This window comes from Actinacidiphila glaucinigra, from assembly GCF_900188405.1.
GTDB classification, from domain to species: Bacteria; Actinomycetota; Actinomycetes; order Streptomycetales; family Streptomycetaceae; genus Actinacidiphila; species Actinacidiphila glaucinigra.
The window spans coordinates 57,672-113,641 of record NZ_FZOF01000011.1; the positions used below are offsets into that span (position 1 = coordinate 57,672).

Annotated in this window: 52 protein-coding genes, 3 pseudogenes and 1 riboswitch (2 of these 56 cut by a window edge); of the genes and pseudogenes, 21 read left to right on the forward strand and 34 right to left on the reverse strand. The window is 69.9% G+C overall.

Translation table 11 applies throughout. From position 1 onward, the window contains the following. The 3 genes from CHF15_RS22575 to CHF15_RS22580 form a co-directional block, all read right to left on the reverse strand. Positions 1-583 carry the 5' end (the start) of a diaminopimelate decarboxylase family protein gene (locus CHF15_RS22575; protein ID WP_089225676.1) on the reverse strand. The gene continues 614 nt to the left of window position 1, outside the view, so 583 of the gene's 1,197 nt are visible here — the first part of the coding sequence; its start codon is at positions 581-583; its stop codon lies beyond the left edge, outside the window. A gap of 103 nt (positions 584-686) precedes the next feature. Continuing rightward, positions 687-857, reverse strand: coding sequence for a hypothetical protein (locus CHF15_RS45005; RefSeq protein ID WP_158689739.1), 171 nt, complete (start codon positions 855-857; stop codon positions 687-689). A gap of 87 nt (positions 858-944) precedes the next feature. Then, a complete protein-coding gene (locus CHF15_RS22580; protein ID WP_089225677.1) occupies positions 945-1,925 on the reverse strand; it encodes a phosphotransferase enzyme family protein in 981 nt (326 codons plus the stop codon). A gap of 107 nt (positions 1,926-2,032) precedes the next feature. Between CHF15_RS22580 and CHF15_RS22585 the strand changes: the two genes are divergently transcribed. Together CHF15_RS22585 and CHF15_RS22590 are read left to right on the forward strand one after the other, a co-directional pair. Continuing rightward, positions 2,033-2,335, forward strand: coding sequence for a hypothetical protein (locus tag CHF15_RS22585; protein ID WP_143681615.1), 303 nt, complete (start codon positions 2,033-2,035; stop codon positions 2,333-2,335). A 20-nt stretch (positions 2,336-2,355) separates the two neighbouring features. Further along, positions 2,356-3,390: an aKG-HExxH-type peptide beta-hydroxylase gene (locus CHF15_RS22590; protein WP_089225679.1), complete on the forward strand. Its 1,035-nt coding sequence runs from the start codon at positions 2,356-2,358 to the stop codon at positions 3,388-3,390. A 134-nt stretch (positions 3,391-3,524) separates the two neighbouring features. Here CHF15_RS22590 and CHF15_RS22595 read toward each other — a convergent pair whose 3' ends face one another. Together CHF15_RS22595 and CHF15_RS22600 are read right to left on the reverse strand one after the other, a co-directional pair. Beyond that, positions 3,525-4,169 carry a dihydrofolate reductase family protein gene (locus tag CHF15_RS22595; protein ID WP_089225680.1) on the reverse strand — a complete coding sequence of 215 codons (645 nt, stop codon included), beginning with the start codon at positions 4,167-4,169 and terminating at the stop codon, positions 3,525-3,527. A 207-nt stretch (positions 4,170-4,376) separates the two neighbouring features. Next, complete coding sequence (locus tag CHF15_RS22600; protein ID WP_089225681.1) at positions 4,377-5,423, reverse strand: aldo/keto reductase; 1,047 nt, start codon at positions 5,421-5,423, stop codon at positions 4,377-4,379. Positions 5,424-5,542: 119 nt separating this feature from the next. Here CHF15_RS22600 and CHF15_RS22605 point away from each other — a divergent pair, with 119 nt between their 5' ends. Beyond that, positions 5,543-6,094, forward strand: coding sequence for a TetR/AcrR family transcriptional regulator (locus tag CHF15_RS22605; protein ID WP_089225682.1), 552 nt, complete (start codon positions 5,543-5,545; stop codon positions 6,092-6,094). 495 nt (positions 6,095-6,589) lie between these two features. Continuing rightward, positions 6,590-7,879: a tachylectin-related carbohydrate-binding protein gene (locus CHF15_RS22610; protein ID WP_089225683.1), complete on the forward strand. Its 1,290-nt coding sequence runs from the start codon at positions 6,590-6,592 to the stop codon at positions 7,877-7,879. A gap of 234 nt (positions 7,880-8,113) precedes the next feature. On the opposite strand, the gene CHF15_RS45010 is transcribed toward CHF15_RS22610, so the two are convergent. Both CHF15_RS45010 and CHF15_RS22615 read right to left on the reverse strand, forming a co-directional pair. Beyond that, positions 8,114-8,287, reverse strand: a complete 174-nt coding sequence (locus CHF15_RS45010) for a hypothetical protein (RefSeq protein ID WP_179279915.1) — start codon at positions 8,285-8,287, stop codon at positions 8,114-8,116. Between the two features lie 171 nt (positions 8,288-8,458). Next, positions 8,459-8,767 (reverse strand): hypothetical protein, encoded by a 309-nt coding sequence (locus CHF15_RS22615; protein WP_089225684.1) that lies wholly within the window; start codon positions 8,765-8,767, stop codon positions 8,459-8,461. Positions 8,768-8,929: 162 nt separating this feature from the next. On the opposite strand from CHF15_RS22615, the gene CHF15_RS22620 reads away from it, so the two are divergent. Further along, entirely contained in the window at positions 8,930-9,925 is a 996-nt protein-coding gene (locus CHF15_RS22620) for a helix-turn-helix domain-containing protein (protein ID WP_089225685.1), read from the forward strand. Between the two features lie 92 nt (positions 9,926-10,017). On the opposite strand, the gene CHF15_RS22625 is transcribed toward CHF15_RS22620, so the two are convergent. After that, entirely contained in the window at positions 10,018-10,917 is a 900-nt protein-coding gene (locus CHF15_RS22625) for an SDR family oxidoreductase (RefSeq protein WP_089225777.1), read from the reverse strand. 515 nt (positions 10,918-11,432) lie between these two features. On the opposite strand from CHF15_RS22625, the gene CHF15_RS22630 reads away from it, so the two are divergent. Both CHF15_RS22630 and CHF15_RS46705 read left to right on the forward strand, forming a co-directional pair. Continuing rightward, the gene (locus CHF15_RS22630; RefSeq protein ID WP_143681616.1) at positions 11,433-11,654 is read left to right on the forward strand and encodes a hypothetical protein; all 222 of its coding nucleotides are present in this window, start codon (positions 11,433-11,435) and stop codon (positions 11,652-11,654) included. A gap of 320 nt (positions 11,655-11,974) precedes the next feature. Next, positions 11,975-12,259, forward strand: a pseudogene (locus CHF15_RS46705) (Ku protein); the annotation flags it as partial. Between the two features lie 120 nt (positions 12,260-12,379). Here CHF15_RS46705 and thiE read toward each other — a convergent pair. The 3 genes from thiE to CHF15_RS22645 form a co-directional block, all read right to left on the reverse strand. Continuing rightward, positions 12,380-13,069, reverse strand: a complete 690-nt coding sequence (gene thiE, locus CHF15_RS22635) for a thiamine phosphate synthase (RefSeq protein ID WP_089225687.1) — start codon at positions 13,067-13,069, stop codon at positions 12,380-12,382. Continuing rightward, on the reverse strand, positions 13,066-13,875 hold the full coding sequence (thiM, locus tag CHF15_RS22640; protein ID WP_089225688.1) for a hydroxyethylthiazole kinase: 810 nt from the start codon (positions 13,873-13,875) through the stop codon (positions 13,066-13,068). The genes thiE and thiM overlap by 4 nt, the downstream gene beginning before the upstream one ends. A 72-nt stretch (positions 13,876-13,947) precedes the next feature. Beyond that, positions 13,948-15,354, reverse strand: coding sequence for a purine-cytosine permease family protein (locus CHF15_RS22645; RefSeq protein WP_089225689.1), 1,407 nt, complete (start codon positions 15,352-15,354; stop codon positions 13,948-13,950). Beyond that, positions 15,346-15,439, reverse strand: a riboswitch (TPP riboswitch). Its footprint overlaps the gene before it by 9 nt. Positions 15,440-15,592: 153 nt before the next feature. Between CHF15_RS22645 and CHF15_RS45015 the strand changes: the two genes are divergently transcribed. Next, positions 15,593-16,195: a hypothetical protein gene (locus tag CHF15_RS45015; protein WP_179279916.1), complete on the forward strand. Its 603-nt coding sequence runs from the start codon at positions 15,593-15,595 to the stop codon at positions 16,193-16,195. 326 nt (positions 16,196-16,521) lie between these two features. On the opposite strand, the gene CHF15_RS22655 is transcribed toward CHF15_RS45015, so the two are convergent. Both CHF15_RS22655 and CHF15_RS22660 read right to left on the reverse strand, forming a co-directional pair. Further along, the gene (locus CHF15_RS22655) at positions 16,522-17,052 is read right to left on the reverse strand and encodes a hypothetical protein (protein WP_245938974.1); all 531 of its coding nucleotides are present in this window, start codon (positions 17,050-17,052) and stop codon (positions 16,522-16,524) included. A 380-nt stretch (positions 17,053-17,432) separates the two neighbouring features. Next, a complete protein-coding gene (locus tag CHF15_RS22660) occupies positions 17,433-18,161 on the reverse strand; it encodes a hypothetical protein (RefSeq protein WP_089225691.1) in 729 nt (242 codons plus the stop codon). A 182-nt stretch (positions 18,162-18,343) separates the two neighbouring features. Between CHF15_RS22660 and CHF15_RS22665 the strand changes: the two genes are divergently transcribed. Continuing rightward, complete coding sequence (locus tag CHF15_RS22665) at positions 18,344-19,096, forward strand: phosphotransferase family protein (protein ID WP_089225692.1); 753 nt, start codon at positions 18,344-18,346, stop codon at positions 19,094-19,096. 41 nt (positions 19,097-19,137) lie between these two features. Here CHF15_RS22665 and CHF15_RS22670 read toward each other — a convergent pair whose 3' ends face one another. From CHF15_RS22670 to CHF15_RS22680, 3 genes are all read right to left on the reverse strand, one after another. Continuing rightward, complete coding sequence (locus tag CHF15_RS22670) at positions 19,138-19,404, reverse strand: hypothetical protein (protein ID WP_089225693.1); 267 nt, start codon at positions 19,402-19,404, stop codon at positions 19,138-19,140. A 365-nt stretch (positions 19,405-19,769) separates the two neighbouring features. Continuing rightward, positions 19,770-20,099 (reverse strand): CPCC family cysteine-rich protein, encoded by a 330-nt coding sequence (locus tag CHF15_RS22675; protein WP_089225694.1) that lies wholly within the window; start codon positions 20,097-20,099, stop codon positions 19,770-19,772. A gap of 360 nt (positions 20,100-20,459) precedes the next feature. Continuing rightward, positions 20,460-20,849, reverse strand: a complete 390-nt coding sequence (locus CHF15_RS22680) for a hypothetical protein (RefSeq protein ID WP_089225695.1) — start codon at positions 20,847-20,849, stop codon at positions 20,460-20,462. Positions 20,850-20,919: 70 nt separating this feature from the next. Here CHF15_RS22680 and CHF15_RS46710 point away from each other — a divergent pair. Both CHF15_RS46710 and CHF15_RS46900 read left to right on the forward strand, forming a co-directional pair. Next, positions 20,920-21,126: pseudogene (locus CHF15_RS46710) on the forward strand (IS982 family transposase); the annotation flags it as partial. Next, a pseudogene (locus tag CHF15_RS46900) lies at positions 21,125-21,226 on the forward strand (IS982 family transposase); the annotation flags it as partial. The pseudogenes CHF15_RS46710 and CHF15_RS46900, both read left to right, overlap by 2 nt. 18 nt (positions 21,227-21,244) lie before the next feature. Here the strand turns inward: CHF15_RS46900 and CHF15_RS45020 are convergent. Next, a complete protein-coding gene (locus CHF15_RS45020) occupies positions 21,245-21,406 on the reverse strand; it encodes a hypothetical protein (protein ID WP_179279917.1) in 162 nt (53 codons plus the stop codon). 293 nt (positions 21,407-21,699) lie between these two features. Here CHF15_RS45020 and CHF15_RS46425 point away from each other — a divergent pair, with 293 nt between their 5' ends. Continuing rightward, on the forward strand, positions 21,700-21,873 hold the full coding sequence (locus tag CHF15_RS46425) for a KOW motif-containing protein (protein ID WP_265737402.1): 174 nt from the start codon (positions 21,700-21,702) through the stop codon (positions 21,871-21,873). Positions 21,874-22,066: 193 nt separating this feature from the next. Here the strand turns inward: CHF15_RS46425 and CHF15_RS22695 are convergent, their stop codons facing one another. The 3 genes from CHF15_RS22695 to CHF15_RS22705 form a co-directional block, all read right to left on the reverse strand. Further along, on the reverse strand, positions 22,067-22,600 hold the full coding sequence (locus tag CHF15_RS22695; RefSeq protein ID WP_089225697.1) for a GNAT family N-acetyltransferase: 534 nt from the start codon (positions 22,598-22,600) through the stop codon (positions 22,067-22,069). A 126-nt stretch (positions 22,601-22,726) separates the two neighbouring features. After that, positions 22,727-23,335, reverse strand: coding sequence for a glycine-rich domain-containing protein (locus CHF15_RS45490; RefSeq protein WP_245938976.1), 609 nt, complete (start codon positions 23,333-23,335; stop codon positions 22,727-22,729). A gap of 730 nt (positions 23,336-24,065) precedes the next feature. Then, positions 24,066-25,055 carry an alpha/beta fold hydrolase gene (locus CHF15_RS22705; protein WP_089225699.1) on the reverse strand — a complete coding sequence of 330 codons (990 nt, stop codon included), beginning with the start codon at positions 25,053-25,055 and terminating at the stop codon, positions 24,066-24,068. Positions 25,056-25,163: 108 nt separating this feature from the next. Between CHF15_RS22705 and CHF15_RS22710 the strand changes: the two genes are divergently transcribed. After that, on the forward strand, positions 25,164-25,820 hold the full coding sequence (locus CHF15_RS22710) for a helix-turn-helix domain-containing protein (protein ID WP_089225700.1): 657 nt from the start codon (positions 25,164-25,166) through the stop codon (positions 25,818-25,820). 66 nt (positions 25,821-25,886) lie between these two features. Here CHF15_RS22710 and CHF15_RS22715 read toward each other — a convergent pair whose 3' ends face one another. From CHF15_RS22715 to CHF15_RS22730, 4 genes are all read right to left on the reverse strand, one after another. Further along, entirely contained in the window at positions 25,887-26,114 is a 228-nt protein-coding gene (locus CHF15_RS22715) for a hypothetical protein (RefSeq protein WP_089225701.1), read from the reverse strand. A gap of 230 nt (positions 26,115-26,344) precedes the next feature. Beyond that, on the reverse strand, positions 26,345-27,802 hold the full coding sequence (locus tag CHF15_RS22720) for a glycoside hydrolase family 47 protein (protein WP_245938977.1): 1,458 nt from the start codon (positions 27,800-27,802) through the stop codon (positions 26,345-26,347). Positions 27,803-27,969: 167 nt separating this feature from the next. Then, positions 27,970-28,371: a PPOX class F420-dependent oxidoreductase gene (locus tag CHF15_RS22725; protein ID WP_089225702.1), complete on the reverse strand. Its 402-nt coding sequence runs from the start codon at positions 28,369-28,371 to the stop codon at positions 27,970-27,972. Beyond that, the gene (locus tag CHF15_RS22730; RefSeq protein WP_089225703.1) at positions 28,352-28,993 is read right to left on the reverse strand and encodes a TetR/AcrR family transcriptional regulator; all 642 of its coding nucleotides are present in this window, start codon (positions 28,991-28,993) and stop codon (positions 28,352-28,354) included. Before CHF15_RS22730 ends, CHF15_RS22725 begins: the two co-directional genes overlap by 20 nt. A gap of 110 nt (positions 28,994-29,103) precedes the next feature. On the opposite strand from CHF15_RS22730, the gene CHF15_RS22735 reads away from it, so the two are divergent. From CHF15_RS22735 to CHF15_RS22750, 4 genes are all read left to right on the forward strand, one after another. Next, complete coding sequence (locus CHF15_RS22735) at positions 29,104-30,045, forward strand: oxidoreductase (protein ID WP_089225704.1); 942 nt, start codon at positions 29,104-29,106, stop codon at positions 30,043-30,045. 177 nt (positions 30,046-30,222) lie between these two features. Next, a complete protein-coding gene (locus CHF15_RS22740) occupies positions 30,223-30,453 on the forward strand; it encodes a hypothetical protein (RefSeq protein ID WP_089225705.1) in 231 nt (76 codons plus the stop codon). Between the two features lie 261 nt (positions 30,454-30,714). Further along, a complete protein-coding gene (locus tag CHF15_RS22745) occupies positions 30,715-31,359 on the forward strand; it encodes an RraA family protein (RefSeq protein WP_089225706.1) in 645 nt (214 codons plus the stop codon). A 166-nt stretch (positions 31,360-31,525) separates the two neighbouring features. Next, on the forward strand, positions 31,526-32,203 hold the full coding sequence (locus CHF15_RS22750; protein ID WP_089225780.1) for a flavodoxin family protein: 678 nt from the start codon (positions 31,526-31,528) through the stop codon (positions 32,201-32,203). A gap of 46 nt (positions 32,204-32,249) precedes the next feature. Here the strand turns inward: CHF15_RS22750 and CHF15_RS22755 are convergent, their stop codons facing one another. Next, on the reverse strand, positions 32,250-33,137 hold the full coding sequence (locus CHF15_RS22755) for an NmrA family NAD(P)-binding protein (RefSeq protein WP_089225707.1): 888 nt from the start codon (positions 33,135-33,137) through the stop codon (positions 32,250-32,252). A gap of 627 nt (positions 33,138-33,764) precedes the next feature. Beyond that, positions 33,765-34,361: a TetR/AcrR family transcriptional regulator gene (locus CHF15_RS22760; protein WP_089225708.1), complete on the reverse strand. Its 597-nt coding sequence runs from the start codon at positions 34,359-34,361 to the stop codon at positions 33,765-33,767. A gap of 339 nt (positions 34,362-34,700) precedes the next feature. On the opposite strand from CHF15_RS22760, the gene CHF15_RS22765 reads away from it, so the two are divergent. Then, positions 34,701-35,450 carry a glucose 1-dehydrogenase gene (locus CHF15_RS22765; RefSeq protein ID WP_089225709.1) on the forward strand — a complete coding sequence of 250 codons (750 nt, stop codon included), beginning with the start codon at positions 34,701-34,703 and terminating at the stop codon, positions 35,448-35,450. A gap of 65 nt (positions 35,451-35,515) precedes the next feature. On the opposite strand, the gene CHF15_RS22770 is transcribed toward CHF15_RS22765, so the two are convergent. The 3 genes from CHF15_RS22770 to CHF15_RS22780 form a co-directional block, all read right to left on the reverse strand. Further along, positions 35,516-36,985: an FAD-dependent monooxygenase gene (locus tag CHF15_RS22770; RefSeq protein ID WP_089225710.1), complete on the reverse strand. Its 1,470-nt coding sequence runs from the start codon at positions 36,983-36,985 to the stop codon at positions 35,516-35,518. Between the two features lie 680 nt (positions 36,986-37,665). Further along, positions 37,666-38,418 (reverse strand): ZIP family metal transporter, encoded by a 753-nt coding sequence (locus tag CHF15_RS22775; RefSeq protein WP_089225711.1) that lies wholly within the window; start codon positions 38,416-38,418, stop codon positions 37,666-37,668. 479 nt (positions 38,419-38,897) lie between these two features. Further along, the gene (locus CHF15_RS22780) at positions 38,898-39,503 is read right to left on the reverse strand and encodes a PadR family transcriptional regulator (protein WP_089225712.1); all 606 of its coding nucleotides are present in this window, start codon (positions 39,501-39,503) and stop codon (positions 38,898-38,900) included. Between the two features lie 64 nt (positions 39,504-39,567). Here CHF15_RS22780 and CHF15_RS22785 point away from each other — a divergent pair, with 64 nt between their 5' ends. Continuing rightward, entirely contained in the window at positions 39,568-40,782 is a 1,215-nt protein-coding gene (locus tag CHF15_RS22785; protein WP_089225713.1) for an FAD-dependent oxidoreductase, read from the forward strand. A 59-nt stretch (positions 40,783-40,841) separates the two neighbouring features. Here CHF15_RS22785 and CHF15_RS22790 read toward each other — a convergent pair whose 3' ends face one another. The 4 genes from CHF15_RS22790 to CHF15_RS22800 form a co-directional block, all read right to left on the reverse strand. After that, on the reverse strand, positions 40,842-44,468 hold the full coding sequence (locus CHF15_RS22790) for a carboxypeptidase regulatory-like domain-containing protein (protein ID WP_322975695.1): 3,627 nt from the start codon (positions 44,466-44,468) through the stop codon (positions 40,842-40,844). Next, positions 44,453-44,971, reverse strand: coding sequence for a hypothetical protein (locus CHF15_RS46590; RefSeq protein ID WP_322975696.1), 519 nt, complete (start codon positions 44,969-44,971; stop codon positions 44,453-44,455). Before CHF15_RS46590 ends, CHF15_RS22790 begins: the two co-directional genes overlap by 16 nt. Before the next feature lie 407 nt (positions 44,972-45,378). Then, the gene (locus CHF15_RS22795; protein ID WP_089225714.1) at positions 45,379-45,672 is read right to left on the reverse strand and encodes a hypothetical protein; all 294 of its coding nucleotides are present in this window, start codon (positions 45,670-45,672) and stop codon (positions 45,379-45,381) included. A 179-nt stretch (positions 45,673-45,851) separates the two neighbouring features. Further along, positions 45,852-47,375, reverse strand: a complete 1,524-nt coding sequence (locus CHF15_RS22800) for a serine/threonine-protein kinase (RefSeq protein WP_089225715.1) — start codon at positions 47,373-47,375, stop codon at positions 45,852-45,854. Positions 47,376-47,809: 434 nt separating this feature from the next. On the opposite strand from CHF15_RS22800, the gene CHF15_RS22805 reads away from it, so the two are divergent. After that, positions 47,810-50,833 (forward strand): family 16 glycoside hydrolase, encoded by a 3,024-nt coding sequence (locus CHF15_RS22805; protein WP_089225716.1) that lies wholly within the window; start codon positions 47,810-47,812, stop codon positions 50,831-50,833. A gap of 232 nt (positions 50,834-51,065) precedes the next feature. Next, positions 51,066-55,271 (forward strand): carboxypeptidase regulatory-like domain-containing protein, encoded by a 4,206-nt coding sequence (locus tag CHF15_RS22815; RefSeq protein WP_322975697.1) that lies wholly within the window; start codon positions 51,066-51,068, stop codon positions 55,269-55,271. A 322-nt stretch (positions 55,272-55,593) separates the two neighbouring features. Here the strand turns inward: CHF15_RS22815 and CHF15_RS22820 are convergent, their stop codons facing one another. Continuing rightward, positions 55,594-55,970: the 3' portion of a RipA family octameric membrane protein gene (locus tag CHF15_RS22820; protein WP_089225719.1), read on the reverse strand. The gene runs 37 nt beyond the window's last position; only the last 377 of its 414 coding nucleotides appear in the window; its start codon lies beyond the right edge, outside the window — the gene reads right to left on this strand; its stop codon occupies positions 55,594-55,596.

Genomic DNA, 55,970 nt, shown 5'->3' on the forward strand with positions numbered 1-55,970 from the left:
GCGCGGTCATCTGTCCCGTGTGCATGTGCAGTCGTGTCAGTCGCAGCCGATGGCGAGCAAGGGCCGCGTGCACCGCCGGCTCGGTGACCGACACGCCGAAACGGCTGTTCGACCCGAACGTCGAGTCGCTCTCCAGCGCCCCCGGCAGCGGGATCCGTACGCGTAGCCCGACATCGGTGCCCGGATGGTGTGCGCCGTAGAGGTCGATCTGCGCGACGGAGTCCAGGTCGACAGTGACGCCCGAGGCCCGGAACCGTGCGAAGTCGGCTGCGGAGAAGGCCGGTCCGGTTGTGGTGATCTCGTTGAACCCGGCGGCTTCGGCGAGTTCGAGCTCTCCGGGGCTGGCCACATCGGCGCCGACACCCAGTGACGCGAGGTGGGCCAGGACCTCCGGTGTGTGGCATGCCTTCGCCGCGATGTTCAGTGCGGCGCCGGGGACGACCGAGAGATCCTTCCGGATGCGCCGGACCGTTCGCTCGATACCGACGAAGTCGTAGACCAGGGCCGGCGTTCCGATCTCGCGTGCGGCGTCGAACAGCAGGCGTTTGGGCTGCGAGAGCAGCGGTTCGACGGTTGTAGGCATCCCCAAGGCACGGCCCCCGTGAGTGCTGGAACAGGAGAGCCTGGTGGGGCCGGTTGCCCAGCCCTACCAGGCTTGTTGTGCTACGACGGCGCCGAAGGCGTCGTCAGGTGCGCGGGCGGCTTCCGCCCAGCGGGCCCACGTTCATCTCGATCGGCCGGATACCGGCCTCCTCGAGCTGGTGCACTTCGGTCAGGTCCACGGCGTCCAGGTCCCAGTCGGACGCCTCGAACGCTGCGGCGAGCTTGACTTCCAGCTCGTTCAAGGACGTTGCCACTGCAGCCTCCTGTCATACGACACAGATGCGGCCATGCCACACCCCACCCCCGTGTGGGAGGTCCTCCGGACAGTAGACGCGTTCAGATCATCTGTCCATCAATGGAATCCGGACAATTGACAGGGCGTCAGGCTCGATTGTGGCGAGGTCCCGAAGGAACGCCCGCTTGTGCGGATTGGACCAATCATCCCATTCATCCGCATCGACCAAGGTCCAGGTTCCCCACTCGGTGATGAGGTAGCGCAGGGCGGTGGGCCACAGCTCGATCTCCGCCGCGGAGAGGGAAACCCGGGCCAGGTACTCATCGGTGAAGACCTGCCACTCGGCCGGGGTGAACAGGCGCGGAGGCGCGGAGGGAAGCTCATTGTGGAACAGGAGTGCCGCCATCGCGAGGTCGATGATGCGCGGCAGGTAGTCGGCGTTGTCGGGGTCGACCAGTACCGGCCCGTTGTCCGTGTACACCAGGTTGTTGGCCTTGAAATCGGTGGACGCGGCCACATGAGGCAGCTCTCCGTCCCGGATGGCGGGCAGCGTTTCGGCCATGAAGGAACGGTGCCATGGTGCGGATCGAGCCAGGACGGCCTCCGCGATGTCGGGCGCCCGCAGTGTCAGCACCCGGCGCAGATCCTCGATCTCCGCCTCCACGTCCGCGTCGTCGTGCTCGGGCCACTCGAAGCTCGGCAGCTCCGGATCCCGCTCATGCGCGTGCGCGTGCATGCGGCCGAGCAGCGCGCCGGCGGCGGCGATGTCGGCAACCGACCCGTCGTACGGCCGCCCGGGGATCCACGGGTAGGCGACCCAGACGCGTTCGCCCACGAGCGCGGGGTTTCCGGGCAGATCCAGTGGAGTGACGACCCCGATGCCGCTGTCCGCCATCGCCCGTGTCCAGCGCCCGATCGCGGCGGCGGCGGGCAGGTTGCGGGTGCGCTTCACCGCCGACGGAGTTCCGGCGACAGTGGTGCGGAAGACGGGGGCGTAGTCGTAGCACGACTCTTCCGGCCGGTCCTGCTCGGGGATTCCGAAGTGCTCGAAAACCTCGGCGTGCTCCGCGGCCTTCTCCCGGTCCATGGCTCTCCTTTCGTCGGAACGAGTCACTGTGCCCGATGATCGCAGCGCCCTTGACGGGCACTTGGCAAGTTGGTGACACTGAGCGCCTTGCGTCGATCGGGGGATCCATGGCGGAACAGGGCAATGCCGGCGCGTACACCAAAACTCCCGGCTGGACGCTGAGCCCTTACCACGATCTGTCGCACGCCTTCGTGTTCGTGCGCGAGCCGATCGCGGTGCTCGTTCTGGACCGGCTCACCTTGCTCGCGCTCGAACTGTGCACCGGACACTCCTGGGATGCCGCGGTCGAGCGGTTCGCCGAGATCACCACGCGTGATCCCGAATCGTCCCAGGCCAGGTCAAAGTTCCAGCACTTGGCCCGGCAGTTGGAGAGGCAGCGTCTCATCGCGCCCACCGGGGCGGCGGCTTGAACGGGAACACCGTGGCAGCGGTGGAACGCGCCCTGGCCGCCGGACCGTACGGCGACAGCTCTTCGCTGCGTGCCGACTCCGACGCGTTCTACGCCGGTGTCACCGACCTGTTCACCGACGTCTTCGACGAGGTCGAGCTCCAGTGGCCCTGGCCATCGACCGCGCAGGCGCGCATCCTGATCCGCGGTGCCTTCGACCGCGTGATGCCTCGCCTCTCCGCGGATCCGGAACAGGCCCGGGACCATGTCGCGGCAGTGCTCGCGCTGATCGCCGAAGCCGGCGCCGAGCCCCAGGATCCGATCTCGGACGGCCCGACGCCGGTCGCACTCCGGCACCTGCGAGGCACACTGCTCGGTGAGGCGATCCAGTCCGGGTTCCACGCCACCATGAGATCCGACGGCCATGCCTTCAAGATCGAGCCGCTGGTGCCGGACGGCCGGGAGCAGGCGGCGATGGAACTCCTCGCCGAACTGCTGCCGGTCATCGGGCCCTCGACGATGTCTTTCGTCACGGCTCTGGGGGTGTTCACCGGCGAGCAGCTCACCAGCGCCTACGCGGCCGCGACACCAGGGCTCGTCTACGTCAGCGAGTCCCTGCTCGGCGATCGGCTGGAGACGGCCGATGCCATCCTCCACGAGTGCCTGCACCAGAAACTCGCGGAGATCGAGCTCACCAGGCGGGTACTGCGAACCGGCTACCGGGACGAGGACGCCCACCACATCGTGATCCCCTGGGGCGGCCCGGACCGGACCTTCAGTGTGGACCGCTCCCTTGGGGCCTTTCACGTCTATGTGCACGGCGCTCTCCTGCATCTGGCCGCCGTGGAACGGTCGCACCCCGACCTCGATCCGGACGATCTGGCGGCAAGGCTCGGGATCCGCTGGAACCGTGCCGCGTTCTTCGCCTCCGCGCTCGCGACGGCGGAGTCCCAAGCCGAACTCGGGCCGGACGGCCGTCGTCTGGTGAGTTGGCTGACGGAGTTGAACGACCAGCTCGGCCGGTGCGGAGATCTGAGCGGCCGCACCCTTTCCTCCGCCCGGGCCGGCCTGGACTGACGCGCTGCCCGCCGACCCTGGGTACTCCCCGCTCCCCCGCACGCCAGGGCGCCCGCATCCGGAGTGAAGGGGCGCCGCTGGGGAGGGGTGGACGCCCCCTCGCGCTCGTGGCCTGAGCACGGGGGGGCCTCGTGTCACCGTCGCCAGAACAGGTGGTGCGTCACGCCGCTCGCACTGGGCACGACCTCCAGGTGGAACCGGTCGAGCAGCTCGTCGGGGGACTCCCACAGTCGCAGTCCGGTCCCGAGCTTCACCGGCGCGACCGCCACGTGCAGGGAGTCGACCAGGTCGGCGTCGAGGAACTGCCGGATGGTGGTGACCCCGCCGCCGAGCCGGACGTCCTTGCCCTGCGCCGCTTCACGTGCCCGTTCCAGCACCGTGGCCGGGTCCCCGTCGACGAAGTGGAACGTGGTGTCGGAAAGCGCGAACGAAGGGCGCTCGTGGTGGGTCATGACGAACACCGGAGTGCGGAACGGGGGCTCCTCTCCCCACCAGCCGAGCCACTCATGGTCGTGCCAGGGCCCGCGCTGGGGTCCGAATTTGTTGCGGCCCATGATCTCGGCACCGATGTTGCGGGCGAAGTCCCGCGTGAAGTAGTCGTCCAGGCCCCGGCTGCCTCCCGGATCGGTCCGGTTCGGCCAGCTCGCCGTGGCACCGGCCCAGCCGAACAGCCTCTCGGGACGGTCACAGCCGAACGGCCTCTCCAGACTCTGGTGCTCACCGGCACCGATCCCGTCGCTCGAGACATTGAAGTTCATGACTCTCAGCAGTTGATCCACGTCGTTCCTCATCAGGTTCTGTCGCGTCACCGGGTGGCGAGGCGCCCCACACCATGACGTCGAACGGAAGACGACCGGATCGACAGGGGCCCGCAATATTTTTCCGTAGCCGTCAGGACGCGGCCCCACCCGCGGTGCGGCCGAAACGGACATGCCACCAGCGTGAGCGTGACGGCGAGCAGCACCTGCCCCGGTTCGGCCACGCGGTCAGACGTTGGCGTAGCCGGGGATGCGGGCTTTGATGCGCTCGAGTTCGCGGACGTCGGAGATGCCCTGGAAGTCGTGGCGGGGGGTGTACGGGGTTTCCAGGCGGCGGGCCTCCTCGTCGGTGATGTCGAGGTCGAGGGACGCGACGGCGTCGTCGATCTGCCGGATGGTGCGGGCGCCGACGACGGGGGCGGCGACGACGGGGTTGCGGCGCAGCCAGGCCAGGGCGATCTGGGCCCGGGTGCGGCCGCGGGCGTCGGCGATGGCGCCGACCTCGTCGATGATCTGCCGGTCGCTGTCGGCGTTGGTGTAGAGCGTGTCGGCGTAGGCGCCGTCGGTCGCGGCGCGCTCGCCGTCGTTCGCCTGGCCGTAGGGACGGGCGAGCCGGCCGCGGGCGAGAGGGCTCCAGATCATGGTGGCGACGCCCTCGTCAGCGCAGAGCGGAAGCATTTCGCGTTCCTCCTCGCGGGCGAGCAGGTTGTAGTGGTCCTGCAGGGTGGCGAATCGTGCCCAGCCGTGACGTTCTTGCAGGTGGAGGGCCTTGGCGAACTGCCAGGCGTGCATCGAGGACGCGCCGAGGTAGCGGGCCTTGCCGGACTTCACGACGTCGTGCAGCGCTTCCAGCGTCTCCTCCAGCGGCGTGTCGCTGTCGAGGCGGTGGATCATGAAAACGTCCACGTAGTCGGTGCCCAGACGGCGCAGGCTGTGGTCGATCTCGCTCATGATCGCCTTGCGGGACAGGCCGCCGCCGTTGGGGCTGCCCGGGCGCATGGCGTGGCGGACCTTGGTGGTGATGACGATGTCGTCGCGGTTCGCGTAGTCCTTCAGTGCGCGGCCGAGGATCTCCTCGCTCGAGCCGTAGGAGTAGAGGTTGGCGGTGTCGAAGAAGTTGATGCCCGCTTCCAGGGCGTGCTTGATCAGAGGCCGGCTGGCCTCTTCGTCCAGGGACCAGACGGGGTGGCCTCGGTCGGGTTCGCCGTAGGTCATGGCGCCGATGGCGACCGGGGAGACATCCAGGCCGGTGCGGCCGAGTTTGATGTAGCGCACGAAAGGACTCCTACAATGGAGGACGACAGTAAGCGGAGACCTCTCCGCTTGACCTCGATCACGTTAGCGGAGAGCTCTCCGCTTTGCAATGGACGGCCGTCCGAACTCCAGGAGGATCCATGCCCGACGCCGCACGGCAGCGCTCCGATGCGCTGAAGAACCGGGAAGCCATCCTCCAGGTCGCCCACGACGCGCTCGCCGAGTCCCCGGACGCCTCCCTCAACTCCATCGCCAAGCGGGCGGGCGTCGGCGCCGGCACGCTCTACCGGCACTTCCCCACCCGCGAGGCGCTGATCCTGGAAGTCCACCGCCGCGATGTGGAGCGCCTTGTGGACTCAGTGCCGGGCCTGCTCGCCGCCCATGCCCCGCTGGACGCGCTGCGGCACTGGTTCACCACCCTCGCCGCCTACGTACGCATCAAGCACGGGCTCGGAGAGGCACTGCACTCCGCCGCGGCTCAAGAAGTCGTCAGCGCCTCATGGCCGCCGGTCACCGCCGCCGTACGCGGGCTCCTCGACGCCTGCGAACGCGCCGGCGAGGTACGACCCGGTATCGACCCCGTCGACGTGATCATGCTCATGAGCTGCTTGTGGCGTACCCCCGACACCCCCGAAGGCGCCGCCCAGGCCGAGCGCCTCCTGGAACTGGCCATCGACGGCTTCCGGCCGTGAACCCGCCCGCGGTCACCCCTTCGCCGACCTGGGGTGCGGCTACGGATCGGACCCGCTGATCGGGTCCACGAACGTCCAGGAGATCGAGCGCCTCCCCGTCGACGGCCGTTCGTCACGACCACGGGGCCACCAAGCTTAGCGACCCGGTCGGTGGAGCTGCCGCGCACAGGAGCCGCCCGGCCCCGAGCTGACCGGCACCGCCCGGCACCTCCCGGGACCGCACAGGCTCGATCCGACGTGACGACAAGCCGCCGGCAGGCGGCGATCTCCGCGACCGCGCGACCTCATTACCCGGTCGACGTGCCGTCAGGACGCAACAGGCCAAGGACCTTTACGTCCATACGTCTTCTCTTCCAACCCGCCTGGCCTGCGACGAAAGTAGTGCGAGCCACCGGGCGCCACCCCGATCGATCCTTCACAGCTGCACCTGCAGGGCAGCTGTTTGGGCCAGGGATGCGCCCACGTCCGCCCGACTTTCCCACCGCAGGAGAAATCATGAAGCTGGGCCATGCCATCCGCCGTGCCACCGCCGCCGTGGTCGCCGTCAGTGCGATGTCCCTCGGCTTGGTCGCCACCACCGCCGGGAACGCGCACGCCGTCGCGTCGTGCACCGGTGACGTGTCGATGTACGGCACCCTGTCCGACGGCCGACTGACGTACACACAGATCGAGCCGAACACCGGCGACCGCGTCAAGACGCTCATCGGCCCGAACCTCGGCTTCACACCCAAGGCGATGGCGGCCCTCAACTTCAACACGGTCCTGGTCACCTCGACCACCGGCGACCTCTACCGGGTCGACGTGCAGACCAACAACACGTCCCTCACGGTCGCCGGCGTCGTCAAGATCTGGGACGGCGGCTGGACCTTCGACAAGCTGGTCTACGACGGCGCAGGCCACCTCTACGGGACGGTCGACGGCCAGCTCCACCAGTACCTGGTGTCGCAGGCCAAGCCCTCAGGCTCGGCCCACATAGGCCAGCACGTCGTGATCGACACCGGCTTCGTCCTCAAGACACTCGCCGCCGCGGGCGACGACCGCATCGTCGCCTCGACCTCGGACGGCCGGCTGCTCAGCTACAAGATCAACGGAGTCAACGACTGGGACAGCGCCGTCCTGAAGCCGAGCGGCTGGTCGGCGGTCGACTCGCTCTCCTCCCCGGGCGGCGGCCTCTACTACGGCCGCACCAACGGCGGCATGTACTGGTACCACGACTCGGACCCGACCGACGGTGACGGCAGCGACATCGCCTACCACTCCGACGACCCGGTGGACGCGTCCGGCTGGACCCAGAGCCTGCTGTCGGCCTACGCCAACAACTGCGCCTACGTGGCACCGACCCCGCCGAAGTCCGTCCAGGGCGGCACCATCTACCGCAACGAGGTCATCGCCCGGGCCAAGGACTGGTACAACCGCAACATCCCCTACAGCCAGAGCGCCTACGCCACCGACGTCGACGGCGACCACTCCTACCGCACCGACTGCTCCGGCTTCGTCTCCATGACCTGGCACCTCACCAGCTCGCTGACGACCGAGACCCTCCCCAGCGTGAGCACGCAGATCAGCAAGGCCGACCTCAGGCCCGGCGACGCGCTGAACGACTACTCCGACCACGCCGTCCTCTTCGCGGGCTGGAAGGACCAGGACGCGGGCACCTTCTACTACTACGCCGAGGGCAGCACCGCCACGGACATGAACTACTCCACCGCGAACGTCTACAGCGGCAACATCGGCGGCCACCCGGCCTCCTCGTACGTCGCCCTGCGCTACAAGAAGATCGCCTGACGCCCCACACGACGCCGTGAGGGCCCCGCCGTTCACCGGCGGGGCCCTCACGGCGTCCGGTCTCCCGACCTTCGCAGTCGGCCGTCACCCCTCGGAGGCCCGGCGACGCCGAAGGGCGGCGCTCCCTCGGCTCGAGGGGCACCGCCCTTTGCACGCCACCGGCGTCGATACCAGGTGTTCGCCTGCCGGAGGTTCCATGAGCTGCACGGGGAGGCGCAGCGGGTCGTGGGCGGCCTACTGCCAGCCGGCGTCCGCCGGGGTGACCTGCCAGCCGGCGTCCGCGACAAGAACGGAGGAGGACGGAACCGCGTCCGCCATGGACCGGAGCGTGACCACCGGGGCGGCGAAGGCCACGGCGAGGACGAGGGAGGAGACCGCGGCGACCTTGGCGATTCGGGTGCGAAGCATGCCTGTGTCCGTTCATTCCAGAGGAGAGATACGGGGTCCGGTCCGTTCTCGCGTCCCGCGGTGACGCTCGGCCAAGCCGGTGACCAATAGGTTCGTCGCAGCTCAAGCCTGTGAGAAGAGCTCAGGGATGGACGGAAAGGGCCTTGGACTGATGCGTCCACACGGGCCGGTTCAGTCCCCCGTCCGGGGTGCGAAGGCCTGCGGCATCAGCGGTACCCCGACGCCGGTCAGCCGCGCTGCCGCCAGCTCCCTTACGTCACGGAGCAGTCGGCGACACACCCGCAGGGCTCGCTCCTCCGCCTCGTCGAGCCCCTCGGCCAGCAGATAGAAGCCGAGTGTGAGTTCGGAGGGAGAGGCCGTGTGCAGGGCAACGTGCTCGACGCGGTCACGGGGAACAATCGCCGACCGCACCAATGCCCGGACATCCTGCGGCAGTTCCTCGTGCGGGGGCAGTTCCAGATGCGCGTGGACCAGATACATGCGCTCCAGAGTCTCAACCGAAGGCGTAATCAAGTCGCTTTGTGCACTGGACCGTTGAGGCCCTGGCCGGTTCCGTCCTGTTCCTGGGACGTTCCTCCGTCCCTCTGCGAACATCTTCGTCGAGCAGGGGGATGCCGTGCGCAGGAAAACCAGGGGGAACACATGCTGACCGCTCTCGGAATCGACTCCGTCACGGAGACGGTGTATCGCGCCATGCTCATAAACCCGGCAGCCGGTGTCGCGGTCCTCGCCCACGACGTGGGGCTCTCCGTGGAAGAGGTGGGCAACGCCCTCGACACACTGAGCGAGCTGGCGCTGGTGCGCCCCGCCTCCGGGGACGCGGGCCGCCTCCGGGCTGTCTCACCCGACATCGGCATGGAAATCCTGATGGGCCGCCAGCAGGCCCAGCTGGCAGCACAGCAGCAGCGCCTCGAAGCCTCGCGGGCCGCCGCGGCCCAGCTCATCTCCGAGTACGCCGAGCTCCGTCCGGCCGCCAGCCATCCCGGGGTGGAGCAACTGGTCGGCCTGGACCAGATACGCGACCGGCTGACCGTGCTCACCCGCGAGGTGCGCGAGGAGTTCCTCACCTTCGCCCCGGGCGGGCCGCAGACCGCTGAGAACATGGCTGCTTCACGCCCGCTCAACGAGGATCTGCTCGGCCGCGGGGTGCAGATGCGCACGATCTACCTCGACAGCGTCCGCACCCACCGCCCCACCGTCGAACACGCCACCTCGCTGGCCCGACTGGGCGGCCGGATCCGTACCACCCCGTCCCTGCCGACCCGGATGATCATCATGGACCGGCTGACCGCCATGATCCCGGTCAGCAGCGACGACACCGCGGCGGGCGCCGTCCTGCTGACCGGCCAGGGCACGCTCACCGCGCTGTGCGCGCTGTTCGAGACCACCTGGGAGGCCGCGCAGCCGCTCGGCGAGATCGTCCCCACCAACCCGAACGGGCTCACCGGCCAGCAGGCGACCGCCCTGCGGCTCCTGGCCGAGGGCCACACCGACGAGGCGATCGCCAAACGGCTCGGGGTGTCACACCGCACGGCCCGGCGGATCGCCTCCGAACTGATGGAGCGGCTCGACGCACGCAGCCGTTTCGAGGCCGGCGTGCGCGCCGTGCAACGGGGCTGGCTGCCGGACAGCTGCTGAACGCCCCGCGGCGTTCGGAGGTGAGGGCCGGTGGCGCGTCGCCTGCGCCGTGAACCGTGGTCGGCCGGGTGCCGAGGACGTGGCTGCCGGCGTCACGCCTCCGGAAGTGCGGCCATCGACGTCGCGACGACCTCCTCGACCGATGGCGCCGGCGAATCTCGCGGCGCCGGGGCGGGGTTGTGGACGAAGGCGTGCGCAGCCGCGAACTCGTCGCGGGCGGCGGCTTCGACCGCCTCCAGGTAGGCATAAGCGTCCTCCCCGATCGGCACGCGCACCGGCGCCGATCGGGCCGAGACGAGCCGCAGTACATGCGCGGCGAACGTCTCGGGGCGGCCGATCTCCGGATCGTCCAGCATGGCCCGCAAACCCGCTCGCACCTCCCCCGTGCTCACCAGGTACTCGGGGATACGGTCGGCGGTCTCGGTCACCGCTGTGCTGTAGTGGGTGGCGAACTGGCCGGGCTCCACCGCGTGCACCCTGATCCCGAAGGGCGCGACCTCCGCGGCGAGCGCCTGCGTCATACCCTCCAGCGCATGCTTGCCCGTCACGTACGCGGACAGGCCGGGCAGCCCCATCCGGCCGACCAGCGAGGAGACGTTGACGATGTGACCCGCGCCCTGACGGCGCATCAGGGGCAGGACAAGGCGGCTCAGCCGCCACGGGGCGACCGTCAGTACCTCCAGCTGCGCGCGCAGTTCCTCGTCGGACACCTCCTCGACCGCGCCGAACAGTCCCGATCCCGCGTTGTTCACCAGCACGTCCACTCCGCCGAAGTGATCAACCGCGTACGCCACCGCGGCCTCGCACTGCCTGGCGTCACACACGTCGAGCGCCATCGCCGTCACCCGATCCGGATACCGCTCCACCAGATCCCGCAGAGCGGCCGGCTTGCGGGCCGTGGCGATCACGAGGTCCCCGGTCTCCGCCACCGCCCCCGCCAACGCCCGCCCCAGTCCCGACGAACACCCCGTCACCAGCCATCGCCGCGTCATGCGTCCCCCCGTGTCTGCAGCCCGCGACACGTCGTGCCGCTCGAAAGCGATCATGGCAGCCGGAACGGACCACCAGCAGAGGCGTGCGGGGGCAGGACCGGCGCGCACGCGGGCTCACCGGCGCACATTCCGCGACGTGCACGAAGCCTCGGCCGCAATGGCGCGGCGCCCGCCCGCGCAGGCCCCGCGGCACACTCCCGAAGCAGCAGTCGCGAGCGAGTCCGGGTGGGCACTCCCCACAGGCGCGGGAGGAGGAGGCACCACGCTGTTCCCCGCGATCGGCGTACGCGCACGCTCGCCGCACAGCCGGCCGTCAGGCTGAAAGGCGACCTGCCGCCTGCGAGAGCCCCCTGGCCGGCTTGGCGCGGGCGGGCCCGCTCCTCGGATCCCGGAGCAGGTCCCCGGCGCATGACGTTGTCGTACACACGTGCCAATCCGGATCGGCGGAGCCACTCGCCCCGCCATCGGCGACTGATTCGCTCGCTCTCGCGCGGTAGCGCGGCTCGGTGTGGCTCATGGCCGCGCCCGTCCTGGAGACCCTGTCCAGGCTCCCGGCCCTCGAACACTCCGATCGCCGGTTCCCATGGCTGGCGACGGTGGCGTTCCTCGAGGTGAACGGCCACACGCTGGACCACCCGGCGCAGAAGGAAGCCGTCCCGCTGGTGACCGTCGTCGCCCGTGGCGCCACCGGTGTGCAGGCCTGTGCGCGGCAGCTCCGTCGCTGGGCCCACTCCTGACCCGCGGCTGGCCCCGGTCGGCGGGTGAGCCCCGGCAACCTCTCCCCCGAGCTGACGCAGAGGGTGGTCAGGCGGGTGCCCGCACCACAAGGTGCCTGATCACCACCCCGGAGCAGCACCCCTCGCGGGGAACCGCCCCGTCTTGCAGGCTGACGGTACGCGCGGGATCTGGGCCGGTTGCGTTGAGCTTCGGCCCGGTTGTCATCCCGATCGGCCTCTACTCCGCGTTCAAAGGGGCACGGCACCGGATTCCACCAGGTCCGCGCGCGAGCGACGGAGCCCGCCTCAGGCACCGGAGGTAGTTCTATGAACCCGAAGGCGTGGAGATACCCCCATCGGAGATTCCGCGCGGCGTGGAGCGGCCTGACGGCCGCCCCGTCGTGCTCCTCGAAAAGGCTCTGGCCGCCCTCCCCCGGCCGACGAGGCGCGCTGTCGATGTCGTCGGTCTCATCGACGAGCGCGGCATCGGCCCACTGCTCTACGCCAGGCCCCACCAGGGAGGCGCTGCCGGCGAACAGGGTCAGCGCGCACACCCGCTCCTGGTGGAGGCTCTGGCCGGGCACGACACGGTGGCGGTCGCCGAAGTCACCCTGCGCCCCGGGGAGCAGCCGGCAGTACTGACCGAGGCCACGGCGCGGCACGCTCGTATCGCGTATGCCGATGTGTCCATGAAACGGACGACGCTCCTCGACCGCCCTGGTGACCGAGGGGGAGCTCGACGCTCGTCAGGCGAGGTCCTTCTCCCGGCTCCGGGCCGGCACTCGGCTCCAAGCGTCGGCATACGCGCGGGCCGCGGCACTGGGGTCCTGAGCAGCGCAGATGCCGGAGACGACGGCCGCCCCCGCTGCCCCGGCCTCCCTCAGCCGTGGAAGGTCGGCCGGGTTCACACCACCGATCGCCACGGCGGGCAAATCGCTGAGCCGGGCGAGGCGGGCGAAGCCGTCGTGGCCGAGCGAGGGCGGGGCGTCTGCCTTGGTCCGGGTGGCGTGCAGCGCGCCGATGCCTACGTGGTGGACGCCTGCCGGATCCTGGGCGGCGGCGCGCAGTTCATCGGGAGTGGCGGCGCTCAGGCCCAGGACCGCGTGCGGTCCGATCAGATCGCGTACAGCGCTCGGAGGCAGGTCCGACTGCCCGACGTGGACGCCCGACACGCGTATGCCGGCGGCGCGGGCGGCCAGGAACACGTCCACCCGGTCGTTGACGATCAACGCCACGTGCTCCGGGAGGACTGCTGCCACTTCCGTGACCGTGCGCAGGAAATCACCGCCGTCGGTGTGTTTCTCGCGGATCTGCACGGCGGTGACGCCCCCCTTCACGGCCTGGGCGACGGTTTCGGCCACGCTGCGGCCCCGGGCCTCGCATTGGGCCGCGTCCGTGACGAGGTAGACCGACAGATCGACCGGCGTCACCGTCACGACACGGCCGCCCGCTCGGCGATGTCGGACTCCCGCAACGCGGCGAGCGCGTCCAGGAACGCCACGGCGAAACTGCCGGGCCCGGCAGCCTGCTTCGCGGCCAGTTCGGCGGCGACCGTGTAGGCGGTGACGGCCGCGACCGTCGAGGCGAACCGGTCCTCGTCCACGGCCGCGTAGGCGGCCATCACGGCGCCCAGCGCACAGCCCCCGCCCGTCACCCGGGTGAGCAGGGGGTCGCCGTTGGCGATGCGAGCCGTACGCGTCCCGTCGGTGATGAGATCCACGGGCCCGGATACGGCGACCACGCCGCCGGTAGCGTCGGCCACGCGCCGGGCTGCTTCCCCGGCCGCCTCGACGCCGTCGGACGCATCCACTCCGCGGCCGCCTCCGCCCGCTCCCGCGAGCGCGATGATCTCGGAGGCGTTGCCACGTACGACCGTCGGCCGCAGTTCGAGGAGCTCGCGCGCGAGCGCGGTGCGCACGGGCAGCGCGCCGACCGCCACCGGGTCGAGCACCCACGCGGTACCGGCCGAGCCAGCCGCTTGCGCGGCCTCGACCATGGCGGAGCGCTGCTCGGCGTGCGGGGTGCCGAGATTGACCAGGACCCCCGAGGCGACCTCGGCGAACGGTCCGGCCTCCCCCGGGATGTCGACCATGGCGGGTGAAGCGCCCAGCGCCAGAAGGACGTTGGCGGTGAACCCCGTCACCACCGAGTTGGTCAGGCACTGCACGAGCGGGGAGTGGGCCCGTACGCGTGAGAGCGCCTGCGCGGCGAAGGCGGTGTGATCGGCGGCAGTCGGGGGCATGCGGACTCGCTCCTTGGGGGACGGACGGTGTGCGGGCGTCTGCGATGGTCGGCCGTTCGGGGGCGCGACGGTTCAGGGCCGCGAACGGTGGCGCAGGCGCAGTGGGGTGTACACGCCGAGGGCCACGAGGAACGCCACATAGTACGAGAGGTCGGCGCCGTGCAGGGCTTCGGCCACCGGGCCGACGTACAGGCTGGTGTCCATGAACGGCACAGCCGCGGCGAAGGCGGCCACGAACGCGACGACGGCGGACCAGCCGGGCTGCGGCCGGCCGGTCTCGGCGGCGAGGTCGATCGGTGCGCCGGCCCGTGCTCGTGCCCGGGCCAGCCAGTCGACGATGACGATCGCGACGAAGCCGGGAATCCAGTAGCCGACGAAGAGCAGCACGTTCTGGAAGCGGGCGGTGGTGTCGGCGGCGTGCATCCACAGGACCAGGGGGAAGCCGAGGACTGCGGCGAAGGCGGCCGCGGCCGGGCGGGGAACGCGCACACCGACGGTCTGCAGGGCCAGGGATCCGCTGTAGTCGTTCATGGCGTTGCTGCACAGGGCCGCCAGGGCCACGGCGAGCAGTCCGAACGCCCCGAGTGGCCCGCCGCCCAGCAGCTCGGCCACGCCTGCGGCGGTCTGGTCGGTGAGGACGGACGCGCCCCAGAGCCCGAGGGCCTGGACGCCGACGAAGGACACCACCAGGCCTGCCAGCGTGCACCAGAACATGCGCGGGCCGGAGGTGGTCCGCGGCAGGTAGCGGCTGAAGTCACTGGCGTACGGAGCCCAGGACAGGGCCAGGCTCAACGCGATGGTGCTGGTCAGGACGAACGCCCCACCCCGGTCGGCGCCATGGGCGGAGCCGTTGACCGCTGGGTGCACACCGTCGAGCAACTTCCAGGCGATCAGGGCGAAGGCGGCGGCGAGAACGAACGTCATGACGATCTGCAGCCGGTGAATGGCCTCGTAGCCCAGGACGCCGAGAGCGCCCTGGGCGAGCATCATGACCAGGACTCCGAGCCAGAACGGCCAGCCGCACAGCCGCGCCAGCGCATCTCCGCCGAACAGCCCGATCAGGGCGTCCCAGGCGACCGAGGACAGCCACTGCAGGATGCCGGGCACCGCGACGGCCCGGCCGAAGGCGAGCCGGGCCAGCGGCAGCTGCCCCGCGCCGGTCCTGCTGCCCCAGGTTCCCAGGTAGGCGGTGGGTATCGCGCCGACCACGGTTCCGAGCACCACGGCGGTGAGCGCGGTGGCGAAGTCCAGGCCGAGGACGATGCCGATGGTGCCGGTGAACACGCCGGTCATGGTCAGATTGGGGGCGAACCACACGGTGAACAGGCGCCCCGGGCCGCCGTATCGGTTGCCCTCCGGGACCGGCTGAATGCCGTGTGCCTCGATCCGCAGATCGCCGGCGACCGCCGGCATCCGCCCGTCGAAGACGGCCTGTCGGCCGTCGGCGGGCAGACCGCTGGAAACATGCGTCAATGGCATGGAAGACATCCCTCCGCCAGTACGAACTGGTTCAGGTTCGACGGGTGTGATCTCAGCCCCCGGTGGGGCACCCCGTGTCCGGTACGGGGGACAGAGTAACCCGACGCCAAAACCCGGTGCGTCGACGGGGTGGGGCCGCGCGTCGTACTGACGCTGATGCTCAACAAAGGTGTCGCCAAATCGCTGAACGTTGAGCACATCGCGGATCGGCAGTTGATCACCATGACTCGTGGTTCAGGTGAATGAGGCCCTCGACGGTGTTCAGACGGGCATGCAGGGCGGCGTCGGGGACCGGGGTGGTGACCAGGAGGAACACGTTGGTGGTTGGGTGTTCCGGCAGGTAGAGGTCTTCTTCACCGTCCTGCGGCGATCACAGCCAACTGGCCCAGCCGAAGGTCAGGAGGTAGGCGCGCGTGATTGCGGCCCGCCCGCGGCGCCCGCCACCGACAACCGCGATAAGGGCGACGGTGAACCAGAACGCAACCGCTCCTCCGACGATCAGAGCCCACCCGGCGCCGCCATCGGCAGCGAACAACGCCACGATGAAGGTCGTTATGGCGAGCCCGGCATGGGCACCGCCGATACTCACATGGAGCATCTCGCGTACGACACGACGGTCCTCTGCGAGAACCCGCTCATACGCGTTCAGCTCTCGCCCCGGACCGTCCTGTTCCTCCATGCCCCGCTCCACAAGCCCCCTCAACACATCGTCGCCAAGCTGAGTCCGACAATCCTGTGGACGCTCCACCCTGCCACAACGTTGCCGCTCGGCGACTTTCCATACACGGCCCAGGTAGCCTTCTTCGCGCCCGCCAGAAGGTTCTTGGCGCTGCGTTCATGACATTCCTGATCTTTCGGACCCAGCATCTCGGTGCTAGGGCTGCCGGCTAGGTGTTGCGGCTGCGTTCACGCCACCGGCGACTCCTGTCCGCCGGGGCCGAGCCCTCAGCGAGGGCCCTCCGGTACGCGGCCCGCTTCGCCAATTCGCGCCCGCAAAGGATTCCCCACAGGAGGTCACGTACATCACCTGCGGCACGATGAACAACAGACACCAGGCTGGATGGTTCTGCCATTTCGGCTTGTCCGTCACCCCTACCCCCTCGAAAGCCGCGCGTTAAGAGCTGTCCCGTAACTGGTCAGAAGTTCGCCCCCGCGAGGAGTGGCCGGTCAGCCGACCGGACTCGCGTCGACGCCCACCGTCTCCATGCACGCGTCGTCGAAGGCGTTCAGGGTGATCACACCGTCACGGACGTCGTCCCAACTCGCGACCAAGGTCCAGCCGCGCTGCTTGAGGGCCACACGGACTTCGAAGACCTTCCCGGAACTGTCCCCCTTGTGCGTCTCCGGCTCCCCGTCCTGCTGCCAGTCACGCTCGCGCAGCTCGCGAACCACCGCCTCCCAGCGGGCGACGTCGACCCGGGTGGTCTTTGTGGCGAAACCCTTGAAACCGAGGCCACACGATCGCGGCGAGCCCGGCTCAGCGTCCGCGTTCATTCCGCCGTATTCGGGTACGTTCGCCGGAACGCCCGCGCCCACAGCCGAGCTGTCCAGGTCCATCCGCACGACTTCCTTCGTGAGCGGTCCGGTGCCCGCGGGCCGTGGCTGAGGCGACGCCGACACCGGGGACGCGGACGCTTCCGTGCCGGCGTCGCCGGTGCCGCAGCCTGCGGCACCCAGCGCCATGACTGCAACCGCCACGGCGACGCACCTCGCCCTACGCACAGTGTCCCCTCCCAGGTCAGGGACCGTTTGCCCCCGTGATCAAGCGAGGAGTATGCCACGCGGTACTGACAGAGCGACACGGATTATGCGGCAGATCAATTGTGGAACAAGCCTTGGTCTGCCGCCTGATGGCGGCAGCGCTGAAGACTCGCCAACCGGGCTGTGGCGCGCAGGGATCGAGACCCGACCCGGGGCGCTGCCCCGTGCCCGTCTCGGTTCACGCTCTCACTACCGGGGGATCCAGTCCTCGCGGCTGCGGGATTCGGTCGTCGTGACCCAGCACAGCGTCGTTCAGCGGAGCGCGGGCCACGAAAGCCCGACGGCTTCGAGGAGTCCGCCAGGGCGGCGGGTGCTGATCAGCTCTCTGTTCCCGACGCCCCAGCAGGGCCGGCACCCTGGGCGAGGTAGCGCATGGCGCGCATCAGCGAGTCCGCCTCCTCACCGTGCAATTCCCGACTGGGTCCCCCGAGAGCGGCACCCCGGACGGCGATGTCGCGCAGGGCCCGCACCGCGGCGTCCGTCTTCTCGACCTGCGACTGCCGATCGGGCCCCGCCGCCTGGAGGTCGCTTCCCATGGCAACGGAGATCGCTTCCCGGGCCGGGAGGAGCATCATCGGGGCGGAATACGCGGCCAGGTCGTCAACGCAGACCAGGCGCAGTTGGCTGGGCTCGATCTCGGAGCCGGACAGCACCACTTCGGTGTTCTCGACTCGGCCTCGGGCGACCCAGTAGGGGTTGCCGCCGTTCCTCCAGAGTTCGAACGTCACGGGCTTTCCGTCTGCGGTGATGGTGATGGGTTCGGAGACCGGCAGCCCGGCGGGAAGTCCCTCACCGGGGTGGCAGTAGTCCTCCAAAGCGTCCTCCAGCGCCTCGCCGGCCTCAGCGTTGCCGGAGGAGGCGCTGAAAACCCTGACGTGCTCGGCCTGGGAGTCATATGACGCAGAGCCGAACCACAGGAACACGTGGATGTCGTCGGTGACTTGGTTGTGGCCGCTACCCATGAACTGCCGTGATTCCGGCCAGTCGGCATCAACGGCGACGACCCTGAAGCCATTCGCCGGAACAGGAATGCCTTGATCATTCATGCATGCGTTCTCCTTGTGCTCGTCCGTGATCAGGCATCGTGCCATGCACCAGACGACGGCCAACGGGGCGGGTTGGGGGCTGGTCCGTGCGAGGCCGCCGGGTGGCGGGACGCGGTCAGCCGCGTCATCGCACGCGCCAAACCCGGCGACGTCGGCGATTACCCCCGGGATACTGGTCGCCCATGGATGAGGTCAAAGTCGTCGTCGCCCATTCCGAGCGAGCGACCCTGCGCGTCGGCGACGTGTTCCTGAAGGTGGACGCCGATCAGGCGCGCATCGACGTCGAGGTCGAGGCGATGTCCCTCGCGCCGGTCCCGACCCCGCAGGTCCTGTGGCGCAAGCCGCCCGTGCTCGCGATCGCCGCACTCCCGGGGACGACGCTCGGGCGCCTCGGCGGGCCGTCGACCGGGGCACCGGCGGCGTGGGCCGCGGCGGGCGCCGCCATCCGGAAGCTGCACGACGCGCCACTGCCGCCCCGGCCCGGCCAGGCCGGCCGGAGCATCGTCGCGCTGGCGGCGGAACTCGACGACGAGTGCGAGTGGCTCGTGGCGAACGGCCTCCTGCCCGCAGGCCTCGTCAACCGCAACCGCCAGGTCGCCCAGGCCGCACTCCGGTCATGGACTCCCGCGTTCACGCACGGCGACCTGCAGATCGCGCACGTCTTCGTCGACGGCGACGAGGTCACCGGCATCATCGACTGGTCCGAGGCGGGCCAGGGTGATCCCCTGTACGACCTCGCCACCTTCACGCTCGGACACGAGGAGCACCTCGACGACGTCATCGCAGGCTACGGCACCGATATCGACATCGACCTCGACGTGATCCACGCATGGTGGTCGTTGCGAAGCCTGCTGGTGGTTCGTTGGCTGATCGAACACGGCTTCGACCCGTTCGCGCCGGGCTGTGAGGTCGACGTGCTGAGATCCCGAATGTGAGGCTGCGCGGCGCCGACCCTGCGGGCTTGTTCCGGCGCTGCTCAGTCACGCCGGACGGCGACCAGGCGCGCGACCACAGCGAGCACCAGCCCGGCCGCGAGGAGGTACAGGCCGAGACGGTCCTCGGGTACTGCTGGTGACCACACCCGCCAAGCCGACGGGGTGTAAAGGTCGGCTGCCAAGTAGTCCCGGTAGATCCTGGGGGGCGCGCTGGTTTGGCCGCGCACCCACAGCAGGGCTCCTGTCGCGGCGCAGGTCGCGGATATCGCGTACAGGACAGAGGCGCGTCGCGGGGCCAGTCGGTTCACGGGTTCTCCCTCGTTTCATCGTTGTGGCGTGTGGATTCTTGCTGCCCGTGCCGGTTCGCGTTCCCACCGGGGCCGCCAAGTCCCAGCCCGGACCAGCCACCACTCCGGTGAACGACCGAGGGCCTGCCGACCCGCCAGAGCAGCCCGGGCTTCGGCTTGACCAGGCTCGTCAAGATGTGGCAAGCGCTTGGAAGACGTGGGCATGCTCCTGCAACCCAGGTCGGCCGGCTTGCGACACGGTCGCGGTGGACTGCTGGGGAGTGGCCCGTGGCTTGCGTTGCCGCCACTGCCGTTGCTCGGCCAAGTCTGCTGGTGGAGTGCGGTGTGCGGCGGCGTTCACCAGGAGACGCAGCGCCTGAGGATCGCTAGGCGGTGTGCCCCTTGTCGCGCATGAGCTGTTGGGAGGCAGTCCACCACAGCCCTTCGCCGCCGACCGCCGCTGACGCGTGGTTCTCCGTCCCGAGGCATGCGATGTGGTCTGCGTACTCCTTGCGGGCCTCGGTCAGGCTCATCGACCCATTCGGTCCGCCCCACACCTCGTCCGCGTTGAGGTCGTCCTGGCCGTCGTCCTCCCACCCGCACTCCTCGCAGATCTCCCAGCGACACCGCGACTCCAGGGTCAACAGGCGACAGCAAGGGCAGGGATATGGTCCCCCGCCGGGCGGACATGCTTCAAGCAGTTCTTGTGGAGTCATCACGTCGCGAGCGTGGCACGGACCAAAGGGGTACGTGGCGGAATCGCAGTCCCAGGAGCCAAGGAAGCGATCCTGGACCTCGCTGACCTGGGCACCCCGTGAGATCGAACGCTGTGACCTGCGACCGACTGGTGAACGGCAGCCGGCGTCGATCGTCATCGTCTGCCCTTGGACGGCCCAGTGGATCTAGAACGGCCGGAACACCTCGTGCGTCCATCCGTCCGGAAGCTTGTTCATGAAGAAGGCCTAGATCGGACCGTGATCGGACTCGGTGACCAGGCCCTCCCGCTGATCTGAACTTCGGCGTCTGACAGCGGGCGGCGGGCTGCCGACCCTGGTTGTCGAGGCGGCAGCGGGCGGTCAGGCGCCAGGGGCGACTTCGGGGTGCGTGAACCGCACGGGCTTGCCCAGCGAACGGGCGTAGGCGATTTCTGCTCGGGTGCTGTCCCCGATGTAGTCGCCGACTACGAGCACCTCATCGGCGAGGCGGATCTTCGCCCGGTGCAGATCGTCGAGTCGCACCTTCAGCGCTTCGGCCTCGACAGGATCGGACCAAAGTTCGTGCGGCGACTTCATGTCACAGCCCGGTTTGACGACAATCTTCCCGGCTGTGGTCTCCCGCAGATCGGCCTCTGCCATCTCGGTCATGAAGCGGGTGGAGCCGCAGATCACGACGATACGCGGGAGGCTCAACAGCTTCTTCGCGTCGGCGAGTTTCTCCTCGGGGGTGAGCAGTTGCGGGTTCGACACTGGTTCCTCCAGGTGGTATGGCCCAAGGAGTGCCTGCGGAGACGAGAACGAGGGTGTCCAAGATCGTTTTGTGACGAACGACGTGGATACCCTCGCGACAGCACTCTATGCGACGACCGACGACATGCTGAAGGAGCATCCCGACCTGGCGCCGTGGCGCCCGTCGGTCGGCATTACACCCCGCTTGAGCGATGCCGGCACCCTCGCCATGATGCGGGCCATTGTCGGCTTCGCCTCCGAGGCCGAATGGCTCCGCCATGCCCGTGCCCACCTGCGCCCGCGTCATGCAACGCGTCCTCGCGCTGACCGCCGCGATCTGGCACCACGACGCCACCGGACAAACCGCCCTACGCTCACTGATCGCCTACGATCACTGACCCCTTGAAATAGATCATCTACACGGCCAGTAGCGCGGCAAGCAACGCGGCCGCCATTGCCGAGAAGAGCCGCGGCTTCCTCCAGCCCGGCCCGGAAGCCTGGCGATCCAATTCCCAGGCGATCACCAGTCCGCCACCCAGGCCCAACGCGCTCCGCAGCAGGAAAACGGCGGTGTGCACAGGGATCCTCCAATGGCTTCGAACGGACGGGAAGGCTACCCCTTGCGTCGGTCGCGCGATGCTCCGGGGTCCCGGTTCGGAAGAGGGCATCAGCCTCGGCTTGACCTGGTCGGACGCCAGCCTGCGGCTGTGCCTGTTGTTGCTCCCGGTCCCCCGTGATTGCCGGGCTCTTCCTGCTCGATCCGGCACGCCTGTGACACGGGCTGCCAATCGTCGCGAGGGCTGCCGTAGACAACCTGGTTGACAGTCGTTCGCCTGACCACGAAGGAGCCGACGATGACGGAACTGCGGATCTGCGTGAGGGTGATACCGCGCTCATCTTGGATGGCCCCTTCGCGGACTTCACAGGGCCCGTGCGTTCCATCGACCACGAGCGGGGCCGGGTACGTCTCGTCGTGTTGGTCTTCGGGGACGAGACCGTCATCGATGTCGGCCTGTCCTCGGTCGAGAAGGCCTCGGAAAGCTGAGGTTGGTAAGAGCGGCGCCCGCCCCCCTTGTGCTGCCGCTCCCGGGCTTGACCACGGCCGCCTGCGGCGTCGTCATTGGTCGTCGCCGTACGCTGTCGGGCAGCTTCGGACGGCCCGGAGACGGCCACCGGGCCGGTCGGCCGCGCCGTGCCGCGCCTGCCGAAAGCAGCCGGCGGCCGACCGCGCTCCGCGTTCAGGCGTGGAACTCGCTGAGGTCGATCGTGTGGACACGCAGCGGGAAACCGTACTCCGGGTGCGTGGTCTCGCGCTGCGGCGCCATCCCGAGCTTGCGCATGACGTTCTCCGAGGCGTTGTCGCCGATCCGTGCGATGCCGATCAGGTGGTCCAGGCCCCGGTCCTGGAGCGCGAATTCCATCGCGGCGTGGGCGGCCTCCGAGGCGTAGCCCTGACCCCAGAACTGCGGACCGAGCCGCCAGCAGACGGACACCTGCGGCATCACCTCGGGCAGGAACTCCGGCAGGGTCAGGCCGGTGAATCCGGCCAGTTCGCCCGAGGCCAGCATCTCGACGGCGAAGAGGCCGAAGCCCTCCTCGTCCCACTCCTCCTCCCACCGCTCGATGGCTTCCGCCGTGTGTTCCAGGTCGCGCACGGAGCCGTCGCCGACCCAGCGCATCACCTGCGGGTCGCCATTGATCTCGGCCATGGGTACAAGGTCGTCGTCGTGCCAGCGGCGCAGAAGGAGGCGGGGAGTCTGGATCTCGGTCATGGGCTCATCCTGGCGAAGGTGACGCCGCAACGGTAATCGGGGTGGGCGAGGTGGTCTCCACATCCGGGAACCAGCCCACCTCCGGCACCGCGGCCCGGCGCGCTGCACGACGCGCCCGGCCCTGGGCTACCACCAGATGACGACGTATCCCGGGCCGCCGGTCTGGCCGACACCGGGGTCCATGAACGAGACGGTGCCGCCTGTGCCGCCGATGCCCGCAGTCGACGGTGCCGGCTGGATGACACCGTCCACTGCCGGACGGCCTCCCTGGCCCGGCGGCACGGTAGTGCCGCCGCGGGCGCCGTCGGCGCCTTGGCGGGCCGTGCCCTGGCCTGAACAGGAGGCGGTGCCGCCCATGCCACCGGACGAGGAGAACAGGCCGCCGGCGCCGCCGTTCGCGATCGCGAGGCCGCCGAGACCGTTGTTCACCGTGCTGAGTGAGCCTGGCTGGCCGTTCGTAAGCTGTGCCCCGCCTGTTCCTCCCGCGCCGATGTCCACCGGGACCGGCGTGCCCGGCTGGACGGGAAGAACGCACCAGGCAAAGCCCCCGGCGCCGCCGCCCGAGCCGTTGACGAGGGTGCCGTCGGCTCCCGAACCGCCCCCACCGGCACCCCATGCCTGGACGAAGACGGAGGTGACCCCGGCGGGCGGCATGAACTGACCGTCGTCGAGGAAGTCCACCAGGCCGTGCCCCGGGGTGACACCAGGCGGCCCCGGCGGGCCTTCGGGACCCACCGGCCCCTCGTCGCCGGTATCGCCCTGCGGCCCCGGCGCGCCAGGTACTCCTGGGGCACCCGGCGGCCCCGGGGGCCCGGCAGGTCCGGTCTGCCCCTGCGGGCCGGGAGGCCCGGGCGGCCCCGGCGGACCCGGAATACCGGGCCGGCCCGGGTGACCGTGGTACCCGGGTCGGCCGGGGCAGTACCCGGGGAAGAACGGGAAGAGGAGGCACGGGTCGGCAAGACCTGTCTCAGCACCAGGTTTTGCGGCGTCAGCTCGGCCGCTGCCGGCGCTCCCCGCGTACGCCGCACCCGCCTGAGCACCGGACGCCAGGATCACGCTCACGGCCACCGCCCACATGCGCAGACCGCCTCGGCGCCGTACGGGCGCCGCAGACACACCTATTCGGGACAACACGACACCTCCAGCAAGGGGGCCCGCGACGCGCGGCACACGCCGCTCACCAGGAGAGAAGAACAGTCGGAGACAGCAGCGGACCCATGGAAAGAATCACCCTGCGTAGCGTTACTTGCACATTCAGTAGCCGACCGGGTGATCACAATGCCCGGGACATCCTCGGCAGCACTCACTGCCGCCCGCGGCAGGGGTTCCGGGCCGCTGGGCCGCACCCTCGCTCGGGCCAGGCGACACGGGAAGTCCTGGAGTCGGTGGCCGGCGGTGCCTGCCGGGCCGTCAGCCGCTTTCCCCGGAGTTCGCCGAGGCCGGGGCCGACGACGGCGCCGGCGGTTCAAGGCTGGAGGGAGGCGAGCCAGCCGGTCAGCAGGCGGTTGACCTCCTCGGGGCGCTCCTGCTGGATCCAGTGCCCGCAGCCGTCCAGGATGTGGCTGGCGGTCAAGCCGGGGAGGGTGGCCGGGTAGGCGTCGATCGCGTCCGCCATCCAGGTCGTCGAGGCGTCCAGGGCGCCGCCGATGAACAGGGACGGCTGCTTGATCGGGGCGCCGGCGTACTGGGCGAGGTCCTCCCAGTCGCGGTCCATGTTGCGGTAGCGGTTGAGGGCCCCGGTCATGCCGGTGCGCTCGAACTCCCCGGCGTACACGTCGAGATCGTCCTCGCTCAGCCAGGCCGGCAGCTTGCCGACGGGGAACCGGTCGCGCAGCCGGCCGCCGGTGCGGGCCACGAAGTGCGGGTCGGGCTCACCCTGGTCGGGCATGGTGTCCGCGGACAGGGCCGCATAGAAGCCCGCGAGCCAGCCCCGGACGTCGGGCTCCATTTCCGCTTCGGCCCTGCCGGGCTCCTGGAAGTACGAGACGTAGAACTCCTGGTCGCCGCCCATCCGCGCGAAGGCGTCGGTGGGGCGGGGGCCGCCGGGCGGCGCGTAGGGGACGCTCAGCAGTCCGACGGCGTGGAAGACCTCAGGGTGGAGCAGGGCGGAGGCCGCCGCGATGTTGGAGCCCCAGTCGTGCCCGACGACCGTCGCCCGCTCCTCGCCCAGGGCGCGCACCAGCGCGACGTTGTCCTCCACCAGGTCGAGCATCCGGTATGCGTCGGTGGCGGCCGGCTTGGACGAGCGGCCGTAGCCGCGCACGTCGAGCGCCACGGCCCGGTACCCCGCCGCCGCGAGGGCCGGGAGCTGGTGGCGCCAGGAGTACCAGGACTCGGGGAAGCCGTGGACGAGCAGGACCAGCGGTCCGGTGCCCTGCTCGACGAGGTGCAGGCGTCCGGCCGGTCCCTCGATGGTGCGGTGGCGCGGGTCGGCGGACGGCGCGGGCTGGTGCATGGCTTCTCCTCGGTTCACGGGCGGCCGCGGTTGCCCACCGATCATGCGGCGCGGCGACCGCGCGGCGCGAGTACCCTTGCCAGCCTGGCAAACTCGCAGGACAGGCCGATGGAGTCGACGTGGCCGGAGGGAGCAACGGTGACGGATGACGGCACAGCCGCCACGCTGGCGGCGATCGGCCCCCGGCTGCGGGCCGCGCGCGAGCAGCTCGGCGCCACACTCACCGACGTCAGCCACACGACCGGCATCTCGCTGAGCACGCTGTCGCGGATCGAGACCGGACGGCGCAAGCCGACCCTCGAGGTGCTGCTGCAGCTGGCGAAGGCGTACGGCATCTCCCTGGACGAGCTGGCCGGCACCGCACCCGCAGCACCGCCGAGACCGCGCACCCCCACGCCGCCGCATCCCGGCGACGACAAGGCCGTGTTGCCACTGACCCGGTACGTGGGGGGTCTGCACGCCCACAAACACGTCCTGCCCGCCGTCGACGAGGCGCCGGCGCGTCCGCGGCTGGCCTCTCACGACGGGTACGAATGGCTGTGCGTCCTGTACGGGCGGCTGTGGCTGGCGCTCGGCGAGCAGGACCTCGTCCTGAGTGCGGGGGACGTCGTCGAGTTCGACACGCGCACCCCGCACGGAGTCGCGAACGCCGGGCCCGGCGGACCGGTCGAATATCTGATCATGTTCGGGCCGCAGGGAGAGCGCCTGCGGCCGCGCACCCCTCCACCCCTCGGCCGCCTCCCCGACCGCGCCGGGCGCCGGTGACGACTGCGCCACCGCGACGCGTGGCGCCCCGGTACCGGCCGGTTGGACGAACGTGCTCGAGAAGGTCTACAGGGCCGCGCGCTGAGCCGCCTGGTAGGCGTCCCACAGCGGCTTCACGACCGTGCATTCCCGGGCGGCGCCGTCCCGGCACGTGGGGCATTCGGTGGCGTGGTCCAGCCATGTGCGGTACGCCGCCTGGACCGCTTGGTTCGCCTGGGTCACACGGGCCCGGACCACGGCGCCGGGACCCGAGCCGGTCTCCAGCCAGCGCTCCGTGTACCCGGACTCCCCCATGACCAAAGACTCCTCAACCTCACCGGATCCCGCATCCGGCTCGCCCCGACAGCGGACTCCCAATGTATCGATGTGTGGCGTGCCACATCTCGAACTGGCACATCATCTGGACAACTCCAGCGTCTTGGGCATGTGACTGGCTGAATCCTTGCGGTGCGCACCACCCGGCGGTCGGGGACCCGGCTCGCGCTGTCCCCTGCGGGCGGCGCTCGCGGAATCCGGGCCACGCGTCACTTGCCGACAGGTCCGCCGCCGCCCGGTGCGGGGGCAGGGGCTCGCAGCCCGCGCAGCACATTGCCTTCCGTCGTCAGATAGCCGGAGCCGTAGTCGAAGCGACGCGCCTCGGCGAACAGCAGGTAGTAGTACTTGGCGTTCTCGCTGAACCAGTACGCCGGGGTGAGGTCGCCCAGCTTCATCGGGGACGCCGTCACCTCACGAACGACCGTGTAGCCGCCCGCGACCTTGCAGTACCGCTCCTGGCGGTCGAACATCTCGCGGGCGCGCTCCCGGTACAGCTCCTTCCCGGTGACGAGCCACAGGGACAGGCAGGCGTCGACGTACTCCGGGCGCAGCGGATAAGAGGGGTTCCACGCGCGCAGGCTGCGGTAGTCGAGGAGGTCCGGTGGCAGGCGGAAGGCGCCGAGCACGTCCGTCCAGCTGTCGTGGTAGCTCTCGCCTTCGGCGACACGCCCGCTGCGGGCCAGCAGTCCGGCGTAGAAGGCGGTCAGTTCGGACTGGACCTGACCGGTGGCGCGACCGGTGCGCATCTCCGCCTGACGGAACCACAGCCGCCCCGTACTCCGGTCGGCGAGGTGCCTGAAGATCCCGGCGGTCAGGGCCGTGTACCAGGTGCGCAGTTCCTCGTCGCCGTACAGCTTCCAGCCGTGCCACAGGTACTCGAAGAAGGAGTCGGCCGGCGGATCGAGGGTGGCGGTGGTCCCGGTCCACGCGCCGGTCTCGACGTCGAGCGTGGTGCCCAGCAGGTCCAGCCGTGAGCGGCGTTCGCAGACGGCGCGCAGCGCCTTCTTGGCCACGTCGTAGTAGGTACGGTCGCCGGTGATCCGGGACAACTCACCGAACTCGGTGATGCAGCTGCCGATCTCGGCCAAGTGGTTGTGGCGGCCGCTCACCGCACCTGTGGAGAGGTTGACGTACCGGTAGGGGGCACCCGTGGGCGATACGAGGAAGGCGGGCATCAGCCGGTCCGCGAGGTCGCGGGCGACGTCGAGCAGCGCGGGATCCCTGGTCGCGAGGTGTCCCGACAGCAGCCCCCCGACCAGCCGGATGATCGCCTCGAAGACCTGGACGGAGACGTCCTGATCGAGGTCGAGCTCGTCCTTCACCCACCGGACGGCCGCGTCCAGCTCCTCGTCCAGCTCCATCAGGTACAGCGTGTCGAGCGCCTCGACGATCGTCAGACCGAACGTGTGGCCGGGGGCGAAGAAGTCCGCGCCGCGCCCACTGAGCGGACGCAGCTCGTCCCGTCCCCAGGCCAGCCGCCGATAGGCGTCCCAGGCGCGACGGAACGCCGCCACGGACGCCTCCCCCAGACCCGCGAACGGCTCCGCGGCCGCACTGGCGGAACCGTGCACGGACGCGACCGGGACGGCGGCGACGGGGGTGAGGGCCGTGAGAGCACCGAGCAGCCCGCGCCGCGAGAGAGAGCCGGGACCCGCGCATTTCCTCATGCCCCGGAACATCCCCCGAAAGCCCCGCCCTCCTCACACGGATGACGGAACATCACCGTGTTGACGGGACGGCCCCTCGGCGGGGCACTGCCTGGGCCTTTCGACTCTTCTCCCACCCCGCGCGTGGAGCGCCGCCTCCGCGGCGCGCTCCCGCGGCGTACCGGCGGTCATGCCGTGACGGCGATGCCGGCCAGAGGGCGTTCGCGCCGCAGCATCCGGTCGGCCAGGAGCACCAGGCGGTACATGAGGAACCGCCGCCGCATCAGTTCCCTTACCTGGGAGGTTTCCAGGGCATCCAGGAGCCGGGCGGTTCCCGGGGTGACGGGTGCGTCGCCGGGGACGGATCCGTTCATGCGGCAGGGTGCGACGGTGACCCGCGGGTCGTTCCGGATGCGCTTGATCTTGCCGGAATCCGGCGGTGTCAAGGCGTAGAGGACGCCTTCGTGGACGACGCAGCCTACGGGGGTGGCGACCGCGCGCCCGTCCCTGCGGAACGTGGTCAGACTGGCGTACTTGCCCTGGCCGACCCGATGGAGAGCGCGCTCGAAGTCACCGGTCCCGGTGGACATGCCGGCCTCCCGTGCTGGTGGTCTCCGTCGCATGGCCGACGAGGTCGCGGGCGGTCCGCGCGGCCTGGGCCTCGACGGTCGCCAGGGTGTTCCATGCGCCGGGCAGCATGTCCTGCTGCAGGAAGAGAGCGAGCCCGTGGGCTGCGGCCGAGACACGGACGAGCAGGTCGAACGCCGCGTCCGGATCGGCGGTGACGCGACTGGTGACGGGCATCAGGTCGTCGTGCAGGGCGCTGCCCGCCGCTGCCAGCTCGGGGTGCCTGCCCTTGTCCAGACCGGCGAGGAAGGTGATGTCGAACAGGGCGCGCTCCTCCGCGGCGAAGCGTACGTAGGCGGAGGCGAACGCGGCCAGCTGTTCGGCGGGGTCCGTGCTGGAGGCCAGCGCGGCTCTGTAGCGGCGCTGCTGCTCCTGGTAGCCCTTCAGGGCCAGCGAGACCAGCAAGGCATCCCGGTCGGCGAAGTGCTTGTAGGGCGCCGAGACGCTCACTCCGGCCCTCCGGCACGCCTCGGCAAGGGTGAAACCGTGCGGGCCGCGCTCCGTGACCAGGGCCAGTGCGGCCTGTTCGAGCGCGTTGCGCAGGTCTCCGTGGTGGGTCCCGCTGGGACGTCGGTTGACTGTCACACCCTTGAGGTTAACACTATTAACCACAAGGTGAATGCCATTAACCTTGCCGGAACGCCAGAACACCCCGCACACCTCAGCACCCCATCGGCCCGACACCTGGAGACGACATGCCCCGACCGCTACCCGCGCGCTGGACCGCCCGCGACATACCCGACCAGCGCGGCCGCACCGCCGTGATCACCGGCGCCAACGCCGGCATCGGCTTCGAGACCGCCAAGGCACTGGCGCACCGTGGCGCATCCCTCATCCTGGCGGTGCGCGACCCGGAGAAGGGCAAACGCGCGGCGGCCGCGATCACCTCCGACGCGGAGGCGGCAGACGTGCACGTGGTGCACCTCGACCTGGGCTCGCTGCGTTCGGTCCGCGCGGCCGCCGAGGAGGTCCACGCCACCTGCTCCCGGATCGACCTGCTCATCAACAACGCCGGCGTGATGTACACGCCGTACGGGACCACCCAGGACGGCTTCGAGCTCCAGTTCGGCACCAACCACCTGGGGCACTTCGCGCTCACCGGCCTGCTGCTCGACCTGCTGCCCGCGACCCCGGCCTCACGCGTCGTCACCGTCAGCAGCGCGGGCCACCGCGTGGGCGGTCCGATCGACCTGGCCGACCTCGAGTGGCGGACACGTCCCTACAACCGGAACGCCGCGTACGGGCACTCCAAGCTGGCCAACCTGATGTTCACCTACGAACTCCAGCGCAGGCTCCCCGCCGACGGACCCCTGGCCGTCGCCGCACATCCCGGCGGCGCCGACACCACGGGTTCCCGGAGCGCGATGTCCCAGGCCTCCGCCGTCACGCGCGCGGCGTTCGCAGCCGTCAGGCCGTTCCTCCTCCAGTCGCCCGCGATGGGGGCCCTTCCCGTCCTCCGCGCCGCGACCGATCCCGACGTCCGGGGAGGGGAGTACCACGGACCCCGGGGCTTCCAGCAGAGCAGGGGCTACCCTCGGTCCGTCCGCTCCAGTGCCCAGTCCTACGACGCGTCGCTCCAGCGCCGGCTCTGGGCGCTCTCCGAGGAGCTGACCGGGGTCGCCTTCCCCTCCCGGTGAACGCGCGCGGTTCCTGTGCATGTGCGGCGGACGGGCCGGGGCCGGTTCGCAGACGAACTCATTCGCCCCCATTGACCGGCGGCTCCGGCTGTCGGTAGTACGGCGACGACCGCAACCCGATGGATCACCCGTACGTCCGCACTGACGGAGCCGAGCCCACACCACCGAGAGGCGACCATGTCGCACCCCGCGGAACCCCTCGTCGAATACTGCTTCATCATCACCTTCAGCCATCGCGAGCAGGACCTGATGACCTTCTCCGGCACCTACACCCCCGCACCGGGAATGACCAGGCACGACGTCTACACCACCATCCGCGCCGATCATGTGCGGCAGTTGCCCTCACACATCCAGAGCAGCCACTACCAGGTCACCTACTTCTCACTGGAACGCAACCAGCTGACCTGACCGGCTGTCCGCCCGCGCCAAGAGCAGGTCCCCCTGAGCAGCCCGGGCGCGCGAGCCGATTCCGTCCTACGATCGGCTGGACCGCGCTGCCGGGAAGGCGTGCGCTCGTGGGTGCGGACGTATCACTCGGCGATCACCCGAACGGGGCATCGGCGACCCTCGGCGCTGCGGGCTCCAGGTGACGTGTCCGGGGCGGACAACCGGTGGCCGCGCTCGTCCGTGACGCTCCCGAACCGATCGCGAGCGGCCAGGAGGAGACGCATGAGCAGTGAGCACGACACCGAGTACGCCGCCACCGCCGCACGGCTCGGTTGCGCGCCGCTGGTGGACGCGATGGGCCGCCTTCACCACCACCGCGCGCACATCGTCGCCCTGTCCAGCCCCGACCCCACCAAACCGCTCTTCGGGCCGGCCGTCACCCTTGCCTACCTGCCCTACCGGGACGACCTGCCGCAGACCGAGACCGGCTTCGGCAAGCTCTTCGATCAGGCGATCGGCGACGACCCGGCCGGGAAGGTCCTGGTGCTCTCCAGCGGCGGCTATCCGGACCTCTCCCATGCGGGCGGTACGAAACTGTCCCGGGTCGCTCGTCACGGGCTGGCCGGAGTGCTGGCGGACGGCAGGCTGCGGGACTTCGCCCAACTGAGCGACTACGGGTTCGCGACCTGGTGCCAGGGCGAGGCGACACGCTGGGGCGGCGACACCATCATGCCGTTCGCGGCGAACGTCGCGGTGCAGATCGCCGGTGTGTGCGTGACTCCCGGTGACTACGTCTTCGCCGACGCGGCGGGAGCAGTGGTCATTCCGCAGGCCAGTATCGAGCGGGTCCTGCAGGAGGCGGCCAGGATCGACGCCGAGGACGCCGAATCCGTCGCCCGGATCCTCGACGAGCACCCACCGCGCTAGCGGCGTCGGGTTGCCCTCGCATCGTGCGTGGGTGAGCCTCCTCAAGGAGGACATCGCTCCCGACCGGGCGTCCTCCGGACAGGACCCATGCTGGGAGGAACAGGTGACGGCCCACCCGACGAACGCCCCCGCGGCGCAGGTACCGCAGTTCGAAGGACTGCGCGCCATGTTCGTCAACACGACGCTGAAGCGCTCACCGGAGATCAGCAACACCGACGGACTCATCGACGTGAGCGCGGGCATCATGCGCGGGCACGGCGTGCAGGTGGAGACGGTCCGCGCGGTCGACCACGACATCGCGACGGGCGTCTGGCCGGACATGACGGAACACGGCTGGGCCAGTGACGCCTGGCCGGAACTGTACGAGCGGGTCCTGGCCGCGGACGTCCTCGTGCTGTGCGGGCCCATCTGGCTGGGTGACAACAGTTCGGTGATGAAGCGCGTCATCGAACGGCTCTACGGTTGCTCCAGCCTGCTCAACGACGCCGGGCAGTACGCCTATTACGGACGCGTCGGCGGCTGCCTGATCACCGGGAACGAGGACGGGATCAAGCACTGCGCCATGAACGTCCTCTACAGCCTCCAGCACCTCGGTTACACGATTCCCCCGCAGGCCGACGCCGGTTGGATCGGGGAGGCCGGACCCGGCCCCTCGTACCTCGACCCGGGCTCGGGCGGCCCGGAGAACGACTTCACCAACCGCAACACGACGTTCATGACCTACAACCTCCTGCACCTGGCGGCGATGCTGCGACGCGCGGGAGGATTCCCCGCATACGGCAACCAGCGCGCAGAGTGGGACGCCGGCTGCCGCCCCGACTTCCCGAACCCGGAACACCGATGACCGCGTGACCACCACCGGGTGGTGCGAGTCGCCCCGGGCCGGCCGGCTACGTACTCGGCTTGCCGTAGTCGAGTTCGAAGGCCGAGCGGTGTTCGTTGACGAACTCCTCGACCGTCGCGAGCGGCTGCCCGATGATGCGCGGGGCCGTGTCGGTGATTCCTGCCAGGCGGCCCTCCCGCTGGTCCAGGGTCACGGCCTCGAAGTGCTTGAGCTTCGCCATGTCAGCCCCGATGCCGAGCAGTTCGAGGAAGGTGGCCGGGGTGACCTGCTCGAACGGAAGGTCCTTGCCCAGCACCCTGCCGACCTCGGCCGCGAGCTCCTCATGGCTGTACTCGACAGGGCCGGTGAGGGCGTAGACCTGCCCACCGTGCTCCTCGGGCGAGGCGAAGATGCGGGCGGCGGTCAGTGCGATGTCCCGGCCGGCGATCGGGGCGAAGCGGCTCTCCTTGTCGAACGGCATCACGTAGCGGCCGTAGCGGATCAGCCCGGAGATGTAGAGCAGCCACTGCATGAAGAACGTGACCCTGAGGTGAGTGGTGGGGACTCCCGACCACTCGAAGACCTGCTCGGAGAGCCAGTGGTTCTGCGTGGCCTTGCTGTGCGCGTGCGGCCGGGACTGGAAGTGCGACATGTTCACGATGAGCTCGAGGTTCTCCTCCCTGGCGGCCTGGGCGAACATCACCGCGGCCTCCACCAGTCCGTCGCCGATCGGGTAGTTGAAGTAGGCGCGCTGGACACCCTCCATGGCCTTGCGGACGTCGCGCAGGTTGAGCAGGTCGCCGAACACGACGTCGGCGCCCTTGTCCCGCAGTCGCTGGGCCCGCTCGTCGTCCGCGCGAACCATGGCGCGCACCTGGAAGCCTTCCCTCAGCAGGTAGTCGACCATCGGTCGACCGGTCTCGCCGTTGGCTGTCGTGATCAAAATCGTGGTCATCGACTCTTTCTTCTCTGCTCGCTGGTGTTGCCGGTGCGGGGGGCCTGGGCCTTCGGCCCGGACAGCGGGACCGCGGATGCGGACGGGACGCGGGGCCACTGCGTCACCCACGGACAAGGGGCCCGGCAGCTCCGCGGATGGTGCCCGTCCGCACAGCGACTGTGTACGTCCGTCGGCGCACCGCGGGCATCCCTGTCGGGATCGGACCACACCCTCACATAGATTACATAAGGAATCTAAAATGGCAAGCATCGCCACGTCGGAAGACGGACAGCGGTGCACAGGTCAGCCGCTCACGGCAAAGTCTGTTCCTGCCGTGAAGGGACGGCTTCGGCGTCGGGGGCGCCCGGGTCGTATCCGTAGGTCCAGCCGTTGGCGATCAGAGGGTCTTCGCCGGCATGGCGCGCGTCGCGCTCACGCTGTTCGGGCCCGTGGGCGAGGGGCAGGGGCTCGCGGTCCAGGAGGGCCCACCGGCCGGGCTCCCAACGCGGGTGCCCACGGCGGCGCTCAGCTGGGCTCCTCAGGCCTCGCTGAGCAACACAAGACCGGCGTTCGTTTGGCTGATGCGAGCCGTATCCCAAAGCGCCGGACGGTCCGGACAGGATGACACGTAGCGCGGTGGGCCCGTCAGTTCACGGAGCGAGGCAGCACGGCGAGGGCAGTCTGGGCGATGTCCTTCAGCGTCTCCGGCTTCGCCCCGGCCTTGCCCAGCGCTTCTATGCCGCGCAGGACGGCGAGCACCAGCGCAGCCAGCTTTCCGGGATCCACGTTCGCGGCGATGTCGCCGTTGCGCTGGCAGGCGGCGATATCGTCCTCGAGTAGCGTGCGCAGTGCCTCGATGGTCGCGTGCGCCCGCTTGGCCACCGTCTCGTCGTGTTCGGCCAGCTCCGCGGCACCCTTGGCCAGCAGGCATCCGCGGTGCGCGGTGTCCGCGGCAGTGGCCGCGGCCACCAAGTGGACGTGGGCGGACAGCCGCGCGTACGCGTCCTTGTCGTCGCCGCGCAACTGCCGGCCCGTGGCATCGACGACAGCGGCACAGTAATCGTCGAACAGTCGACGGAACAGCTCCTGCTTTCCGCCGAACGCGCCGTACAGGCTGCCCTTGCCAAGGCCTGTTGCCGCGGCGACGTCTTCCATGCGCGTGGCGGCGAACCCACCGGACCAGAACAGATCACGGGCGATGTCCAGTACCTGCTGCTCGTCGAACTTCCGAGGTCGCGCCATGACGAGCAGCCTACACGTTTCTTGACTCTCCCGTCCATAACGGTCAGCTTTATGGACGAAGGAGTCAAGAAACAAGGGTGGGGATGTCGTGACGGCGGGGCAAGGTGGCGGTCGCCGCCGAGATCAGCAGCGGCATCGGAAAAGCGTGCATGCCCCGTGGATGTGATGGCTTGACGACGGTGCGTACCGGGGAGTGGGGCGGGTCACAGTTTTTGACTCATCCGTCCAGTATTGAGTTTTTTACCGTATCGTCCATAACGAGCCCGCCGGATCAGGCGCGGGTCTGACGCAGAGCAACGGCCGCGGAGTGCAGACCTCCGCCGAAAAGGAGCCTTGACCATGGGACAGCTCGACGGCAAGACAGCCATCATCACTGGGGGTAACAGCGGGATCGGGCTGGCCACCGCCAAGCGGTTCGCTGCCGAGGGCGCGCATGTGTTCATCACGGGTCGACGCCAGGAGGCGCTCGACGCCGCGCTGGCTGAGATCGGGCCGAATGCCACTGCCGTTCGCGGTGACGTCTCCGATCTTGACGACATCGACCGCCTCTACGCCGCCGTCGCCGAGCAGGGCCGTCGTATCGACGTGCTGTTCGCCAACGCCGGCGGCGGCGAATTCTCCACCTTGGAAGACGTCACCGAGAAGCACTTCGACTCGACCTTCGGTATCAACGTGAGGGGTACGCTCTTCACGGTCCAAAAGGCGCTTCCTCTGCTGAACGAGGCCGCTTCGGTCATCCTCACGGGATCCACCGCCGCCACCTCGGGCGGCGAGGCCTTCGGCGTCTACGCCGCCTCCAAGGCCGCCATCCGCAGCTTCTCCCGCACGTGGGCCAATGAGCTCAAGAGCCGGAAAATCCGGGTGAACACCCTCGTCCCGGGTCCGATCGAGACGCCCGGCAACTCCGGACTGGCTCCCAATGATGCAGAGGCCGCCAAGCTCTGGGACTTCTTCGCCAGCCAGGTGCCGCTTGGCCGGATGGGTCGCCCTGAGGAGGCCGCTGCGGCGGCACTCTTCCTCGCCAGCGATCAGAGCAGCTTCATCACGGGAACCGAGCTCTTCGTCGACGGCGGTATCAACCAGGTCTGATCGCCCTCGTCGGGACAGCAGGCCGGCCCGAGGCGGCAACCGCAGTTCACCATGGAGAACCGGGTCTAAGCAGCGCCTGCGCCCTCACCGCAGTGGCCGGCCAGTGCCTGCCTGATCTGCTCGGCCCGGCGGTGCGGGGACTGCTCGGACGAGGCCCACGCAATGTAGGCGTCCGGTCTGACCAGTACGGACTTGCTGGTCAGGCCGGCTGGGGTGACGCACTCCACCGCGTCGGCCCAGACTTCGGTCACCGAAGAAGAGAGTGCTGCGTCCGCCGGTGTGACCAGTACGAACCGGCGGCCGCGCAGCGCCTCGTACAGGCGTCGCCCGTCGCTGAGGAGGACATCCGGCGCCCGTTTCCCCGTGAGCGGGTGCGCGCCGGCCGGGGCGCCGTAGGCGATGTCGATTCCGGACATCGCCCGCCCCAGCCGCCGGGCCACCGGCGGGAGACGCAGGACGGTCCGGGCGGTGATGTCCCGGAAGCCGCGGAACGCCCGAGGAGTGGTCAGTACACCACGTAGCAGCGCACCGCTCAGGCGCAGGACTCTGCGCCCGACAGGATGTCTTTCGGCCTCGTAAGTGTCGAGCAGGGCTTCGCGGGCATGGCCGTGAAGTACGGCAGCCAGTTTCCAGCCCAAGTTCGCAGAATCCTGAATGCTGGTGTTCATGCCCATGCCCCCGGCGGGGGAGTGCACGTGCGCCGCGTCACCGACGAGGAAGACCCTGCCTACGCGGTAGTGCGGCGCCTGCCGCTCATCGCTGTGGAATCGTGATATCCAGCGCGGGTCGTGCATGCCGAAGTCGCTGCCGAGCGCCCTGCGGGCGACGGCACGGATCTCCTCCAGATCGACCGGTGCGCTGTCCGGCATCTCATGCCGGCGATTCCACGCCATGATGCGGAACCATCCGTCGCCGAACGGTACGAGTATCGCGAAGGCGTCGCCCACTGCCCCTACGGTCGGGGGCTTTTTCGGGGGATCGGCCAACCGGACATCGGCGAGCATCATCGACCGCACCGCGGAGCGGCCGGGGAACGGCAGGCCGAGCGATCGGCGTACCAAGCTGCTTCTTCCATCGGCGCCCACGACGTACGCCGCGCGCAGGGTCCGGGAGGAGCCGTCCGCCGCCCGGACCCGAACGTCAACACCGGTTGCGTCTTGCGCAAGCCCGAGAGCCTCCCAGCCTTCCCGAATGTCGGCACCTCGGGAAAGGGCCCGCGCACGGAGTACTTGCTCGGTGTGGTACTGCGGAGTCACCAGTACATGCGGGTACCGGGTTGGCAACCGCGACAGATCGATCTGCAAGAACTGGAGAACCGGGTTGCGGATACCGGTCGCAAGCAGCTGGTCGGCGACACCACGGGCGTCCAGTTGCTCCATCGTGCGGGCGTGGACTGCAAACGCCCGGGTGAGCTGCGATTCCTGTGTGCGGCGTTCGATGACGGTACACCTGACACCGGCCTCCGCCAGATCACCCGCCAGCAACAGCCCCGATGGGCCCGCTCCTACGATCAATACCTGGTTGTCGGAGCTCATGTGATCCCCTCCAGGGTTGCCGGGGCCACGGTGGTGAGTGGGTCGGAGAGCTGGTTCTCGGCTTTGGCCCGCCCGTCCGGCCAGATGACCGGTAAGTCGCCGTCCCTGACCAGCCCCAGCCCCACCGTACATACGGTACCGCCGGCCCAGGGCCTGCGCGCGGCGTCCCGGCACGGGTTGCCCTTGTCACCGTTCGGAAGACGGAGACTTACGGGACCCCGGCTCGAGTCGGAGCCGGCACGGGCAGACGATCGCTGTTGTACCCCCAAAGAACTCGGCTGCCGCCGTGCGCCACATATTCGGGAGTAACACATCTTGGCGCACTCGGCCGACCACCGAGCAGATGCCGCGGCCACATGGATGGATGCCGACTCGGATGAACTGCTGTTTTGCAGGCGGATGCGCCGGTGTGTGGGGATGCGTTGACCACCGGCAGCCCCGAACTCCTCCGGAGCCGTATCAGTTCGCACCCTCATAGCCACGGAACAGCATCAGCTGCTGCCCCCCATCAGCTGCACCACCGTCGTCAGCTGAGCCGTCCGGACGCTCTGGTACAGCAGCCTGACCAGGTCGAAGAGGGCGGCGGTGGCCATCGTCCAACGCACTGCGAAAAGCCAGCCATTGAGCCGTCTCCCGCGCGGGCCTTAGGGCAGAGGGCACCACCAACGACCTACTCACAGTCAGCTCGCAAGCCCGATCACCAGCCACATCAGCAGAGCCCCGGCCACCGTGAACAAAAGAGTCGCCTTGGAGGGATGCGGACTGTGAGCCTCCGGCAATATGTCGGACGTCGCAAGGTAAAGCAAGAAGCCGGCGAAGAACCCGAGATACAGACCCAGCAACCCCGTCGGTATCGTGAACCCCAAAGTGATCGCCGCCCCGGCCACCGGGGCCACTGCGTCGGCTACGAGCAGTAGTTGAGCCCGGCGCCGGGCATTTCCGTACAGCCTGGTGATCGTGTAGGTGTTGAAGCCGTCGGCGAAGTCATGGGAGATCACCGCGATGGCAACGACGATGCCCAACGTATTGCCAGCCTGATAGGCGGCGCCGATGGCGAACCCGTCGATCACGCTGTGTCCCACAAGTGCTGAGGCGGCGGTAAGACCGATTCCCTCCGCCGATTCCTGCGTATGCCCGAAAGCGTGGGAGTGCGGGGCGTACTCGCTCTCGTGGGCGCGATGGATGGCGACCCCTCGCTCCACCACGTGCAGAGTAAGGAACCCCGCAACGAACATCAGCAATGCTGCGGGAACCCCGAAAACGTGCCGCGGCTGAGCGGTCAGCGCATCGGGAAGCAGGTCGAAGCCGATGACGCCGAGCATGAGCCCGGCGGCCAGACCGAGCACCAGATGACGGCGGTCGCCAACCCGCTGTGCGACGACACCACCGATAAGAGTCATGATCATGGCGCACACGGCTATCAGAACCGGCATGAAACAATTTTCCGCGACGTCGTGAGGGGTTGCTACTCGGGCCTTGACCCCTGATCTCGGACACACAAGACACTGGGTCTGAGGATCCGAGAACGGACATCTCGTGGTCATGAAAAACTATCCGCCGCCGTTCAAGGACGACGCGGTCGCGCTTTACCGGCCGCGGCCCCAGGCGACGATCCGGCAGGTCGCTGCCGACCTGCGGATCAATTCAGAGATCTGCGGAACTGGGTCCGGGCGGCCGGAGCGAGCCGGCCCCGGGTGAAGGTGCCCGCCGAGCCGCCAATGCAGTTGGAGGCGGAGAAGGTCGCTCTACGTGCCGCTCAAGACCAGCACGTCCGAAGGACTCAGCTCGCAGGACTACTTCGAGATCCGCGACGTGCGATATCGCGCGATCCAGGCCGGTCTTGCGGGCCGTCTCGATCAGCAGCAGGGCGCTGCTGCGCGAGGCGGGCCTCGATCGGCGCCGGGGCGCGTGGTCACATGTCGTCGCCCGCGTGTGCGAGCAGTTCTTCGGGTGACCAGGCCAGGCGTCCGGCCGCGCAGTCGGCCAGCACGTCCCGGACCCACGACAGTTCGGCCGCCGTCATCGCGCGCACGTACCCCAACTCCAGTGTCGCGATCCGGGGCAGTCCGCTCTCCGCCTCCCGGGCGAGGTCCGCGTCGTGCCGGGCGAGGGCCGTCTCCAGGGCCTTCGCCCGGCGGCCGAGCGCGTCGCGCAGCGCGTCCGGTGTCAGCATCATCAGCAGCGACAGTGCGGCGGGGAACTCGGGGAACTCCTGTTTCGGCGTGGCGAGCATCTCGTCGAGCCAGCGGTGCGCCGTCTCGCTGCCCGCGTCGGTGACCTCGTAGACCGTGCGCTCCGGGTACTGGGCGTCCCGGCCCGTCTCGCGGACGGCGATCAGTCCGGCGGCGAGCAGGCGGTCCATGGTCCGGTACAGGCCGGCCCGCTGGCCGACGTTGACGACCTGGTCCTTGCCCCATTCCTTGAGCAGCCGCTGCACGCCGTAGGGATGGAGGGGCTTGTAGTGCAGCAGGGCCAGGACGGTCAGGGCGAGCGGGGAACTCCGGGGCGCAGTGCTCATGGGCCGATATTACCCACGACCGGACTAGTTGACTAGGAACTAGTTTCACTGCAACTATTCACTCATGACGAACTCGACTGGCACGACGAAGGGCAAGGTTCGCTCCGCACTGGTCATCGGCGGCGGTGTCGCCGGTCCCGTCACCGCGATGGCGCTGCAGCAGGCGGGCATCGAGGCAACGGTCTTCGAGGCGTACGACCGTCCGGCCGACGGGATCGGCGGCGGCATGGGCCTGGCGCCGAACGGCTTCCAGGCGTTCGACGCGATCGGCGTGGGCGATGCGATCCGCGCGGTCAGCACCGAGATGAACGGCATCGTGCTGAGGAGCTGGAACGGCAAGAAGCTGGCCGAGTTCGGCACGCTGCCCGGTATCGACCCGACACGCTTCGTGATCCGCGCGGAGCTGTTCCGGGCCTTGCGCGAGGCGGCCGCGAAGCGGGAGCTGACCACCGTCTACGGCCGGCGCATCGTCGACGCGAGCCAGGACGCCGACGGTGTCACCGCGCACTTCGAGGACGGCAGCACGGCGACCGGCGACGTGCTGATCGGCGCGGACGGACTGCGCTCGACGGTACGCCGTCTCATCGACCCGGCCGCTTCCGCGCCGCGGTTCGCCGGCACGGCGGGGTTCGGCGCGATGGTCACCGACGCCGGCGTCGCGCCCACCGACGGCATGATGCACATGGCCTTCGGCAAGCGGTGCTTCTTCGCCTGGCAGGTGCTCGCCGACGGCACCGGCTTCTGGTTCGTCAACCTGCCGGTGGCGCGGCCGCTGACGCCCTCCGAGCAGCGCGAGCGCGGGGGCGCCTACTGGCTGGAACACCTGACCGAGGTCTGCGAGGGCGACGTCACCCCGGCCGGGCGGATGCTGGCGGCCACCGACCCGACGGCGATGCTCTTCGCCGGAAGCACGGAGAGCCTGCCGCGGTCGGTGCGCTGGAGCCGCGGCCGGATGGTCCTGACCGGGGACGCGGCCCATGCCCCCTCCTCCAGCTCCGGCCAGGGGGCTTCGCTCGCCGCGGAGAGTTCCGTCGAACTCGCCCGCTGCCTGCGCGACCTGCCCCTGCCTCAGGCACTGGCCCGCTACGAGGAGCTGCGCCGGCCCCGGGTGGAGCGGATCGTCAAGGAGACCGCCCGCACCAACGCCCGCAAGGCCGCGGGCCCGGTCGGACGGGTGGTCCGCGACGCGCTGCTGCCGGTGATGTTCAAGCTGGTCAAGCCCGAGAAGAACGCCTGGCAGTTCCGGTACCCGATCGACTTCGACGCCCCGGTGGGGTGACGGGAACGGGCCGGCCCCGAGGGGCCGGCCCGCGTCCGCTTCCGCCGGATGACCGGCGGTTACTGCTTTTTGAGCGTGAAGTCGCCGGTGACGGTCTCCCCCTTCCTGACCTTCATCGTCGTGGCCACCGGCCGGTAGCCGTCCTTGGCGACGATGACGTCCAGCGGGTTGTTGCGGGAGTCCAGCCACAGGGAGTACGTGCCGTCGGCGGCTGTCCTGAGGGAGTAGTCGGCGGCCCAGCTGCCGATCTCCACGGTGGCTCCGGCCAGTGGCTTGGTGGTGCCGTCGCTCTGGACGCCGCGTACGGTTCCGGTGATTTTGCCCCAGGTCTTCGGCGGGTCGACGTGCAGGGACACCGGGATCTTCCGCATCCCGTACGGGGTGTCGTTGTCCAGCGCCAGCTGGGCGGTGAGGTCACCCGGCTGCGCGATCTCGGGCACCGAGGCGTCCAGCGTGACGGTGACCGTCGTGCTCGCGCCGGGCTGCAGGGTGAAGTGCTGGGAACTCGTCCTCAGCCACGGGACGTCGGTCGTGCCGCCCTGGTCGTATCCGGGCAGGAACTCCACGGTGCTGCTCGGGGTGTACGGCTCGCTTCCGCCGCCGATCTTGTAGAGGCCCAGGGCGGCGCCGCCGCGGTAGGTGGCCACGTCGGCGTTGGGCAGGGTGGCCCAGGCGCCGGCCTGCGGGTCGTAGGCGAAGCCCTGGTTGGTGAGAGCCTCGTGGCTGATGCCGCTGGTCATCACGAGCCGGTCGTTCGCCGCGGTGGAGGAGGAGCTCCACAGCGGGATCGGGAGGTCGGGAAGGGACGTCCAGGTGTCGGCGGCCGGGTCGTACACGTAGGCGCGCTTGCTCTCGCCGATGGAGTCCGCGTTGCCGCCGGCGCAGTAGAGCTTGCCGTTGACACCGCCGCACGACTCCCAGGCGACCCGCTCGGGGTAGTCGGCGATCCGGGACCATGTGTCGGTGTCGGGGTCGTAGGCGTACGCCTCGACGGTGCCGCAGCGGTCGTCGCAGCCGCCGACCGTGTAGAACTTGCCGTCGAGGGCCGCGTTGCCCTGGCCCGCGTAGGCCGCGGGTGCCGGTGCCCCGGTGCTCCAGCGGTCGGCGACGGGGTCGTAGATCTCCAGCTTGGGGTCGGTGGTGCTGTCCGGCAGCCAGCCGCCGACGGTGTAGAACCTGCCGTCGACGAACTGGCCCGAGGGGGCCTCCCGGCGGTCCGTCGCGCTGGCCACCTGGCTCCAGGTGCCGACGACGGGGTCCAGGACGTACATGGCGTTGCTGACGTCGAAGCCGGTGTAGCCGAAGGCGGAGTAGACCTTGCCCTCGTAGGTGCCGACCGCGTTGCCGAGGACGGTCTCCGGGAGGTTGGGGGCGGTCTGCCAGGCGTCCCCGGACGGTGCCGCGGTGCGCTTCGGCCCGGACGGGGCCGGGCCCTTCTTGCTCGCGTGCGGGGAGAAGTGCCCCTTGACGGTCTGCAGGGGTGCGCCGCCGCCGAGGGCCTGGGGCTGGAAGCCTCCGGCCCGTTCACCCACGGCCACGGTGACGGGTGCGCCGCCGGTGTTCTTGACCGTCATGTTCCGCGTGGTGGACTTGCCCCAGCCGAGGGTGGCGCCGACGGTGTCCGGCGTCACGGTCAGCTGACCGGCCTTCAGCTTGTAGGAGGCCGAGACGGCGGTGTCGGCCGCGATGGCGACGGTCTTGCTGAGCTCCGTGTAGCGCGGCCTTGCGGCGTTGACCTCGTGCTTCCCGAGGCCGGGCGAGAACATGAGGTAGAGCCCGTCGCCGCGTGCGGGGTCCTCGGGGGTCGCGACGGTGGTCGCGGTCACCCCCGGTTCGTCCTTGACGGTGACGTCGGCGCCGACCAGTCCTTCGCCGGTGTTGGCGTCGGTCACGGTGCCGGTGACCAGTCCGCCGGGAGTGGCCGTGTAGCCGCGGTCGCCGACGAAGACGTCGTCGACGCCCCACCACCAGGCGAACTCGGTGACGAAGTGGAAGCGCACCCGGACGTCCCGCTTGCCCGCGAGGCCGTCGAGCGGGATCTCGACCTTGGCGTGGTCCGTGAAGCCCGGCGTCGCGGTCCACAGGGACTTCCATGTGGCGCCGTCGTCGGAGCTGGCGTCGACCGAGACGGCCTTGCCGTCGGACACCCAGTACATGGCGTCGAAGGCCAGTTCGGGGTCGGTCGCCTCGGTCAGGTCGTAGACCGGGCTGATCAGCTGGGTGTCGTAGGGCGAGCCGATCGTGGTGTTGTCGGCGATGGCGAAGGCTCCGTCGCCGCCGGTCTGGTTGCCGCGTCCTTCCGGGTCGTCGAAGGTCCAGCCGCCCTCGCTGCCGTCGGCGTTGACGACGCGCCAGCCCTGCGGGGCGGAGTCGGTTGACGCGAAGTGCTCGGTGGCGCCGTCCAGGTGCACGGTGTAGCCGGGCGCGGTGGCCTTCCAGGGATCGGCCCGCAGGGGCAGCTGGAGCGACTGGGGCGCATCGGTGACGGTGAGGGACCTGGTCGCCGTCGTGTAGCCGGGCAGGGAGGCGTCGGCGTGGAGGGTGTAGTCGTGGCCCTCGGGAAGGCTGAGGGTGAAGGCGCCGGTGGCCGGGTCGGTCCACACCGGGCCGCCGGGGACGCCGTCCACGGTGATCTTGGCGTAGAGCGGCCAGCCGTGGCCGGAGCCGTCGGTCACCTTGCCGGAGACGGTCTGGCTGGGGACCGGCTTCAGCGCGAAGTCCCGCGTGAGGGTGCCGTCTTCGGTGACGTCGACGTCCTTGGCGGTGCCGCCGGCGTAGCCGTAGGCGTCGACGGTGATGTCGTAGTGGCCCACCGGGAGGCCGAGGGTGTAGCCGCCGTCGGCCCCGGTGCGCGTGACGTTCTCGGTGCCCGCGCTGATGGTGGCACCCGCGAGGGGCTTGCCGGTGGCCTGGTCGGTGACGGTGCCGGACAGCGTCCCGTGCGGGCCGGTCCGGAAGGCCCGCAGGCCGTCGGGGGTGCCCAGACCGGTCGGGCCGTCGTATCCGGCGGAGCCGGAGCACAGGTAGGCCGGGGTGCAGGTGCCGTTGTCGCCTGCGGTGACGTCGAAGAGCCCCGCCTCCGCCGCGTAGGGGTAGGAGTTGGGGTAGGTGCCCGCGACGGGCGTGCCGGCGTTGGCGTAGACGGCGGCGATGATGGGCGATCCGGCGCTGGTGCCGCCGAACTGCGCCCAGCCGCCGCCACCGTAGGTCTGGTACACCGCGACGGGGGTGGCGGGGTCGGCCACCGCGGAGACGTCGGCGACGGCGCGGTTGGCGCAGCCGGTGTCCTTCTGGAAGGCGGGCTTGGGCACGTAGAGCGAGCACCCGGACCCCGCGCCTCCCCAGGCGGTCTCGGACCAGCCGCGGCTGCTCCCGCTGTCGGCGGTGAGGGAGGTGCCGCCCACCGCGGTCACATGGGACGACGCGGCCGGGTAGGAGACGCCGTAACCGAAGTCGCCGGAGGAGGCGACCATCGCGACGCCGGGGTGGTTGTAGTGGGCGTCCAGCACCGTCGTCTGGTACGGGTCCTCACCACTGCCGAAGCGGTAGTCGGTGCCGTAGGAGTTGGAGACGAACTTGGCGCCGAGCTCGACCGCCGTGTCGACGGCGGCGCCGAGGTCCTCGAAGCCCGGGGTGTCGGCCTCGACGAGCAGGATGTGGGCGTTGGGGGCTATCGCCGAGACCATGTCGAGGTCGAGGGAGATCTCCCCGGCCCAGTCGGGGTCGGGCTGCGGGTAGTCGGTACCGCCGCGCTGGTCGACCTTCGTGAAACACCCGTTGTCCGTCGTGCAGGCGGGCAGGCGGGCAGGCCGTACTGCTCGCGGTAGACCGCCAGGTCGTCCTCGGCGGTCGGGTCGTCGAAGGCGTCGACGATGGCGATCGTCTGGCCCGCTCCGCCACCCGCCGGGACGTTGTAGGCGGAGCGCAGATCGGCCGGGCCGAACCCGCCCGGCGCCGCCTGGGTCCGCAGGCCCTTGGACGGCTTCACATCGGTGCGGCGCAGGGCATAGCAGGTGGCCTCGCCCTTCTTGGCGGCGCCGCATGCCGCCTCGTAGGGCGCGTGGCCGTCCGCGTCAGCGGTCGTGGTGGAGGTGACACTCGCGGCGGAGGGCGCCGCGGCCTGGGACGGTGTCTGGATGCCCAGGACGGCCATCGCGGCGGTGACGATCACCGCCGGCCAGGTGGACATCCGCCGCCGCGGCGGTGGAACGGATATGTGTGGTACGCGCAACGTCCGACTCCCAAGTCATCACAGGAACGCCGAATCATGAAGGTTCGACAGCGAACTTCTGTGGTCGCCGGGAGTCCATTAGCGGAGAGATCTTGTGTGCATGTCAACGCCGAAAAGGGCGGAAAAGGGCCACCGTTTTGCGTTCTCCGGTGCGCTCGACGCGAATGCGTCCGGATACCGGAGAGTAGGCGTGATCAATGACGCCACCTTCAACAAGTCGCACTATGAAGGTGGTTGACGCATGCATCGCCCGATTCCCGGCCTGCCGCCCGGACGTCGCCTCCCGGCCCGCGCGCCCTGGTTGTGGCCCATCGGCTCCTGCGGCGCGACGCGCCGGGGCATTCGGAGACCGGGGACCGCGTGGCTCAGAAGGGACTCGGCACCCGCGTCGCGATCATCACGACGATCGCAAGGTGGATCAGACACGCGACCCGCACCGCCTTCCATTTGCGGGCAACTCCCGCGGCCGCGGCGAGCAACAGAGTGGAGAGGACCAGACACAGGGCGGCACCCGCCGCGGTGTCGGGATCGCTTGTCGGTGTCGACTCCTCGCCCACAGCCGGAAGAGCCGGCAGCAGCATGAATACCGCCACGGCGTACAGGCCGGCGGCCAGACACCCGCGGAGCAGTGGGATCAGCTTGCTGTCGGCAACCGTCACGTTCATTCCGTTCTGCGACCACGTGGGGGACGCGCCGAAAGCGGGCGGCGCCCAACTGGAGAAACACCCCGGATTCTCGGACGACATCGACCGACCGGTCACGATTCTTTGCCGGTATGCGCGGATATCGGCCGGCTGCCCGTCACGACAGAGCCATCGCAGCACAAGTCGAGGCGCGGTCAGTCACGTCGAAGAGTGGACCGGCCGGCCTCCCAGGACTCGAACGCGTAGAGCAGGGTTCCGTCCGCCGACGGCGTGAGCGTGATATCCACGCCGTCCGTGCAGTTGAGAGTGCCTTCGGTGATCTGCTCCTGCACCGCCAGCCCCCGGACGGTCTGGGACACCAGCACCCAGTCACCGCCGCACTCCAATGTCGGATAGTCGACCCTGCCCACGACGTCCCCGACTTTGCCGCCCTTGTACACGATCTTCACGGGATAGAGCTTGTCGTCTCCCTGATGCACGGTCCCCCGCCACGTGCCCTTGTAGCGGAATGCCGGCAACGCGGGTTTCAGGCCGGCCGAGGCGGTGGAGGGCGCCGGCCGCGCAGTGCCGTCTCCCGCTGTCGTCTCGGATCCGGCGGTCAGCATCCTCAGGGTCAACGCGCCTACGACGAAGACGACTGCCGCGAGAAGCAATGACCGTCCACGTCTCCGCCGTGTCGGTGACGCAGCACCGGGCAGGGTCGGACGAGGTCCCCAGGAAGGAAGCGGCGGGGGTGGGGGGACCGGGACGACGGCCCGGCGGAGGTCCGCCCGGGCGGGCAAGTCCGGCTGAGGCGGCCGGGCGGCCCCATCGAATGCCGTCGCCGGTGGTGTCTCCACCTCGAGCAGGTGCGCCGCGTGCCGCCCGAGGTGGTCGAGGAGTGCCGGCGACAGCCACGGGCGGGAGCGGTCGTACCCGGCGGACTCTGCCAGCTCCGCGATGCGCGCCGGAGTGGGGCGCCGAGCCGCCTCCTTGGCCAGGCACGCCTGCGCGACCTCGCGCAGTGCCCCGCTGAGGCCCTCCAGGTCGGGCGGCTGTGAGATCACGGCAAGCAGTCCCGCCGCTCCGCTGCCCGCGTGAGGGAACGGAGACCGCCCGGTGGCGGCGAACACGAGGACCGAGCCGAGGCAGAAGACGTCACCGGCACCCGAGACGGGCTCGCCAAGCACCTGTTCCGGGGACATGAACCCCGGGGTGCCCACCACCACGCCGGTGCGGGTGAGCCCGGCTCCGTCCAACGCGCGCGCGATGCCGAAGTCGATCACCCGGGGCCCGTCCAGGCTGAGCAACACGTTCGACGGCTTCAGGTCTCGATGTACCAGACCGCAGCCGTGAATCGTCTCCAGGGCCCGCGCCAGCCCGAAGGCCAGGGCCCACACGGATCCCTCCGGCAGACGTCCGTGCCGCTCCACCGCCGAATGCAGTGCCAGCGCGGGGACATAGGCCGTGGCCGCCCACGGAACCGCGGCCTCGGTGTCCGCAGCCACGACCGGGGCGGTCCACTCCCCGACAGCCCGGCGGGCAGCGTGCACCTCACGCCGGAACCTCTGCCGGAACTCCGCGTCCACCGCCAGCTCGGCGTGGACGAGTTTGACCGCCACGGTGCGTCCCTGCGCCGAACGCCCCAGGAAGACCCGGCCCATGCCGCCGGAGCCCAGTCGGCCCAGCAATCGGTAGGGGCCCACGGTGTTCGGATCGCCCGGCATGAGCCCGTCCATTCGGCCTCCCCGCCACCTGAAGGGCAACCGAGACCGCCACTGCGCCTCGAACACCCGGGGGTGGGATTCTGCCACCCCCGGGTGACCACGGGGAGATGCCGCGAGGGCCTCTGAGGCCGGCACCCATTCGGACGGCGAGTCCCTGAGTGGTCGCCGAGCGCCGCCTCTTCACCCGATCCGACCGCCGATCGCGCAGCGGGGCTGCCCTACGTGACAGCCCCGCAGGACAGGGCAACCCCGCCCAAGTTTTACCCAGTTGAGGACAAAGTATGGACGGTTCGATGCAACCTTCGTACGCTGGGCGTCGATTTCGCGCGGAAGTACGCAGGCAACGGTCACGCAACGCCAGCGCTCCACTCGTACGTGCATGACTCCACTCCGCGGACGCGGGCCACCCCCGCTCGTACCGCATTGCGCGCCCAGCAGGAGGAAGAGTGACGCCACGCAAGTACCCGCACCTCCGCAGCAATCGCCCCGGAACACGAAGAATCACCGGGCTGTTCCTCTCGGCGCTTCTCACCGGCGGTCTCGCCACCGCCACCGCCGGCGCGCAGGAGCGGCCCCTCGCCGACCTGCCGCCCCAGGAACCCGGTGTCACGCTCCGCGTCTTCGACATCCAGTCGCCGCTGGACGAGCTCTGCGACCTCAAGCCGGCCCAGACCCCCAACGTCGACAGGCTGATCCCCACTGCCGACTGGACATCCACCGACGGCTTCGGTTTCACCGACAACTTCGTGTCGCAGATCATCGGCAACATCAACGTCCCCGACGCCGGTTCGTACACCTTCCGGCTGATCAGCGACGACGGCTCCCGCCTCTTCATCGGCGGTCAGCAGGTCATCGATCACGACGGGCTGCACGGTGCGGAACCCAAGGACGGAGAGATCACCCTCACCCCCGGGTACCACGCCCTGCACATCGACCACTTCGACCGCGGCGGCGGCCAGCAGGTCACCCTGCAGTGGAAGCCCCCGGGCGCGGCCGGCTTCGCCGTCGTCCCGAACTCCGTGCTCAGCACCGACGCCGGCGTGGTCCGGGTCACCGCCCCGGGACGCAAGGAGTGCGAGGGCAGCTACGACACCCCCGGCGACGGCCTCCCGCTGACCTCCGTCAACCCCGGCTACACCCTCACCGACCTGCGCCCCGCGGGCTTCGAGCCGCAGGTCTCCGCCATGGACTGGCTGCCGGGCGGCCGGCTCGCCGTGACCACCTGGGGCGGGAGCAGCGTGGACGAGGGCGCGGTGTACGTCCTCGATCACGTCACGGGTGACACCGGCCCGGAGCAGGTCACGTACAAGAAGATCGCCGGCGGGCTGAAGGAGCCCATGGGGGTCAAGTACGTCGACGGCAAGCTGTACGTCTCGGAGAAGCACCAGCTGACCGAGCTGTCCGATCTCGACGGCGACAACACCGCGGATGAGATCCGCAAGGTCGCCGAGTGGCCGTACGGAGGGAACTTCCACGAGTTCGCCTTCGGCCTGCTCTACGAGGACGGGAACTTCTACCTGAACCTGTCCGTGGCCATCAACTACGGGGGCGCGACGACCGATCCCCAGCCGGCCGCAAACCGTGGCAGCACCATCAAGGTGAACAAGAAGACCGGCAAGGTCAGTTACCTGGCCGGCGGTCTGCGCACACCGAACGGGATCGGACGGGGCCCCGAGGGCGAGCTCTTCGTCACCGACAACCAGGGCGGCTGGCTGCCCGCCTCCAAGCTGGTCCACATCAAGCAGGACCGGTTCTTCAACCACTACACCAACCCCGACGGCCCGTTCGACGACCGCACCGTCACCAAGCCGGTGCTGTGGCTGCCGCAGAACGAGATAGCCAACTCGCCCAGCACGCCGATGCTGCTGAAGAAGGGGCCCTTCGCCGGGCAGCTGCTCTTCGGCGACGTCACCTACGGCGGGATCCAGCGCGCCGACCTGGAGAAGGTGGACGGCGAGTACCAGGGCGCGGTGTTCCGGCACACTCAGGGCCTGGAAGCCGGCATCACCCGCATCAGCACCGGACCGGACGGCGCGATCTACGCGGGCGGCCTCGGCGCGGACGGCAACTGGGGCCAGGAGGGCAAGCTCCGCTTCGGCCTCCAGAAGCTCACGCCGAACGGCAAGAGCGTCTTCGACATCAAGACGATGCGCGCCACCCGGGACGGCTTCGAACTGACCTACACCAAGCCCCTGTCGGAGGAGACCGCCGCCAGGCTGACGAGTGGTGCCTACTCCGTCGAGCAGTGGCGCTACGTCCCCACCCCCGCGTACGGCGGCCCGAAGGTGGACGAGGAGGAGCTGCCCGTCGCGGCGGCCCGTCTCTCCGATGACCGTCGCAAGGTGAGGATCACCGTCCCCGGTCTGAAGACCGACCGGGTGGTGCACGTGCGCTCGCCGCGCCCGTTCGCCTCGGCCGACGGTGAGCAGCTGTGGTCCACCGAGGCCTGGTACACGCTGAACGCCCGTCCGGGCCCGGAATCACCCGTGACGGCGTACGACGCCGAGTCGGCGCGGCTCTCCGGGGGTGCCGACATCGACACCGAGCACGCCGGCTACACCGGAGGCGGTTTCGTCGACGGTTTCGGCACCCCGGGCGCCACCGCGACCTTCGACGTCGACGCACCCAAGAAGGGCACCTACGACGTGGGGCTGCGCTACGCCAACGGCCCCCATCCCTTCACCGGCACCAAGACCATCGGCGTCAGCGTCAACGGCGGTCAGCCGCTGCGGACGAGCCTGCCCTCCACCGGCGCCTGGAACCGCTGGTCCACCCGGTCCGAGCGGCTCGAACTGCGCAAGGGGCGCAACACCATCACCTACACCTACGGGCCCGAGGACACCGGTCACGTCAATCTCGACATGATCGAGGTGCGCCGACCCGGCGGCCGTATCGACCTGTTCTCCGGTGGCAGCGTCGCCACGGCCTGGCAGCACACCGACGGCCGCAGCGTCGAATGGCCGCACACCGCCGAGGAATCCATCGAGGTGTGCTGTGGCGACATCCGGACCAAGCAGGCCTTCGGCGACTTCAGACTGCACGCCGAATTCCGGGTGCCGAAGCTGCCGGACGACGTCACCGGGCAGGACCGCGGCAACAGCGGCATCTACCTCCAGGACCGGTACGAGCTCCAGATCCTGGACTCCTTCGGAGTGGAGCAGCTCGCCTCGAACGAGGCCGCGTCCATCTACAACAAGAAGGCCGCCGATCTGAACGGCGCCACCGCCCCGGAGACCTGGCAGACGTATGACATCGTCTTCCGGGCGGCCCGTTTCGACGCGGAGGGCAAGAAGACCGACGACGCCAGGATCTCCGTGGTGTGGAACGGCGAGACGGTGCACGACGACGTGGCCGTCGACGGCCCGACCGGCGGCGGCGACGTCGAGTCGGCCGCGGCCGGCGCCATCCGGCTCCAGGACCACGGCAACAAGGTCCGGTTCAGGAACCTCTGGATCGAGCCGCTCGACTGACCGGCGGACCATGACCCGGACCGCAGCCTGATCGCGCGGTCGAAGGGCAAGGTCTCCGCGGAGACGGGTGGGCCCAGTGGCACGAGTCGCCACTGGGTCTCCTCGTCGTGATCAGCTCAACGACCCACCTGGCCGGGCGAAGCGATGTCTAATGGGGCCGCGGTGAATGGATTCATTCGCCATCTCCGCTCCGCAGTTGATCGCGCGTCACCGGACAGACGGGAACAGTTACGTGCATATACCAAGAAAGCTCGCGCGCTTCGGCCGGCACAGACTCACCGCGGGCCTGACGGCGCTGAGCCTGTCACTGCTGACCTTACTGGGGACGCAGGCGCCGGCCGCCGCGCAGACACCGTCCGGCGCGACGCGCGAGACCGCGGGCACCTCCAGGGACAACGGGCTGTCCATGGAGCCCTCCTGCTCCACGCCGAAGAAGAACGAGTTCGCGTGCTTCGCCCTGCGCCGCACGGACCTGCCGACCGCCAGACGGTCGTCGGAGCCGGCCGGCTACGGCGCCGGCGATCTGCGCAGCGCCTACGACCTTCCGCCCGGTGGCGGCGCCGGCCAGACCGTCGCGGTGGTCGCCGCGTACGACGATCCCACCGCCGAGCAGGACCTGGCGGTGTACCGGGAGCAGTTCGGGCTGCCGGCCTGCACCACCGACAACGGCTGCTTCCGCAAGGTCGACCAGCGCGGCGGCACCGACTACCCGCAGCCCGATCCCGAATGGGCCGGGGAGATCTCGCTGGACCTGGACATGGTCTCCGCGGTGGCGCCCAACGCGCACATCCTGCTGGTCGAGGCCGACAGCGCCGACCGCGAGGACCTCGGAGCGGCCGTCGACCAGGCCGTCGCGCTGGGCGCCAAGTTCGTCTCCAACTCCTACGGCTCCTATTACGACAGCTACCCCGGGGGCGGTGAGGACCCCGCCGAGACCACCGACCCGCACTACAACCACTCCGGCGTCGCCGTGGTCGTCGCTTCGGGAGACCTGAAGTACGGGGTCCCCTATCCCGCCGCCTCCCCCTACGTCACCTCGGTCGGCGGGACCTCCCTCACCCGCGACCCCAGCACTCCCCGCGGATGGTCGGAGTCGGTCTGGAGCAACGGCGACCGCGGCACCGGCTCGGGCTGCTCCGCGTACCAGCCGAAACCGGCCTTCCAGAAGGACACCGGCTGCCCGCGGCGTACCGTCGCCGACGTCTCGGCCGTCGCGGACCCCGCCACCGGCGTCGCGGTCTACCAGAGTTACGGGAACAGCGGCTGGCAGGTCTACGGAGGGACCAGCGCGGCCACGCCGATCATCGCCGGGGTCTACGCGGCCGCCGGAACCCCGTCCGCCGACAGCTACCCCAACTCCTACCCCTACGCCGCCGCCGGCGGACTCAACGATGTGACCAGCGGGTCCAACGGCGACTGCGACCCCGCCTATCTGTGCACCGCGGGGCAGGGATACGACGGACCGACCGGACTGGGCACACCCCGCGGCCTCGGCGCCTTCCGCGGCGGGCCGCGCGGGGAGGTCTCCGGTACGGTCACGGACTCCGGCACCGGAAGGCCGGTGGCCGGGGCGGCGATATCGGGCGGTGACGTCGTGGTGCACTCCGACGCCTCGGGTGCCTACGCCCTGTCCCTGCCGGCCGGAACCTACGACATCGACGTCGAGGCGTTCGGCTACGCGAGCGTGTCCACACCGGACGTCACGATCGCCGACGGCTCCGCCCTGACAAGGGACTACGCACTGCGGACGGTGCCCAGCCGCACGATCACGGGGAAGATCACCGACGGTTCCGGCCACGGGTGGCCGCTCTACGCCAGGATCGTCGTGGACGGTGCCCCCGGCGGCCCGGTGTGGACCGACCCCGCGACCGGCGCGTACAGCCTCAAGCTCCCCCAGAACCGCGCACACACCCTGCGGATCACGGCCTCCCTGCCCGGCTACGAGGAAGTCACCCGGCACCTCGCGGCCGGCACGACGGCGCAGACGCTCGACGTCCCGGTACCCGCCGACGTCTGGTCGGCCGGCGCCCCCGCCTACGCGCCGAAGCTGACCGGCCCGACCCAGCGGTTCACCTCGACGGATGCCGCGCCCGAGGGCTGGTCGGTCGTCAACGCCGAGGGAACCCAGGGCGGCTGGGCGTTCGACGACCCCGGAGGCCGGTCCAACACCACCGGCGGCGACGGCGGTTTCGCCGTGGTCGACAGCGATCACTACGGCTACCCGGCCGTCCAGGACTCCAGTCTGGTCAGCCCGCGGTTCGACCTCACCGGCGTCGCGGTCCCCGAACTGGCCTTCGACACCGATCTCATGCCCTTCTTCGGCCAGACCGCCGACCTCGACGTCAGCACCGACGACGGCGGGACCTGGAAGAACATCCGGTCCCTGACCACCGACGCGGCCGGCCCGAAGCACATCGACGTACCCCTGGCCGCGTACGCGGGCAAGCCCTCGGTCCGGGTGCGGTTCCACTACACCGCCTCCTACGCCCTGTGGTGGGCCGTGGACAACGTCTTCGTCGGCGGCCGGGAACTCACGCCCACCCCGGCCGGCCTGATCACCGGAACCGTCACCGACGCCAACACCGGCGCCGGGCTGGCCTCCGCCACCGTCACCGCCCCCGACGAGCCCGCCCTCAGCACCATCACGGCGTCGACGCCCGAGGACCCGAACCTGGGCGACGGCTTCTTCACCCTGACCGCGCCCCTGGGCAAGCACACCCTCACGGCGGCGACGCCGCACTACACCGAGCGGACCAAGACGGTCGCGACCCGCGCCGACACCGCCGTCACCTCGTCGTGGAAGCTCACGGCGGGCCGGCTGTCCCTGACGACCGACCCGATCGAGGCGACCGCGGTCCTGGGCAAGAGCGCGACCCACGAACTGACCATCACCAACACCGGTGGCGCCCCTGCCACCTTGACGCTGGCGGAACGAGCGGGCTCCGGCCGCACGGAGGACGGCGCACCGCTGCGGCGCGTCAGCCCGCGCCGGCTCCCGGCGTCCGGCGGCGACGCGCACTCCGCCCGGATCGACGGCCGGACCACACGGACCGGCGGACCCGCGACAGCCTCCGCCGAGACCGGGCCTTCGGGTGACGCCTGGAAGCCCGTGACCGACCTGCCCAAGGCCATCATGGACAACGTCGTCGACACCTACGACGGCAAGGTCTACTCGGCCTACGGGTACGACGGCGAGGACGACACCGGCGACCTCTACCGTCTCTCCCCCGACACGGGCACCTGGACCCGGCTCACCGCGTCCCCCCATCCACGCCGCGCACCCGCGCACGGCTTCATCGACGGCAAGTTCTACGCCGCCGGCGGCTGGGGCAGCAGCACCGGCGGCATCGACCCGGGCCTGGACGTCTACGACCCGGTCCGCAACACCTGGACCAGCGGCGCGAAGGCGCCCAAGGCCTACGCCGGATCGGGCAGCACCGTCCTCGACGGAAAGCTCTACACCATCGGCGGCTGCTCGGCCACGAGCTGCGGCACGACCGACGCCTCCGTCTACGACCCCCGGGAGAACCGCTGGTCCGAGATCGCCCCCTATCCGGAGCCCATCGCCTGGCAGTCCTGCGCCGCCATCGGCACCAGGATCTACTGCGCCGGCGGGGAGAGCGGAGGCGCCGTCGCCGTGTCCTCCACGTACGTCTACAACCCCGCCACCGACAAGTGGTCCGCCCTGCCCGACATGCCGATCCCGCTGTGGGGGGCGGCGTACACCGCGGCCAACGGACTGCTGCTGGTCTCCAGCGGAGTGACCGACGACAGCCGGCTCACGAACCAGGGCTTCGCCCTCGACCCCGCGACCGGCATCTGGGACGCCCTGCCCAACGCCAACACCCCCACGTTCAGAAGCGGCGGCGCGACGGGCTTCTACAAGGTCGGCGGCACCGTCGACGCCTACGAACTCTCCCCCACCACAACCGTCGAACTCCTGCCCGGCTACGACCAGGAGGGCCTGTCGGAGGTCACCTGGCTCGGCGAGTCCGCCAAGAAGATCACCCTGGCCCCCGGCCAGAGGACGGTGCTCACGCTCACCTTCGACACCGCGGCACTGGAGGTCGCCCAGCCCGGCGACTACGGCGCCCGGCTCGCCCTGTTCACCGACACCCCCTACGCGGTGCCCGACATCCCCGTCTCCCTGCACGTCGACCCGCCGAGAACGTGGGGCGCCATCAGCGGAACGATCCTCGGCGCGACCCCCACGGGAGGCACCGCCCCACTGGCCGGCGCGACCGTGCAGATCGACAGCTGGGCCGGATCCCACACGCTCACCACGCGCCCGGACGGCACCTTCGGCCTGTGGCTCGACACCCGCAACAACCCGCTGACCGTCATCGTCGCCAAGGACGGCTACCGGCCGACCGCGGCCACCGTCCGGCTCAAGAAGGGAGCCGTCGTCATCCACGACGTCACTCTCAAGCGGGCGTAGCCACCACCCCGGCGGCCGCGTCGCGTGCGTGGCGTCCGGCCGCGCGCAGCCCACTTCGGACCGCGTGCGGCCGCCGCCATGGTCCACCCGGACGATCAGCCGCGTCCTTTGGGCGCGCCGCGGCATCGCCGGGCGGGTCGTGGCGGGACGCTCTCCCTAGCCGCGGCGGGTTCTTCCCGTCGGCGGGCCGGGCGCCGTATCCCCGAGCACGGCGCCCGGCCACCGGCATCCTCCGCCGGCTGGGGCAGCGCCCCCACCGGGACCAGGACAGGCAGGGGCCCGGGTCGGCGTCTTGGACGCCGACCCGGGCCGCTGCCGGTTGCTACGCGGTCAGGGTGAGTACCACCGAGACCGTCTGCAGGAGCGCGAAGGCACATGGGACGACGCGCTCGGCCACACCCAGTTCGAGGTACCGGCGCGGCCTCGCCGCCCATTCGTCGCGGAAGACGGCTGTCGGCAGCTGCGCCTCCAGGGCGAGGATGCCGTCGAAGCGCCCCCGGCTGATCTGCCGGTAGGTCCGCAGCTGCCACCACCACAGGAGGCACATCAGCTGGGCTCCGGCCCACAGGAGTGCCGCCCCGGGCCACGTCAGCGGAAGCGTCGGCGTGAGGCCGGTGAGGGCGGTCAGCAGGGTGAGGAAGTAGGCGTTGGCGCCGGCGCGCCGGGCGGAGAGGCGGTCCGCGCTCTCCACCGCGGTGC

Bases quoted from the DNA above. Each gene is read 5' to 3' on its own strand.
- CHF15_RS22580 (WP_089225677.1), bottom strand. From the start codon at position 1,925: ATGGACCGGGAGAAGGCCGCGGAGCACGCCGAGGTTTTCGAGCACTTC.
- CHF15_RS22585 (WP_143681615.1), top strand. From the start codon at position 2,033: ATGGCGGAACAGGGCAATGCCGGCGCGTACACCAAAACTCCCGGCTGG.
- CHF15_RS22605 (WP_089225682.1), top strand. From the start codon at position 5,543: ATGCCCGACGCCGCACGGCAGCGCTCCGATGCGCTGAAGAACCGGGAA.
- CHF15_RS22610 (WP_089225683.1), top strand. From the start codon at position 6,590: ATGAAGCTGGGCCATGCCATCCGCCGTGCCACCGCCGCCGTGGTCGCC.
- CHF15_RS45010 (WP_179279915.1), bottom strand. From the start codon at position 8,287: ATGCTTCGCACCCGAATCGCCAAGGTCGCCGCGGTCTCCTCCCTCGTC.
- CHF15_RS22615 (WP_089225684.1), bottom strand. From the start codon at position 8,767: ATGTATCTGGTCCACGCGCATCTGGAACTGCCCCCGCACGAGGAACTG.
- CHF15_RS22620 (WP_089225685.1), top strand. From the start codon at position 8,930: ATGCTGACCGCTCTCGGAATCGACTCCGTCACGGAGACGGTGTATCGC.
- CHF15_RS22625 (WP_089225777.1), bottom strand. From the start codon at position 10,917: ATGACGCGGCGATGGCTGGTGACGGGGTGTTCGTCGGGACTGGGGCGG.
- CHF15_RS22630 (WP_143681616.1), top strand. From the start codon at position 11,433: ATGGCCGCGCCCGTCCTGGAGACCCTGTCCAGGCTCCCGGCCCTCGAA.
- thiM (WP_089225688.1), bottom strand. From the start codon at position 13,875: ATGCCCCCGACTGCCGCCGATCACACCGCCTTCGCCGCGCAGGCGCTC.
- CHF15_RS22645 (WP_089225689.1), bottom strand. From the start codon at position 15,354: ATGCCATTGACGCATGTTTCCAGCGGTCTGCCCGCCGACGGCCGACAG.
- CHF15_RS22660 (WP_089225691.1), bottom strand. From the start codon at position 18,161: ATGAATGATCAAGGCATTCCTGTTCCGGCGAATGGCTTCAGGGTCGTC.
- CHF15_RS22665 (WP_089225692.1), top strand. From the start codon at position 18,344: ATGGATGAGGTCAAAGTCGTCGTCGCCCATTCCGAGCGAGCGACCCTG.
- CHF15_RS22675 (WP_089225694.1), bottom strand. From the start codon at position 20,099: ATGACTCCACAAGAACTGCTTGAAGCATGTCCGCCCGGCGGGGGACCA.
- CHF15_RS22695 (WP_089225697.1), bottom strand. From the start codon at position 22,600: ATGACCGAGATCCAGACTCCCCGCCTCCTTCTGCGCCGCTGGCACGAC.
- CHF15_RS22705 (WP_089225699.1), bottom strand. From the start codon at position 25,055: ATGCACCAGCCCGCGCCGTCCGCCGACCCGCGCCACCGCACCATCGAG.
- CHF15_RS22710 (WP_089225700.1), top strand. From the start codon at position 25,164: ATGGAGTCGACGTGGCCGGAGGGAGCAACGGTGACGGATGACGGCACA.
- CHF15_RS22715 (WP_089225701.1), bottom strand. From the start codon at position 26,114: ATGGGGGAGTCCGGGTACACGGAGCGCTGGCTGGAGACCGGCTCGGGT.
- CHF15_RS22720 (WP_245938977.1), bottom strand. From the start codon at position 27,802: ATGAGGAAATGCGCGGGTCCCGGCTCTCTCTCGCGGCGCGGGCTGCTC.
- CHF15_RS22725 (WP_089225702.1), bottom strand. From the start codon at position 28,371: ATGTCCACCGGGACCGGTGACTTCGAGCGCGCTCTCCATCGGGTCGGC.
- CHF15_RS22735 (WP_089225704.1), top strand. From the start codon at position 29,104: ATGCCCCGACCGCTACCCGCGCGCTGGACCGCCCGCGACATACCCGAC.
- CHF15_RS22740 (WP_089225705.1), top strand. From the start codon at position 30,223: ATGTCGCACCCCGCGGAACCCCTCGTCGAATACTGCTTCATCATCACC.
- CHF15_RS22745 (WP_089225706.1), top strand. From the start codon at position 30,715: ATGAGCAGTGAGCACGACACCGAGTACGCCGCCACCGCCGCACGGCTC.
- CHF15_RS22750 (WP_089225780.1), top strand. From the start codon at position 31,526: ATGTTCGTCAACACGACGCTGAAGCGCTCACCGGAGATCAGCAACACC.
- CHF15_RS22755 (WP_089225707.1), bottom strand. From the start codon at position 33,137: ATGACCACGATTTTGATCACGACAGCCAACGGCGAGACCGGTCGACCG.
- CHF15_RS22760 (WP_089225708.1), bottom strand. From the start codon at position 34,361: ATGGCGCGACCTCGGAAGTTCGACGAGCAGCAGGTACTGGACATCGCC.
- CHF15_RS22765 (WP_089225709.1), top strand. From the start codon at position 34,701: ATGGGACAGCTCGACGGCAAGACAGCCATCATCACTGGGGGTAACAGC.
- CHF15_RS22770 (WP_089225710.1), bottom strand. From the start codon at position 36,985: ATGAGCTCCGACAACCAGGTATTGATCGTAGGAGCGGGCCCATCGGGG.
- CHF15_RS22775 (WP_089225711.1), bottom strand. From the start codon at position 38,418: ATGCCGGTTCTGATAGCCGTGTGCGCCATGATCATGACTCTTATCGGT.
- CHF15_RS22780 (WP_089225712.1), bottom strand. From the start codon at position 39,503: ATGAGCACTGCGCCCCGGAGTTCCCCGCTCGCCCTGACCGTCCTGGCC.
- CHF15_RS22785 (WP_089225713.1), top strand. From the start codon at position 39,568: ATGACGAACTCGACTGGCACGACGAAGGGCAAGGTTCGCTCCGCACTG.
- CHF15_RS22790 (WP_322975695.1), bottom strand. From the start codon at position 44,468: ATGGTCTCGGCGATAGCCCCCAACGCCCACATCCTGCTCGTCGAGGCC.
- CHF15_RS46590 (WP_322975696.1), bottom strand. From the start codon at position 44,971: ATGTCCACCTGGCCGGCGGTGATCGTCACCGCCGCGATGGCCGTCCTG.
- CHF15_RS22800 (WP_089225715.1), bottom strand. From the start codon at position 47,375: ATGGACGGGCTCATGCCGGGCGATCCGAACACCGTGGGCCCCTACCGA.